The 54,884-nt window shown below is 72.1% G+C and carries 55 protein-coding genes (1 of these 55 only partly in view); 27 read left to right on the top strand and 28 right to left on the bottom strand.

Going from position 1 to position 54,884, the window contains the following annotated elements; translation table 11 throughout:
- Positions 1-212: 212 nt before the first annotated feature.
- The 3 genes from HII36_RS01230 to metH all read right to left on the bottom strand — a co-directional run bounded on the left by HII36_RS01230 (position 213) and on the right by metH (position 5,108).
- The gene (locus HII36_RS01230; protein WP_173521120.1) at positions 213-701 is read right to left on the bottom strand and encodes a cellulose synthase; all 489 of its coding nucleotides are present in this window, start codon (positions 699-701) and stop codon (positions 213-215) included.
- A gap of 165 nt (positions 702-866) precedes the next feature.
- The gene (locus tag HII36_RS01225; protein ID WP_328807545.1) at positions 867-1,514 is read right to left on the bottom strand and encodes an HAD family hydrolase; all 648 of its coding nucleotides are present in this window, start codon (positions 1,512-1,514) and stop codon (positions 867-869) included.
- Between the two features lie 129 nt (positions 1,515-1,643).
- Positions 1,644-5,108, bottom strand: coding sequence for a methionine synthase (gene metH, locus HII36_RS01220; protein WP_173521119.1), 3,465 nt, complete (start codon positions 5,106-5,108; stop codon positions 1,644-1,646).
- 79 nt (positions 5,109-5,187) lie between these two features.
- Here metH and HII36_RS01215 point away from each other — a divergent pair, with 79 nt between their 5' ends.
- The 3 genes from HII36_RS01215 (at position 5,188) to HII36_RS01205 (ending at position 7,325) form a co-directional block, all read left to right on the top strand.
- A complete protein-coding gene (locus HII36_RS01215; protein ID WP_173521118.1) occupies positions 5,188-5,646 on the top strand; it encodes a universal stress protein in 459 nt (152 codons plus the stop codon).
- A 112-nt stretch (positions 5,647-5,758) separates the two neighbouring features.
- Entirely contained in the window at positions 5,759-6,613 is an 855-nt protein-coding gene (locus HII36_RS01210; RefSeq protein WP_173521117.1) for a PAC2 family protein, read from the top strand.
- A gap of 220 nt (positions 6,614-6,833) precedes the next feature.
- A complete protein-coding gene (locus HII36_RS01205) occupies positions 6,834-7,325 on the top strand; it encodes a TetR/AcrR family transcriptional regulator C-terminal domain-containing protein (protein ID WP_173521116.1) in 492 nt (163 codons plus the stop codon).
- On the opposite strand, the gene HII36_RS01200 is transcribed toward HII36_RS01205, so the two are convergent.
- The gene (locus tag HII36_RS01200) at positions 7,226-8,020 is read right to left on the bottom strand and encodes a sirohydrochlorin chelatase (protein ID WP_328807544.1); all 795 of its coding nucleotides are present in this window, start codon (positions 8,018-8,020) and stop codon (positions 7,226-7,228) included. The two genes, HII36_RS01205 and HII36_RS01200, sit on opposite strands and share 100 nt — an antisense overlap.
- A complete protein-coding gene (locus tag HII36_RS01195) occupies positions 8,017-9,189 on the bottom strand; it encodes a uroporphyrinogen-III synthase (protein WP_173521115.1) in 1,173 nt (390 codons plus the stop codon). Before HII36_RS01195 ends, HII36_RS01200 begins: the two co-directional genes overlap by 4 nt.
- Before the next feature lie 268 nt (positions 9,190-9,457).
- Here HII36_RS01195 and HII36_RS01190 point away from each other — a divergent pair, with 268 nt between their 5' ends.
- Positions 9,458-9,946 carry a peptide deformylase gene (locus tag HII36_RS01190; protein WP_173521114.1) on the top strand — a complete coding sequence of 163 codons (489 nt, stop codon included), beginning with the start codon at positions 9,458-9,460 and terminating at the stop codon, positions 9,944-9,946.
- Between the two features lie 28 nt (positions 9,947-9,974).
- Here HII36_RS01190 and HII36_RS01185 read toward each other — a convergent pair whose 3' ends face one another.
- From HII36_RS01185 to HII36_RS01175, 3 genes are read right to left on the bottom strand one after another with little or no spacing between them, the layout of a single operon-like run.
- Positions 9,975-10,214, bottom strand: coding sequence for a WhiB family transcriptional regulator (locus HII36_RS01185; RefSeq protein ID WP_217369028.1), 240 nt, complete (start codon positions 10,212-10,214; stop codon positions 9,975-9,977).
- 39 nt (positions 10,215-10,253) lie between these two features.
- Entirely contained in the window at positions 10,254-11,177 is a 924-nt protein-coding gene (locus tag HII36_RS01180; protein ID WP_328807543.1) for a glycosyltransferase, read from the bottom strand.
- Entirely contained in the window at positions 11,174-11,767 is a 594-nt protein-coding gene (locus tag HII36_RS01175; protein WP_173521112.1) for a D-glycero-alpha-D-manno-heptose-1,7-bisphosphate 7-phosphatase, read from the bottom strand. Before HII36_RS01175 ends, HII36_RS01180 begins: the two co-directional genes overlap by 4 nt.
- Before the next feature lie 181 nt (positions 11,768-11,948).
- Here HII36_RS01175 and HII36_RS01170 point away from each other — a divergent pair, with 181 nt between their 5' ends.
- The 10 genes from HII36_RS01170 to HII36_RS01125 are packed head-to-tail and all read left to right on the top strand — an operon-like array spanning position 11,949 to position 21,952.
- Complete coding sequence (locus HII36_RS01170; protein ID WP_173521111.1) at positions 11,949-13,580, top strand: carbamoyltransferase family protein; 1,632 nt, start codon at positions 11,949-11,951, stop codon at positions 13,578-13,580.
- Complete coding sequence (locus HII36_RS01165; RefSeq protein WP_328807542.1) at positions 13,577-14,665, top strand: glycosyltransferase family 2 protein; 1,089 nt, start codon at positions 13,577-13,579, stop codon at positions 14,663-14,665. Before HII36_RS01170 ends, HII36_RS01165 begins: the two co-directional genes overlap by 4 nt.
- Positions 14,662-15,816: a glycosyltransferase family 9 protein gene (locus HII36_RS01160; protein WP_236003058.1), complete on the top strand. Its 1,155-nt coding sequence runs from the start codon at positions 14,662-14,664 to the stop codon at positions 15,814-15,816. Before HII36_RS01165 ends, HII36_RS01160 begins: the two co-directional genes overlap by 4 nt.
- A complete protein-coding gene (locus HII36_RS58495; RefSeq protein WP_173521109.1) occupies positions 15,813-17,000 on the top strand; it encodes a glycosyltransferase in 1,188 nt (395 codons plus the stop codon). Before HII36_RS01160 ends, HII36_RS58495 begins: the two co-directional genes overlap by 4 nt.
- Before the next feature lie 2 nt (positions 17,001-17,002).
- Complete coding sequence (locus HII36_RS01150; protein WP_173521108.1) at positions 17,003-17,551, top strand: D-sedoheptulose-7-phosphate isomerase; 549 nt, start codon at positions 17,003-17,005, stop codon at positions 17,549-17,551.
- On the top strand, positions 17,548-18,882 hold the full coding sequence (locus tag HII36_RS01145) for a PfkB family carbohydrate kinase (protein ID WP_173521107.1): 1,335 nt from the start codon (positions 17,548-17,550) through the stop codon (positions 18,880-18,882). The genes HII36_RS01150 and HII36_RS01145 overlap by 4 nt, the downstream gene beginning before the upstream one ends.
- A complete protein-coding gene (locus HII36_RS01140) occupies positions 18,879-19,553 on the top strand; it encodes an SDR family oxidoreductase (RefSeq protein ID WP_173521106.1) in 675 nt (224 codons plus the stop codon). The genes HII36_RS01145 and HII36_RS01140 overlap by 4 nt, the downstream gene beginning before the upstream one ends.
- Positions 19,544-20,416 carry a glycosyltransferase family 9 protein gene (locus HII36_RS01135; protein WP_173521105.1) on the top strand — a complete coding sequence of 291 codons (873 nt, stop codon included), beginning with the start codon at positions 19,544-19,546 and terminating at the stop codon, positions 20,414-20,416. Before HII36_RS01140 ends, HII36_RS01135 begins: the two co-directional genes overlap by 10 nt.
- A complete protein-coding gene (locus tag HII36_RS01130; RefSeq protein WP_173521104.1) occupies positions 20,413-21,372 on the top strand; it encodes a UDP-glucuronic acid decarboxylase family protein in 960 nt (319 codons plus the stop codon). Before HII36_RS01135 ends, HII36_RS01130 begins: the two co-directional genes overlap by 4 nt.
- A gap of 7 nt (positions 21,373-21,379) precedes the next feature.
- Entirely contained in the window at positions 21,380-21,952 is a 573-nt protein-coding gene (locus HII36_RS01125; protein ID WP_173521103.1) for a cysteine hydrolase family protein, read from the top strand.
- Between the two features lie 26 nt (positions 21,953-21,978).
- Here the strand turns inward: HII36_RS01125 and mshC are convergent, their stop codons facing one another.
- From mshC to HII36_RS01100, 5 genes are read right to left on the bottom strand one after another with little or no spacing between them, the layout of a single operon-like run.
- The gene (gene mshC / locus HII36_RS01120; RefSeq protein ID WP_173521102.1) at positions 21,979-23,202 is read right to left on the bottom strand and encodes a cysteine--1-D-myo-inosityl 2-amino-2-deoxy-alpha-D-glucopyranoside ligase; all 1,224 of its coding nucleotides are present in this window, start codon (positions 23,200-23,202) and stop codon (positions 21,979-21,981) included.
- 10 nt (positions 23,203-23,212) lie between these two features.
- Entirely contained in the window at positions 23,213-23,863 is a 651-nt protein-coding gene (locus HII36_RS01115) for an NRDE family protein (RefSeq protein WP_173521101.1), read from the bottom strand.
- Positions 23,864-23,910: 47 nt separating this feature from the next.
- The gene (locus tag HII36_RS01110; RefSeq protein ID WP_173521100.1) at positions 23,911-24,678 is read right to left on the bottom strand and encodes an SCO1664 family protein; all 768 of its coding nucleotides are present in this window, start codon (positions 24,676-24,678) and stop codon (positions 23,911-23,913) included.
- Positions 24,675-25,223 carry a DUF3090 domain-containing protein gene (locus tag HII36_RS01105; RefSeq protein ID WP_173521099.1) on the bottom strand — a complete coding sequence of 183 codons (549 nt, stop codon included), beginning with the start codon at positions 25,221-25,223 and terminating at the stop codon, positions 24,675-24,677. The genes HII36_RS01110 and HII36_RS01105 overlap by 4 nt, the downstream gene beginning before the upstream one ends.
- A 9-nt stretch (positions 25,224-25,232) precedes the next feature.
- Positions 25,233-25,919 carry an MSMEG_4193 family putative phosphomutase gene (locus tag HII36_RS01100; protein ID WP_173521098.1) on the bottom strand — a complete coding sequence of 229 codons (687 nt, stop codon included), beginning with the start codon at positions 25,917-25,919 and terminating at the stop codon, positions 25,233-25,235.
- 64 nt (positions 25,920-25,983) lie between these two features.
- Here HII36_RS01100 and HII36_RS01095 point away from each other — a divergent pair, with 64 nt between their 5' ends.
- Complete coding sequence (locus HII36_RS01095) at positions 25,984-26,931, top strand: aldo/keto reductase (protein ID WP_173521097.1); 948 nt, start codon at positions 25,984-25,986, stop codon at positions 26,929-26,931.
- 127 nt (positions 26,932-27,058) lie between these two features.
- Entirely contained in the window at positions 27,059-27,910 is an 852-nt protein-coding gene (locus HII36_RS01090; RefSeq protein ID WP_173521096.1) for a hypothetical protein, read from the top strand.
- 91 nt (positions 27,911-28,001) lie between these two features.
- Here the strand turns inward: HII36_RS01090 and fabI are convergent, their stop codons facing one another.
- The gene (gene fabI, locus HII36_RS01085) at positions 28,002-28,766 is read right to left on the bottom strand and encodes an enoyl-ACP reductase FabI (RefSeq protein WP_173521095.1); all 765 of its coding nucleotides are present in this window, start codon (positions 28,764-28,766) and stop codon (positions 28,002-28,004) included.
- Between the two features lies 1 nt (position 28,767).
- A complete protein-coding gene (fabG, locus tag HII36_RS01080) occupies positions 28,768-29,463 on the bottom strand; it encodes a 3-oxoacyl-ACP reductase FabG (protein WP_173521094.1) in 696 nt (231 codons plus the stop codon).
- 77 nt (positions 29,464-29,540) lie between these two features.
- On the opposite strand from fabG, the gene HII36_RS01075 reads away from it, so the two are divergent.
- Together HII36_RS01075 and HII36_RS01070 are read left to right on the top strand one after the other, a co-directional pair.
- On the top strand, positions 29,541-31,034 hold the full coding sequence (locus HII36_RS01075; RefSeq protein WP_173521093.1) for a TldD/PmbA family protein: 1,494 nt from the start codon (positions 29,541-29,543) through the stop codon (positions 31,032-31,034).
- A 23-nt stretch (positions 31,035-31,057) separates the two neighbouring features.
- A complete protein-coding gene (locus tag HII36_RS01070) occupies positions 31,058-32,413 on the top strand; it encodes a metallopeptidase TldD-related protein (RefSeq protein ID WP_173521145.1) in 1,356 nt (451 codons plus the stop codon).
- A gap of 58 nt (positions 32,414-32,471) precedes the next feature.
- Here the strand turns inward: HII36_RS01070 and HII36_RS01065 are convergent, their stop codons facing one another.
- Both HII36_RS01065 and HII36_RS01060 read right to left on the bottom strand, forming a co-directional pair.
- A complete protein-coding gene (locus HII36_RS01065; RefSeq protein ID WP_173521092.1) occupies positions 32,472-33,539 on the bottom strand; it encodes a linear amide C-N hydrolase in 1,068 nt (355 codons plus the stop codon).
- A gap of 344 nt (positions 33,540-33,883) precedes the next feature.
- Positions 33,884-34,096, bottom strand: a complete 213-nt coding sequence (locus HII36_RS01060; protein WP_173521091.1) for a dodecin — start codon at positions 34,094-34,096, stop codon at positions 33,884-33,886.
- A gap of 99 nt (positions 34,097-34,195) precedes the next feature.
- On the opposite strand from HII36_RS01060, the gene HII36_RS01055 reads away from it, so the two are divergent.
- A complete protein-coding gene (locus tag HII36_RS01055) occupies positions 34,196-34,510 on the top strand; it encodes a DUF3099 domain-containing protein (RefSeq protein WP_173521090.1) in 315 nt (104 codons plus the stop codon).
- 312 nt (positions 34,511-34,822) lie between these two features.
- Here the strand turns inward: HII36_RS01055 and HII36_RS58490 are convergent, their stop codons facing one another.
- Together HII36_RS58490 and moaA are read right to left on the bottom strand one after the other, a co-directional pair.
- The gene (locus tag HII36_RS58490; protein ID WP_328807541.1) at positions 34,823-35,902 is read right to left on the bottom strand and encodes an NTP transferase domain-containing protein; all 1,080 of its coding nucleotides are present in this window, start codon (positions 35,900-35,902) and stop codon (positions 34,823-34,825) included.
- Positions 35,903-36,878: 976 nt separating this feature from the next.
- Entirely contained in the window at positions 36,879-37,868 is a 990-nt protein-coding gene (gene moaA / locus HII36_RS01040; RefSeq protein WP_173521089.1) for a GTP 3',8-cyclase MoaA, read from the bottom strand.
- Between the two features lie 222 nt (positions 37,869-38,090).
- On the opposite strand from moaA, the gene HII36_RS01035 reads away from it, so the two are divergent.
- Positions 38,091-39,245, top strand: coding sequence for an RtcB family protein (locus HII36_RS01035; RefSeq protein ID WP_173521088.1), 1,155 nt, complete (start codon positions 38,091-38,093; stop codon positions 39,243-39,245).
- Positions 39,246-39,294: 49 nt separating this feature from the next.
- Here the strand turns inward: HII36_RS01035 and HII36_RS01030 are convergent, their stop codons facing one another.
- Positions 39,295-39,768 (bottom strand): winged helix-turn-helix transcriptional regulator, encoded by a 474-nt coding sequence (locus HII36_RS01030; protein ID WP_328807540.1) that lies wholly within the window; start codon positions 39,766-39,768, stop codon positions 39,295-39,297.
- 243 nt (positions 39,769-40,011) lie between these two features.
- Here HII36_RS01030 and HII36_RS01025 point away from each other — a divergent pair, with 243 nt between their 5' ends.
- The gene (locus tag HII36_RS01025) at positions 40,012-40,656 is read left to right on the top strand and encodes an NAD(P)-dependent oxidoreductase (protein WP_173521087.1); all 645 of its coding nucleotides are present in this window, start codon (positions 40,012-40,014) and stop codon (positions 40,654-40,656) included.
- A gap of 177 nt (positions 40,657-40,833) precedes the next feature.
- Here HII36_RS01025 and HII36_RS01020 read toward each other — a convergent pair whose 3' ends face one another.
- On the bottom strand, positions 40,834-41,316 hold the full coding sequence (locus HII36_RS01020) for a hypothetical protein (RefSeq protein ID WP_173521086.1): 483 nt from the start codon (positions 41,314-41,316) through the stop codon (positions 40,834-40,836).
- A gap of 150 nt (positions 41,317-41,466) precedes the next feature.
- A complete protein-coding gene (locus HII36_RS01015; RefSeq protein WP_173521085.1) occupies positions 41,467-42,864 on the bottom strand; it encodes a hypothetical protein in 1,398 nt (465 codons plus the stop codon).
- Between the two features lie 175 nt (positions 42,865-43,039).
- Here HII36_RS01015 and HII36_RS01010 point away from each other — a divergent pair, with 175 nt between their 5' ends.
- Both HII36_RS01010 and HII36_RS01005 read left to right on the top strand, forming a co-directional pair.
- A complete protein-coding gene (locus tag HII36_RS01010; protein WP_173521084.1) occupies positions 43,040-44,536 on the top strand; it encodes a peptide MFS transporter in 1,497 nt (498 codons plus the stop codon).
- Positions 44,537-44,545: 9 nt separating this feature from the next.
- Positions 44,546-45,157, top strand: coding sequence for a trimeric intracellular cation channel family protein (locus HII36_RS01005; RefSeq protein WP_173521083.1), 612 nt, complete (start codon positions 44,546-44,548; stop codon positions 45,155-45,157).
- A 19-nt stretch (positions 45,158-45,176) separates the two neighbouring features.
- Here HII36_RS01005 and yczR read toward each other — a convergent pair whose 3' ends face one another.
- The gene (yczR, locus tag HII36_RS01000) at positions 45,177-46,607 is read right to left on the bottom strand and encodes a MocR-like transcription factor YczR (RefSeq protein WP_173521082.1); all 1,431 of its coding nucleotides are present in this window, start codon (positions 46,605-46,607) and stop codon (positions 45,177-45,179) included.
- 63 nt (positions 46,608-46,670) lie between these two features.
- On the opposite strand from yczR, the gene yczE reads away from it, so the two are divergent.
- Positions 46,671-47,273 carry a membrane protein YczE gene (gene yczE, locus HII36_RS00995; RefSeq protein ID WP_173521081.1) on the top strand — a complete coding sequence of 201 codons (603 nt, stop codon included), beginning with the start codon at positions 46,671-46,673 and terminating at the stop codon, positions 47,271-47,273.
- An 81-nt stretch (positions 47,274-47,354) separates the two neighbouring features.
- On the top strand, positions 47,355-49,160 hold the full coding sequence (locus tag HII36_RS00990) for a glycoside hydrolase family 15 protein (protein ID WP_173521080.1): 1,806 nt from the start codon (positions 47,355-47,357) through the stop codon (positions 49,158-49,160).
- Here the strand turns inward: HII36_RS00990 and HII36_RS00985 are convergent.
- Positions 49,135-49,899, bottom strand: coding sequence for a methyltransferase domain-containing protein (locus tag HII36_RS00985; RefSeq protein ID WP_217369013.1), 765 nt, complete (start codon positions 49,897-49,899; stop codon positions 49,135-49,137). The genes HII36_RS00990 and HII36_RS00985 overlap by 26 nt on opposite strands.
- A 212-nt stretch (positions 49,900-50,111) precedes the next feature.
- On the opposite strand from HII36_RS00985, the gene HII36_RS00980 reads away from it, so the two are divergent.
- On the top strand, positions 50,112-50,390 hold the full coding sequence (locus tag HII36_RS00980; protein WP_217369012.1) for a sulfurtransferase TusA family protein: 279 nt from the start codon (positions 50,112-50,114) through the stop codon (positions 50,388-50,390).
- Positions 50,391-50,455: 65 nt separating this feature from the next.
- On the opposite strand, the gene HII36_RS00975 is transcribed toward HII36_RS00980, so the two are convergent.
- The 4 genes from HII36_RS00975 to HII36_RS00960 form a co-directional block, all read right to left on the bottom strand.
- Entirely contained in the window at positions 50,456-51,673 is a 1,218-nt protein-coding gene (locus tag HII36_RS00975; protein ID WP_236003057.1) for an RNA polymerase sigma factor, read from the bottom strand.
- Between the two features lie 16 nt (positions 51,674-51,689).
- Positions 51,690-52,031, bottom strand: a complete 342-nt coding sequence (locus HII36_RS00970; RefSeq protein WP_173521078.1) for a YciI family protein — start codon at positions 52,029-52,031, stop codon at positions 51,690-51,692.
- Positions 52,032-52,035: 4 nt separating this feature from the next.
- Positions 52,036-52,440 carry a VOC family protein gene (locus HII36_RS00965; protein ID WP_173521077.1) on the bottom strand — a complete coding sequence of 135 codons (405 nt, stop codon included), beginning with the start codon at positions 52,438-52,440 and terminating at the stop codon, positions 52,036-52,038.
- Between the two features lie 85 nt (positions 52,441-52,525).
- A complete protein-coding gene (locus HII36_RS00960) occupies positions 52,526-54,559 on the bottom strand; it encodes a SpoIIE family protein phosphatase (protein WP_173521076.1) in 2,034 nt (677 codons plus the stop codon).
- Between the two features lie 270 nt (positions 54,560-54,829).
- Between HII36_RS00960 and HII36_RS00955 the strand changes: the two genes are divergently transcribed.
- A protein-coding gene (locus tag HII36_RS00955; protein ID WP_173521075.1) for a M28 family metallopeptidase crosses the window boundary here: on the top strand, positions 54,830-54,884 show its 5' end (the start). Its footprint extends 1,490 nt past the window's final position; 55 of the gene's 1,545 nt are visible here — the first part of the coding sequence; its start codon is at positions 54,830-54,832; its stop codon lies beyond the right edge, outside the window.

The raw sequence follows: 54,884 nt of genomic DNA, 5'->3' as shown, positions 1-54,884 counted from the left end.
TCCCGGTCTGGGCGTCGCTCGTGCGTGCCAGGTCCGCGGGTCGCGGCCTTCAGGAGGCAGAATCTATGGCCTGAGCTGCTATGACTAGTCCCTCAGAGCCCGATGTGGCTTAACTGTGATTGACGCGAAACTCATTCGTATCGATCTTCGTGAGAATGTCTACGCCTCGTTCCGGTTAAGTCTCGGAACTGTGACATTGCACCGTTGAGGTCTCAACTGATGCCACGGCGCTTGAGAATATCCTCGATGTCGGAGAAGTCGTCGTCGTTCGCGCGCGCCTTGGGCGCGGCCACCGCGGGAGCCGGTGCGGCGGCGGGCGTCTTCTTCCGCTCGGCCGGGCCCGCCTTGCCCGGCTGCTCGACCGCCGCGGGCTCACGCTTGGGCCGGCCGCCGGCCGGCCTCCTGCCGCGCAGCACACCCGACACGACGAACAGCACCACCGAGAGCCCGGCCACCGCCACGCCGGCCCACACGAGCGGGTTGAACACCAGGCCGGTCACGAATCCGACCGCGGTCGCGCCGATGGTCCACAACGCGCTCAGCGCCCCGGTCAGGTAGGCCGCCACGGGCAGCAGCGCCCAGGCCGCCATGCGCAGCCCGGCCGCCGCCCCTCTGCGCCGGAAGGCCAGGAAGCTGAGCACCAGCCCGGCGATGCTCACGCCGGCGCACAACGGCAGCCAGGCAATCGATTCGTACGTCATGTTGCCGCCCCTCGTCGTGTGGACCTCGCCCTTCCATCCTGGCACGCGGACGAGCGTTCGCTCCTCCTCCGCGAGAACCACTTCTCCCCTAGGGGTACACCCTGACCGGACGGGACGCGGCGGGACAGGACACGGCGGGACGGGACACAGCGGGGCGGGCGGCGCTCAGGCGGTGACGAGGGCCCGCAGATCGGGCACGCCGACCTCGGTCAGCGACGAGACGACCAGCCGTCCGGGCGCGGGCTCGATGGGCAGCAGGCTCGGCACGGCCACCACCGCGCAACCCGCCGCGGTGGCCGCGGCCACGCCGTTGGGTGAGTCCTCCAGCACCACGCAGCGCACCGGCTCGACGCCCAGCACGCTCGCCGCGGTCAGGTACGGCTCGGGATCGGGCTTGGTGTGGGTGACGTCGTCGGCGGTGATGATCACGTCGAAGCGGTCCCTGCCGACCCACTTGAGCACGGCGTCGGCGATCTCCTTCAGCGACGACGTGACCAGCCCCACCGGCACGCCCTCGGCCCGCAGGGCGTCGAGCAGCTCGACGGCGCCCGGCATGACGTGCACGCCTTCCGTCAGCCTGGCCACCATGCCGTCGATCATCCACTCCCGCACGGCCTCCGGCGCGACGTCCGCGCCCGAGACGGCCAGCATGTAGCCGACGGTGCGTTCCATCGAGCCGCCGACCAGGTGGGTCTGGTGCTCGGGTGTCCAGACGCCGCCCAGCCTGGCCATCACGCCGGTCTCGATCTCCAGCCACACCTTCTCGCTGTCGACCAGCAGGCCGTCCATGTCGTAGAAGACCGCTTCCATCATGGTTCCCCCATCGTCCGCGGGCGGGCGCGCGGGCCCGCCGGAAATGCCGTCAGGTCGTCACGTGGACGGGCATGCCGCCGCGACGCCCGCCGCGACCTGGGGGCATCGCGGCAGGCGCCGGCCTCGCCGTCACACGTTGAAGTACTTCGCCTCCGGGTGGTGCGCCACCAGCGCCGACGTGGCCTGCTCGGGGTGGAGCTGGAACTCCTCCGACAGCGTGACGCCGATGCGCTCCGGGTCGAGGAGCTGGAAGAGCTGCACCTGGTCTTCCAGGTTGGGGCAGGCCGGGTAGCCGAAGGAGTAGCGGCAGCCCTGGATGTTGACCTTGAGCATGTCGTCGAGCGATTCGTCGCCGCCGATGCCCCACTCGGCGCGCACCCGGGCGTGCCAGTATTCGGCCAGCGCCTCGGTGAGCTGCACCGACAGGCCGTGCAGCTCCAGGTAGTCGCGGTAGGCGTCCTTCGCGAACAGCTCGGCGGTGGCCTGGGAGATCTTCGCGCCCATGGTGGCCACCTGGAAGCCGACCACGTCGACCTCGCCGGAGTCCTTCGAGCGGAAGAAGTCGGACAGGCACAGGTGCCGGTCGCGGCGCTGGCGCGGGAAGGTGAAGCGGGTGCGCTCGTTCCCGGCGTCGTCGAGGATGATCAGCGAGTCGCCGTCGCTGACGCACGGGAAGTAGCCGTAGACGACGGCCGCCTCCAGCAGGCCCTCGGTCTGCATGCGCTCCAGCCACATGCGCAGCCGCGGCCGGCCCTCGGTCTCGACCAGCTCGTCGTAGCCCGGCCCGTCGCCGCCCCTGGTGGGCTTGAGGCCCCACTGGCCGAGGAACAGGGCGCGTTCGTCGAGGAAGGCGGCGTAGTCGTTGAGCGAGATGCCCTTGACGATGCGGTCGCCGTGGAACGGCGCCGTGGGCAGCCGGTTGTCGGCGGCCACGTCGGAGCGCGCGGGCAGCGCCTCGACCGGGGTGCGCACCAGCGTCGCGCCGGACTTGACGCGCCGCTCGCGCAGCGGCGGCAGCGTGGCGCCGGCGACGCCGCGCTTGACGGCCATGAACGAGTCCATCAGCCGCAGCCCCTCGAACGCGTCGCGGGCGTAACGCACCTCGCCCTCGAACAGCTCGGCCAGGTCCTGCTCCACGTACGCGCGGGTGAGCGCGGCGCCGCCGAGCAGCACCGGGTACCGCTCGGACAGGCCCCTGGAGTTCATCTCCTCCAGGTTCTCCTTCATGATCACGGTCGACTTGACCAGCAGCCCGGACATGCCGATGACGTCGGCCTTCTGGTCGTCGGCCGCCTCGAGGATGGCCGAGACCGGCTGCTTGATGCCCAGGTTGACCACCTGGTAGCCGTTGTTGGACAGGATGATGTCGACCAGGTTCTTGCCGATGTCGTGCACGTCGCCCTTGACCGTGGCCAGCACGATGCGGCCCTTGGTCTCGCCCTCGACGCGGTCCATGTGCGGTTCGAGATAGGCCACCGCGGTCTTCATCACCTCGGCCGACTGCAGCACGAACGGCAGCTGCATCTGCCCGGAGCCGAACAGCTCGCCGACGGTCTTCATGCCGTCGAGCAGCACCTCGTTGATGATCTCCAGGGCGGGGCGCTGCGCGAGCGCGTCGTCGAGGTCGGACTCCAGGCCCTTCTTCTCGCCGTCGATGATGCGCCGCTTGAGCCGCTCCCACAGCGGCAGCGCGGCCAGTTCCTCGGCCTTGCCGGCGCGCAGCGCGGCCGCGTCGACGCCCTCGAACAGGTCCATGAACCGCTGCAGCGGGTCGTAGCCCTCGCGGCGGCGGTCGTAGACCATGTCGAGCGCGATCTGGCGCTGCTCGTCGGGGATGCGCGCCATCGGCAGGATCTTGGACGCGTGCACGATCGCGGAGTCGAGCCCCGCGTTGACGCACTCGTTGAGGAAGACCGAGTTGAGCACCATGCGCGCGGCCGGGTTGAGCCCGAAGCTGATGTTGGACAGGCCCAGCGTGGTCTGCACGCCCGGGTAGCGGCGCTTGAGCTCGCGGATGGCCTCGATGGTCTCCAGGCCGTCGCGCCTGGTCTCCTCCTGGCCGGTGGCGATGGGGAAGGTGAGGCAGTCGACGATGATGTCCTCGACCCGCATGCCCCAGTTGTTCGTCAGGTCCTCGATGAGGCGGGAGGCCACCCGGACCTTCCACTCTGCGGTGCGGGCCTGGCCCTCCTCGTCGATGGTGAGCGCGACGACGGCCGAGCCGTGCTCGCTCACCAGCCGCATGATCTTCTGGAAGCGGGAGTCGGGGCCGGTGCCGTCCTCGTAGTTGACCGAGTTGACCGCGGCGCGGCCGCCCAGCATCTCCAGGCCGGCCTGCAGCACGGCGGGCTCGGTGGAGTCGAGCATGATCGGCAGCGTGGAGGCGGTGGCGAAGCGGAAGGCCAGTTCCTTCATGTCGGCCACGCCGTCGCGGCCCACGTAGTCGATGCACAGGTCGAGCATGTGGGCGCCGTCGCGGGCCTGGTCGCGGGCCATCTCGACGCAGTCGTCCCAGCGGCCTTCGAGCATGGCCTCGCGGAAGGCCTTGGAGCCGTTGGTGTTGCAGCGCTCGCCGATGGCCAGGTAGGAGGTGTCCTGGCGGAACGGCACGGTCTGGTAGAGCGAGGACGCGCCGGGCTCGGGGTGCGGGCGGCGGCCCGCCACCTCCTTGCCGCGCACCCGCTCGACCACCTGGCGCAGGTGCTCGGGGGTGGTGCCGCAGCAGCCGCCGACCAGGGACAGGCCGTAGTCGCGGGTGAAGGTGTCGTGGGCGTCGGCCAGCTCCCGCGCGCTCAGCGGGTAGTACGCGCCGTCGGAGGTGAGCACCGGCAGGCCGGCGTTGGGCATGCACGACAGCCGCAGCCGGGAGTGGCGGGCCAGGTAGCGCAGGTGCTCGCTCATCTCGGCGGGGCCGGTGGCGCAGTTGAGCCCGATGATGTCGACGCCGAGCGGCTCGATCGCGGTCAGCGCGGCGCCGATCTCCGAGCCGAGCAGCATCGCGCCGTTGGTCTCGATGGTGACCTGGGCGATGATCGGCACGTCGCGCCCGGCCGCGTCGACGGCCCGCCTGGCGCCGATGACGGCAGCCTTGACCTGCAGCAGGTCCTGGCAGGTCTCGATGATGAGCGCGTCGGCGCCGCCGGCGATCAGGCCGGCCGCGTTGTCGCGGTAGGCGTCGCGCAGGAGCGCGTAGGGCAGGTGGCCGAGCGTGGGCAGCTTGGTGCCCGGGCCCATCGAGCCGAGCACGAAACGCGGCTGGTCGGGCGTGGACCAGTGGTCGGCCGCCTCGCGGGCGACGCGGGCGCCGGCCTCGGAGTATTCGAAGACCCGCTCGGAGATGTCGTACTCGCCGAGCGCGGCGAGGTTGGCGCCGAAGGTGTTGGTCTCGACGCAGTCGACGCCCACGGCGAAGTACGCGTCGTGGACGCCGCGCACGATGTCGGGCCTGGTGACGTTCAGCACCTCGTTGCAGCCCTCGTGGCCCTGGAAGTCGTCGAGCGTCGGGTCCTGGGCCTGGAGCATCGTGCCCATCGCCCCGTCGGCGACGATCACGCGCTGGGACAACACTTCACGGAAAGACGGGGAGATGCTCATGGTCTTCAGCTTATCGGTTGCGCTTCGGCGACTACTCTGCTGGTGTTCAATTGAACATCACGTCCAATAGGAGCGCACGATGGCCTACCGCACCGTACTCGTCGGCACCGACGGGTCCGCCTCCTCCTTCCGCGCGGTGTCGGCGGCCGCGTCGCTGGCCGCGGCCACCGGGGCGGTGCTCGTCCTGGCCTGCGCGTATCTGCCCATGCGCGAGAGCGAGCGGGCCGCGGCCGCCGACCGGCTGGGCGATCTGGCGTACAAGGTGAGCGGGTCGACGCCGGCCGACGACGCCCTGCGCACCGCGCGCGAGCACGCCGCCGCGGCGGGCGCGGGCGAGATCGTGCTGGCGGCCGAGCAGGGCGACGCGGTGGACGTGCTCGTCGCGCTGGCCGCGCGGCACCGGGCGGACCTGCTGGTGGTCGGCAACCGGGGGCTGAACAGCCTGGCCGGGCGGCTGCTCGGCTCGGTGCCTTCCAACGTCTCGCACCGGGCGCCGTGCGACGTCCTGATCGTGCGCACCACCGACGGCAGGGGATGAGCGCGCCAGGCCGCCGCCGGGGCGGCGCGGGTTCGCTTGACGCGTAGATCAGTGACGCCGACACCGCCTTACCGCATAGGCTAAGCGGGATGGTGGAGACAGGAGGCGACACGTGATCGAGCTCGAAGGGCTCCCCGAGCTCGTCGACCCGGTGCTCATTGCCGCGTTCGAGGGCTGGAACGACGCGGGCGAGGCTTCAAGCGGCGTGATCGCCCATCTCGAATCCGCCTGGAAGGCCGAGCCGCTGATCGCGCTCGACCCCGACGACTACTACGACTTCCAGGTCACGCGCCCGGTGGTGGAGATGGGCGAGGGCGTGGCCAGGTCCATCGTGTGGCCCACGACCCGGCTGTTCCGCGCCCGCCCGCCGGGCAGCGAGCGCGACGTGGTGCTGCTGCGCGGCATCGAGCCGAACATGCGCTGGCGCTCGTTCTGCGCCGACATCATCGAGGTGGCCCGCGAGCTGGGCGTGGAGCTGGCGGTGATGCTCGGCGCGCTGCTCAACGACTCGCCGCACACCCGTCCGGTGCCGATTCTCGGCGGGGCGACCGACGAGCACCTGGCCCGCTCGACCAACCTGGAGCTGAGCCGCTACGAGGGCCCCACGGGCATCGTCGGCGTGCTGCAGCACGCCTTCGGCGCGGCCGGGCTGAGCGCGATCTCGCTGTGGGCCTCGGTGCCGCACTACGTGGCCCAGCCGCCCAACCCGAAGGCCACGCTGGCGCTGCTGCGCCGGTTGGAAGACGTCCTGGAGATCCCGATGCCGCTGGGCGACCTCGACGAGGAGGCCCGCGCGTGGGAGCGCGGCGTCGACGAACTGGCCTCGCAGGACAGCGAGGTGGCCGAATACGTCAAGGAGCTCGAAGAGCGTAAAGACGCCGCCGAACTGCCCGAGGCCAGCGGAGACGCGATCGCCGCGGAGTTCGAGCGCTATCTGCGGCGCAGGGATCGCGACACTGACAGCTAATTTCCAGCTGATAATTGCGGAAATTTTTCCTCGATTCGGGTCATAATCAGGAACCTGTACAAGATTTCACCAAGTTGGGACCCCAGATCTACGACCGATAAGACGAATCCCCGGCTTCGCGGCCGCGACGCCTATGACTGCGCACGTTAGGCCTCCCATGGCGACTTCCCATGTAGATCCGCACCAGAGAAGTCAGGACACCCGGCGACGCATCCTGGAGATGGCCCTCTCCCTGCGAGAGGATCGCACCGGCGGCTCGGTGGACCATTTCCTCGCGCTGCTCCAGGACCGGCTCCCGCTCTGGCTGAGCATTCTGCACAACCTCTCCCACCGCATCGGGCGAGGGCAGGTATCGGACAATCTTCTTCCCGTGGCGCGGGCGGGCATCGACTACTACCTGGAGGTGCAGGGCGCCGCGCTGCCCGCGTTCACCTCGCCGAACGTGACCGTCCGCTTCCGTGAGGCGGTGCGCGAGACGGGGCTCGGGCCGCCCGCCGAGATCGCCCCGCTGGCCGCGTACCTGGCGGCCGAGCAGGAGCTGGGCCGGGTGGCGCCGGACGTCGATCCCGAGGCCAGCGCGCGGCTGCTGCTGGCCGGCTGCTTCCACCGGGCCTACATCGAGATGTTCGTCGGCGCGGACGCCGGGCCCACGCGGGCCGACAGCGCCGAGGAGATCGTCCGCGAGCTGCGGCTCGAACCCGTCCACGCGTGAGCCGCGGCGGCCTCGTCGAAGCGCCGCCAGATCAGGGTGGCCACGCCGGGGTCGGCGCCGAGCGGGCCGGTCACCGGGCCGTCGCCCGCCGCCGTCCTGACCCGGTCGTGGAAGAACCCCGGGGCCAGCAGGTACGTCGCCACCGCGACCCGTGGCGCGCGGCCGGCGCGCAGCCGTTCGACGGCGGCGCCGACCGCCGGCGCGCCCGCCGCGGCGAAGGCGGCGGTGACCGGGCGGTCCAGCCGTAAGGCGAGGCGGTGCGCGGCCGCGCGGACGTCGGTCAGCGCGGCCGGGTCCGACGAGCCCGCCGCGGCCAGCACGACCGCGTCCGTGTCCCGCAGGCCCGCCTGGGCCAGCCTCCCGGCCAGCGCGGACGTCAGCAGCTCGTGCGGCCCCAGCCAGCCCGACACCAGCGCGTCGGGACGGTGCGCGGCGATCACCTCGGGCAGGTCGATGTGCGCGTGGTACCCGCCGGCCAGCAGCAGCGGCACCACGACCACCGGGCCGGGCACGGCCGGCAGCACGTCGGACAGGAGCGGGGCGCTGATCTCCAGGTAGCCGAGCTCGACCCGATGCCCGGGCCTGGCCCGGCGCACCGCGCCGGCCAGCCGCGCCAGCGTCCGCTCCCCCGCCGCGCTCCGGGTCCCGTGGGCCGCCATCACCAGCGTGGGCGTTCCATGGGGTGTGGACGTCACTGAGCCGCCTCGTAGCGGCAGGCGAGGCGGTAGCCGCGTTTGACCACCGTTTCCACGATGCCGCCCGGCCCGAGCGCGCGGCGCAGCCGGGTGACGGCCATCTCCACGGCGTGCTCGGCCGAGTCCCTGGCCGCGCTGCCCGGCAGCACGGTACGCAGTTCCGCCCGCGAGACCACGTGCCCGGGCCGCTCCGCCAGGCGTTTGAGCACTGCCATCGGCGCCGGCGGCAGCGGTTTGAGCTCGCCGTCCACGGCCACCGCGTGCCCGCGGATCTCCAGCAGGTGCCCGCCGGCCTCCAGCCTGGTGACGCCGTGTTCCGGCAGGTGGCGGGCCAGGACGCGGGCCAGCGCGCCGAGCCTGGCCCGGTCCGGCTGGAGAGTGCGCACGCCGCGCGAGACCAGCGGCTCGGCGGTGACGGGGCCCACGCAGGCGGCGATCACCGGGCCGCCGAACGCCGCGAGCAGCGCCTCCTCCAGCCCCTCCGCCCGGGCCGCGCCGAGCATGGCGTGCACGGCGGGCGCGCTGGTGAAGGCCACCGCGTCCACCCCGCCGGAGACGGTCTGGCTGATCAGGCGGCGCAGCGGCGACGGGTCGCGGTAGGGCAGCCAGCGGTAGACCGGGATCTCGATCACCTCGGCCCCGGCCGCGCGCAGTTCGGCGACGAAGCCGGTCAGCGGCTCGCCGTGCTGCTGCACCGCGATGCGGCGGCCGCGCAGGTCCTGGGCCAGCAGGTACTGCTTGACCTCCTCGCACGACTCGGTGGCGGGGGTCCAGTGGTCGTTCAGCCCGGCGGCGCGTACCGCTCCCCTGGCCTTGGGGCCGCGGGTGAGCAGGCGGGCGCTCGCCAGGTGGGCGCCGAGGTCGGCCGACAGGCCCCAGCCCTCGGCCGCGGCCATCCAGCCGCGGAAGCCGACGCCGGTGGTGACCACGACGTCGTCCACGGGCCCGGCCAGGCTGAGCCGGGTGGCGGCGAGCAGGTCGGCGTCTTCGGCCAGCGGGACGAGCCTGATGGCGGGGGCGCTCATCACCCGGGCGCCGCGCCGTTCGAGCAGCGCGCCGAACTCCTCGCGGCGGCGGGTGGCGGTGACGCCGACGGTGAAACCGGCCAGCGCGTCGGGCGCGGTCTCCGGCGTCGTCTCCCCCGCCGGCGGCCTGGGCAGGTCGCTCATGGCCGCACCTCCAGGTCGTCGTCAAAGCATGGCCGGGCCCGGACCGGCCGGTCGCCAGGCATCACAGGCACGTGTGCCGGAAGTGAGATCACGCTCCGATACTGCTTTCGGGTGGTTTCGCCCCTGGGTCCCCTCTGTTACCGCTGTGCTAACAGCGGCCTGTCACCGTGCTGCCACAACCCGGTGCGAGGGGGAAGTCGCGCGGTTGGCCCGGGGATCGGCGGGGAAATGTGATCCCTGACGGCGCGACGCTATCGGGGAGTTGCGGGTGACAGTCCGGCATATCCGTACGTTCGATGATCCGGCCCTCCGCTCGGTCGCGGCGCCGGTCCACGACTTCGACCGGGAACTGCGGGGACTGGTGAAGTCCCTGACCGCCACGATGCGCGCGGGCGCGGGCCGGGCGGGCCTGTCGGCGCCGCAGATCGGGGTGCCGCTGCGGGTGCTCGTCTACGACTACGACGGCAAGTCCGGGCATCTGATCAATCCGCGGCTGGAGTTGTCGGAGCGGCGGATCGTGGCCGACGAGGCGTGCCTGTCCGCGCCGGGCCGGTGGTGGCCGCTGGAGCGTTCCTACCTGGTCACCGCCCGGGGCAGGAACATGTTCGGCAAACCGGTCACGGTGCGGGCGCTGGGCGTGCTCGCGCGGGTGATGCAGCACGAGGCCGACCATCTCGACGGCGTGCTGTTCATCGACCACCTGGCGCCCGACGAGCGCGCGCGTTTCCTGGCCGAGGCGGCGCTCCCGGCGAGCTGAGCGGCATCCAGCAGCACGGAACGGCTCGTCATGGCGGCGGGGTGGGCAGGAGGCTGAGTTCGCGGCGCTGGGCCGGGTCGGTGCCGCCCCAGACGCCGTGGGCCTGGCGGGTGTCGATCGCGTAGCTCAGGCACGCCTCGCGCACCGGGCATCGGTGGCAGATCTTCTTGGCCTTCTCCACCTGGGACCTGCTCGGCCCCTCCACGGAGATCGGGAAGAACAACTCGGGGTCCTCGTCGAGGCAGGCGGCCCGGTTCGACCAGTTCAGCATCATCATGACCATCGCGCCTACCCCGCTGATCAGAGGCTATACCTCGGTGGAGAGCAGCCGGTCCCAGTCCGTCAGGAACCGCCGCAGCCCGTAGCGGTTCAGCGCGGTGTCCCTGGCGACCTTGCCCGCCTGGGCGGCCCGCTCGGGGTCGGCGACGAACCTGCGCAGCGCGTCGGCCAGCACGTCCACGCGGGTCGAGAGCACGCCCGCCTCGGGCGGCACGGCCTCGACCGCCTCGGTGGCGGCCAGCGCCACCACGGGCATGCCGAGCATCATGGCCTCGATCAGCGCCAGGCCGAGCGAGGTCCACCGGTACGGATGCAGGTAGACGCGCCGCTTGGCCAGCTCGGCGTGCATCACCGGGCGTGGCAGGTCCTCGTAGGTCCCGTACGGCAGCCCGTCCACCTTCATGCCGAACAGGTCGAGCGGCACGTCCCTGGCGAAGCGGGGCAGCAGGTCGGTGCCGGCCACCCGGGTGCGCCGCACCGGCTCGTTGACCACGACGCCGGCGCGCGGCAGCTCGCCGCTGTAGAGGTGCCCGGGGTCGGGCACGCCGTGCTCGATCACCCGCGTCGGCGCGCGGCCGTTGTCCCAGTACAGCTCGTTGAAGTGGGTGACGTGCACGAGCGTGATGTCGTCGCGGCCGGCCAGGTGGTGGCGGGTGCGCGGCACGTCGCCGGCGGGCGTGTTGTGCTCGACGTAGACGCCGGGCACGTCGCGGCGCAGCCAGTCGCGGGCCAGGCCGAGCTCGTGCGGACGCTGGTAGACCACCACGTCCACGGGCTCGTCGCGCAGGCGGTCCCAGGGCACCTCGCGGGCGTTGTCCGGCCAGTCGTAGGTACGGGCCCGTCCCCGGCCGTCGGGACCACGGTCGGGGACGAGCGGCAGCAGGTAGTCGTGGCCGCCCCGGACGAAGGAGTCGGTCCACGATCCGTGCACGTGCCAGATCAGGATTCTCACCAGCGGCTCCATCCCATGGCCCGCGACCAGGGCGCGGAGCTGGCGGTCAGCGGCGGCCCGGCGTCGCTGAGCACGAGGTCGACGGCGTCGGTGAGATCGTCGGCGACCTCGGCGGCCTGCTGGATCTCCTCCCGCAGCGTCTGCTGCGTGGGCACGAGGATGCCACGGGCCCCCGCGGCCCTGGCGGCCTCCATGTCCCTGCCGATGTCGCCCACCACGACGCAGTCGCGCGGGCTGACGTCCAGCACCGCGGCGGCCCTGATGACCAGGCCGGGCGCGGGCTTGCGGCAGGTGCAGCCGTCGGCGTCGTCGTGCACGCAGATGGCCCACGCGTCGAACGGCCCGAGCAGTTCCTCGACCTTGGCGTTCACCTGGTCCATCTCGTCGGGGGTGAGCAGGCCCTTGGCCACGCCCGACTGGTTGGTGACGACCGCCACCGGCACGTCCGCCTGGCGCAGTCTGCCCAGCGCCTCCAGCGCTCCGGGCATGGGCTCCACGCGTTTCGGGTCTCCGTTGTACGGCACGTCCCTGATCAGGGTTCCATCCCGGTCGAAGAGCACCGCGCCGGGACGTCGCTTTTCGAACACCATTCACCTCCGTCGCGTGTCCGGCAGCTACCCGGGGGATGCCCCGGCAAACAATTACGCAGCGTGACAATCCGCAGGAGAGTGTCCTGTTTTATGGCGCGTTTTCGCATTTCCCGGCGTCACGTGATGTTTGAGAGCCGCTTCTCTCGGTAGCGGTTCTCCACGTCCTGTGGGGGAGGATTGAATGAGATTTCTAGGGATAAATGCGATTTTTCACGATCCTGCTGCGGCTCTGGTGGCCGACGGGAAGATCGTCGCGGCGGCCGAGGAGGAACGCTTCAGCCGCCGCAAACACGGCAAGCGGCCACTGGCGTTCTCCGCCTGGGAGTTGCCCGAGCAGGCCGCCGCCTGGTGCCTGCGCGAGGCCGGGCTGGAACCCGAGGACCTCGACGCGGTGGCCTACTCCTACGATCCGTCGCTGGTGCGGCAGCGCCCGGACGGCGACTGGGAGGACCTGCGCACCCGGTACGCGGTACGCGCGCCCGCCTTCCTGGCCACCGCCTTGCCCGGACTCGACCCCGGCCAGGTCAGGTACGTGCCGCACCACGTGGCGCACGCGGCCTCGGCCGGTCTCGCGTCCCCGTGGCGCGACTGCGCGGTGCTGGTGTGCGACGGACGCGGCGAGAACGTCTCCCACCTGGCGGGACGCTACCGCGACGGCGAGCTGGACGTGCTGGCCGCCCAGGAGCTGCCGCACTCGCTCGGCCTGATGTACGAGGACGTGACCGAGCACCTGGGCTTCCTGCGCTCCAGCGACGAGTACAAGGTGATGGCGCTGGCCTCCTACGGCCGGCCCCGGCACCTGGAGGCGTTGCGCGAGGTCATCCACACCACCAGCGACGGCGGTTTCCGCGTCGAGCCGATCGACTGGAACGTCTACGCCAAGGCCCTGCCCAAGGGCGCCCCCTGGACCTCCGACCACGCCGACCTGGCCGCCAGCGTGCAGGCGCGGCTGGAGGAGGTGCTGCTGGAGCTGGTGCGCTGGCTGCACGAGCGCACCGGAGAACGGCGGCTCGCGCTGGCCGGCGGGGTGGCGCTCAACTGCGTGGCCAACACCCGGCTGCAGGACGAGGGCCCCTTCGAGGAGATCTGGGTCCAGCCGGCCGCCGGGGACTCCGGCACCGCGCTGGGCGGCGCGCTGCACCTCGCGCAGGCGTACGGCGAGCCGGCCGCGCCGATGCCGGGCGCGGCACTCGGCCGAGGCTTCACCGACGAGGAGCTCGGCGCGTGGCTGGACGTGGCCAGGATGCCCCACACCCGCCCGGCCGACCTGGCCGCCGCGGTGGCGGCCGAGCTGGCCGCCGACAGGATCGTGGCCTGGTTCCAGGGCCGGTCGGAGTACGGGCCCAGGGCGCTGGGCCGGCGGTCGCTGCTGGCCCATCCCGGGCACGCGCGCAACACCGAGCGGCTCAACGACGTCAAGGGGCGCGAGCAGTTCCGGCCGATCGCGCCGATGGTGCTGGAGTCGCGGGCCGCCGACATCTTCGGCCGGGGCCCGGTGCCGTCGCCGTACATGCTGTTCGTGCACGACGTGCACCCGGACTGGAGCCCGCGCATCCCCGCCGTGGTGCACGTGGACGGGACCGCGCGCATCCAGACCATCTCCCCCGCCGCCGAGCCGCTGCTGGCGCGGATGCTGGCCGAGTTCGAGTCGCGCACCGGGCTGCCCGTGGTGGTCAACACCAGCCTGAACACGGCCGGGCGGCCCATGGTGGACGACCCGCGCGACGCGCTCGAATGCTTCGGCTCCTCGCCGGTGGACGTGCTCGCGCTGGGACCGTACCTGGTGCGGCGCGGGGAGGTGTTCGCCTCGTGATCACCGTCGTGATCCCCACGATCGGCCGCTCGAGCCTGCACGCCACGCTGGCGTCCGTCGGCTCGTCGGTGCCGGTGATCGTGGTGGACGACCGTAAAGTCGGAACTCCAAGCAGTAGCGAGTCGCACACCGAGGGTAAGTACACCGGCGGCGCGACTCACACGAAGGAGCACGGCGTGAGGCGTACCGGGGGCGTCTTCCCCGGCACCGACCGGCACGGCGTGGCACCGCTCGGGGTGCCCGCCCACGTGCGGGTGGTGCGTTCCGGCGGCCGGGGTCCCGCCGCGGCGCGCAACGCGGGCTGGCGGGCGGCCGACACGCCCTGGGTGGTGTTCCTCGACGACGACGTGGTGCCCGAGCCCGGCTGGGTGGAGTCGGTCTGGAAGGACCTGGTCGACCTGCCCGACGACGTGGCCGGCAGCCAGGGACGCATCGCGGTGCCGCTGCCCGGCGGGCGCCGTCCGACGGACGCCGAGCGCAACACGGCCGGGCTGTCCGACGCGCTGTGGGTGACCGCCGACATGGCCTACCGGCGTTCGGTGCTGCGGGAGCTGGACGGCTTCGACGAACGTTTCCCGCGCGCCTACCGCGAGGACGCCGATCTCGCGCTGCGGGTCCTGGCGGCCGGGCACCGGCTGGTCAGGGGCGACCGGGTGACCACTCATCCGGTGCGCGACGACGGCTTCTGGGCCAGCGTCCGCTTCCAGCGCGGCAACGCCGACGACGCACTCCTGCGCCGCCTGTACGGACCGTCCTGGCGCACGTCCATCGGGGGCGCGCCGGGGCGGCTGCGCCGTCACGCGCTGACCACGGGCCTGGGGCTGGCCGCGCTGGCGCTCGGGGCGGCGGGCGCGCTGCGCCGGGCACGGGGACGAGGCGGGCCGGGCCGGTCGTGGGGGCTGCCCGGCGCCGCCGCCGCGGCCGCCGCGGCGTGGGCGGCGCTGAACGCGGAGTTCGCGTGGGCACGCATCGCGCCTGGCCCGCGCGACCCGCGCGAGGTGACGCGGATGGCCGTCACCAGCGTGGTGATCCCGCCGGTCGCCTGCGCGCACCGGCTACGGGGGGAATGGAGGGTGCGCCGATGAGCGGTGGCATGCCGGGAGCGGTGCTGAACGGCACCGCTGCCCACGAGACGTCATCGGGCGGGCCGCGGCCGGTCACGAGGAGCGAGCCGGTGCTCGCCCCGCGCGGATCCGCCGGCGGCGGCCCCGGCCGGGTGCTGGTGGCCAGGCTCGACGACGCGGGAGACGTGCTGCTGGCCGGACCGGCGGTCCGGGCGGTGCGGGCCGGCTCCCGCGAGGTGGTGTTCCTGGCCGGGCCGAACGGCGCGGCCGCGGCCCGCCTGCTGCCCGGCGTGGACCGGGTGATCGTCTGGCGCGCGCCGTGGATCGACCACTCGCCGCTGCCGCTGACCGCGGGCCACGTCGACGACCTGGTCGGCCGGCTGCGCGGCGTGGACGAGGCGGTGATCCTCACCTCCTTCCACCAGTCCGCGCTGCCGCTGGCGCTGCTGCTGCGCCTGGCGGGGGTGTCGCGCATCACCGCCATCAGCAACGACTACCCCGGCGCCCTGCTCGACGTCCGCCAGGTGTGGGACGAGAGCGCCGACGTGCCCGAGGCCGAGCGGATGCTCGCCGTGGCCCGGGCGGCCGGGTTCGAGCTGCCACCCGGCGATGACGGGAAACTCGCTGTTCAGCGGCCGTTGCCGGATATAGGCCAGGATCTGGGGCACTTGCTAGGCGTCGGCGCCGAAGCCGATGAAGGCGCGTATGTCGTGGTGCATCCGGGGACGTCAGCACCCGCCAGGACCTGGCCTGCCGACAGGCATCGGGAGGCCGTCCGGGAGCTGGCGGACGACGGGCACCGGGTCGTCGTGACCGGCAATGAACGTGAGCTCACCGCCTACGTCGCCTCCGGCGCCGCAGTCGACCTCGGCGGGAGGACCACGTTCGCCCAACTGGCCGCCGTACTGGAGCGTGCCGGCGTGCTCGTGGCGGGAAACACCGGCCCCGCGCACCTGGCCGCGGCGGTCGGCACGCCGGTCGTGAGCCTGTTCGCCCCCGTCGTCCCCGCCGCTCGATGGGCCCCGTACGGGGTGCCCACCGTGCTGCTCGGAGATCAGCAGGCGCCCTGCGCGGCCAGCAGGGCGCGCACCTGCCCGGTCCCCGGACATCCGTGCCTGTCCCAGGTCACAAGTGAGCAGGTGGTCAAGGCAGTGAGGGAGCTGACGCAGTGAAGGTCGATCTCATCTCCGAACACGCCGATCCGCTCGCGACGGTCGGCGGCGTCGACTCGGGCGGACAGAACGTCTACGTCGCCGCGCTGGCCGTCGCCCTGGCGGAGCGCGGGCATCAGGTCGCCGTCCACACCCGGCGCACGTCACCGTCTCAGCCCGACTCCGTCGGCCTGGCGCCCGGCGTCACGGTCGAGTACGTCACCGCGGGCCCGGCGGCCCCGGTGCCCAAGGACGAGCTGCCCGCGTACATGCCGGAGTTCACCGAGCGGCTGGCCGACCGGTGGTCCAGGAGCGCGCCCGACGTGATCCACGCGCACTTCTGGATGAGCGGGCAGGCGGCGCTGCAGGCCAGCGACGGCGTGCCGGTGGTGCAGACCTTCCACGCGCTCGGCACGGTCAAGCGGCGCTGGCAGGGCAAGGCGGACACCAGCCCGGCGCACCGGATCGACACCGAGCGCGAGATCGGCAAGCGGGCCGACGCGGTGCTGGCCACCTGCAGCGACGAGGTGAACGAGCTGTGCGCGATGGGCGTGCCCGAGCAGCGCATCGCGGTCGTGCCGTGCGGGGTGGACCTGGGGGCGTTCTGCCCGGAGGGTCCCGTCGCGCCGCGCGCGCACGGCCGGCTGATCCTCAGCATCGGCCGGATGGTGCCGCGCAAGGGCGTCGACACCGTGATCAGGGCGCTGCGCCAGCTTCCCGGCGCCGACCTGGTGATCGCCGGCGGCAGCGCCGACGACGCCGAGGCGGGGCGGCTGCGCGAGCTGGCCGCCGCCTACGGGCTCGACGGGCAGGTGCACGTGATCGGCAGCGTGTCGCGCGAGCACGTGCCCGCGCTGATGCGCTCGGCGGACGTGGTGGTGTGCGTGCCCTGGTACGAGCCGTTCGGGATGGTGCCGGTCGAGGCGATGGCGTGCGGCGTCCCGGTCGTGGCCTCGTCGGTCGGCGGGCACCTGGACACCGTGGCGGGCTGCGGCGTGCTGGTGCCGCCGCGGCGGCCGCGCGCCCTGGCCAGGGCGCTGCGCGAAGTGCTTGACAGTCCCGACAGGCGTCGCGAGCTCGGCGCCGCGGGAGCCAGACGCGCCCGTGAGAGGTACGGCTGGCCCCGCGTGGCCGAGCGCACGGAGGCCGTGTACACGCAGGTCATCGACGGCAAGCTGTGCCGTCTGGCCGCGTTGGGAGGGTAGCGATGGACACGCATCTCGAAAAGCTGTGGAACACCCTGGAGAAGGTCGACGACCACGCGGTCACCGTCCGGGCCTGGGGCGGCAAGCTGGCCGGGGTCCTGTCGGCCGGGGGCAGGCTGCTCGCCTGCGGCAACGGCGGCTCGGCCGCCGAGGCCCAGCACCTGACGGCCGAGCTGGTCGGCAGGTTCAGGGCCGACCGGCGGCCGTACGCGGCGATCCCGCTGCACGCCGACGGCTCCTCGATGACCGCGATCGCCAACGACTTCGGCCACGACGAGGTCTTCGCCAGGCAGGTGCAGGCGCACGGCCGTCCGGGTGACGTGCTGGTGTGCCTGTCGACCAGCGGCGGCAGCGCCAACGTGCTGGCCGCGGCGCGGGCCGCGCAGGCGTGCGGCATCCTCGCCTGGGGTCTGACCGGGCCCGCGCCGAACCCGCTGGCCGCGCTGTGCGACGAGACGATCGCGGTGCCCGCCGAGGAGACCGCGACCGTGCAGGAAGTGCACCTCGCCATGATCCACATGCTCTGCGACGCCGTGGAGGAGGCCCTGTGACCGCACCGCTCGTCGTCGTCGGCGACACGTTGCTCGACGTGGACGTCGACGGCGAGGCCGACCGGCTGTGCCCGGACGCCCCGGTTCCCGTCGTGGACGTGGCGGCCGAGCACGCCCGCCCCGGCGGGGCCGGGCTGGCGGCGCTGCTGGCCGCCCGCGACGGCGCGGACGTGGTGCTGATCACCGCGATCGGCGACGACCCCGAGGGGCACCGCCTGTGCGGGCTGCTGTCGGAGGAGGTCGAGCTGGTACGGCTGCCGCTGCACGGCCGCACCGCCGGCAAGAGGCGGATCAGGTCGAGAGGCCAGACGCTGCTGCGGCTCGACACCGGCGACGGCCGGGCCAGGCCCGTCGACTCGCCCGAGGCGGCCCGGGCGCTCGCGGCGGCCGGGGCGGTGCTGGTCTCCGACTACGGCAGGGGCGTGGCCAGGATGGCGCGCGAGCTGCCGGGCCGGACCGGGGCGCCGGTGGTGTGGGATCCGCACCCGCGCGGTGAGCGTCCCGCGCCCGGCTGCGCGCTGCTGACGCCCAGCGAGTCCGAGGCGGGGCGGCTCTGCTCGACCGGCTACCGCGGCCCCGACCAGGCGGCCCGCCACCTGGTGCGTGAGCTGCGGGCGAAGGCGGTGGCCGTCACGGCGGGAATGCGCGGGGCCTCCCTGGCCGTCCAGGGCGGCCCGCTCACCAAGATCCCCGCCCCGGTCACCGCATCGGGGCAGGACGTGTGCGGCGCCGGCGACAGGCTCGCCGGCGCCGCCGCGCTCGCGCTGCGTGACGGCGCGGACGTGACGGAGGCGGTCACCCTCGGCGTCGGCGAGGCCTCGGCCTTCGTCGAGCGCGGGGGCGCCGCCGCCGTCCGCATCACCGAGCAGCGGCTCGGCGACAGGCCGCGCACGGCGCTCGAGGTGGCCAAGCTCACCCGCGCCTACGGGGGCCGGCTGATCGCCACGGGCGGCTGCTTCGACCTGCTGCACGCCGGGCACGTGAGCCTGCTGCGGCGGGCCAGGGCGCTGGGCGACGCGCTGGTCGTCTGCGTCAACTCCGACGACTCGGTGCGCCGGCTGAAGGGCCCGACCAGGCCCATCGTGGACGTGCGCGACCGGGTCGAGGTGCTGCGGGCGCTCAGCTGCGTGGACGCGGTGCTGGTGTTCGACGAGGACACCCCGGCCGCCGCCATCGAGCTGCTGCGCCCGGACGCCTGGGTCAAGGGCGGCGACTACCAGGGGGAAGTCCTGCCCGAATCCGAGGTCCTCGGCAGGCTCGGCGCCGAGACCGTGGTGCTGAGCACGCTGCCGGGCCGATCCACCACCAATCTGATCAGGGAGATCCGATGAACGTTTTGATCACCGGGGGCGCATCCGGGCTCGGCCTGGCCACCGCCGAGGCCGTGGAGAAGGAGGGCTGGCGACCACTCGTCGTCGACGTGCGTGAGCCGGACCAGCGCTTCGAGCACGTCACCGCCGACCTGGCCGACCGGGCGCAGGCCGAGCGGGCCGTACGGGAGCTGGCCGAGCGGGCCGGCGGCCTGGACGCCGTCGTCACCGCGGCCGGCATCGACGCCTGCGGCCGGCTGGAGGACGTGCCCGCCGACGACTGGGAGCGGGTGATCAAGGTCAACCTGCTCGGCACGGCCTCGGTCGTGCGGGCGGCGCTGCCGTACCTGAAGCTGAGCCGCGGCCGGGTGGTCACGGTGGCCTCGACGCTCGGGCTGCGCCCGCTCAGCGACGCCTCGGCCTACAGCGCCTCGAAGTTCGGCGTGGTCGGGCTCACCCGGGCGCTGGCCATCGAGCTGCGCGGCCAGGTGGGGGTGACCCTGCTGGAGCCGGGCGGGATGCGCACGCCGTTCTTCGACGGCCGGCCCGAGCAGTACAAGCCGGGACCTGAGGCGGGGCTGAACGACCCGGCCGACGTCGCCAGGACCATCGTCTTCGCGCTCGGCCAGCCGGCCGGGTGCGAGGTGCGCGAACTCGTCGTCTGTCCGTCCACGGAGACATCATGGCCCTAGAACTGCTGGTGCTGCGCGGGCTCGGCCTGGGCGATCTGCTCACGGCCGTGCCCGCGCTGCGGGCGCTGCGCCAGGCCTTCCCCAAGCACCGGATCACGCTGGCCGCGCCCGCATCGCTGAGCGCGTTGTTGCCGCTGACCTGCGCGGTGGACGACCTCGTCGACGTCTCGGGCCCGGGGCCCGTGCCGTTCGAGCGTCCCGACATCGCGGTGAACCTGCACGGGCGCGGGCCGCAGAGCGTCGAGGCGCTGCGGCGCACCGATCCCGGGCGGCTGATCAGCTACACCGTGGGTCCGCCCTGGCGCGAGGACGTGCACGAGGTGCGGCGCTGGTGCGAGCTGCTGGAGTGGCACGGCATCGCCACCGACCCCGAGGACCTGACGCTGGGCATCTCGGACAGGACGGGCCCGGTGATCGTGCATCCCGGCGCCGCCTACCCGGCCAGGCGCTGGCCGCCGGAGCGTTTCGCCGAGGTGGCCGCGAACCTGGACGACGTCGTCGTCACCGGCAACGCCGAGGAGGTGCCGCTGGCCAGGCGGGTGGCCGAGCTGGCCGGGCTGCCCGAGGAGCGGATGCTCGCCGGGCGCACCGCGCTGGCCGACCTGATCGACCTGGTCAGCAAGGCCAGGCTGGTGGTGTGCGGCGACACGGGCGTGGCGCATCTGGCGACGGCGTTCTGCGTGCCGTCGGTGGTGCTGTTCGGGCCGGTCTCGCCGGCTCGCTGGGGGCCGCCGCCCGGCTGGCGGCACGTGGCGCTGTGGGCGGGCAAGACCGGCGACCCGCACGGCCAGCGGCCCGACCCCGGCCTGCTGAAGATCGAGGTCTCCGAGGTCGTCGACGCCGCGCTGGAGGTCACCTCATGAGGGCCCTGGTCACCGGTGGCGCCGGTTTCCTCGGCTCCTACCTGTGCGAACGGCTGCTGGAGTCGGGCGCGGAAGTGGTCTGCATGGACAGCTTCCTGACCGGCGGGCCGCGTAACGTCGAGCATCTGATCGACCGGCCGGAGTTCCGCATCATCGAGTGCGACCTGACCGGGTACGTGCACGTGCCCGACCGGCTCGACCTGGTGCTGCACTTCGCCTCGGCCGCCTCGCCCGCCGACTACCTGCGCTATCCCATCGAGACGCTGCGGGTGGGCAGCGTCGGCACGCTGCACGCGCTCGGGCTGGCCAGGGAGAAGGGCGCCAGGTTCGTGCTGGCCTCCACCTCCGAGGTGTACGGCGACCCGCTGGAGCACCCGCAGAAGGAGACGTACTGGGGCAACGTGAACCCGGTCGGCCCGCGCAGCGTCTACGACGAGGCCAAGCGCTTCGCCGAGTCGCTGACCATCGCCTATCGGCAGGCCAGGGGCACCGACACCGGCATCGCGCGGATCTTCAACACCTACGGGCCGCGCATGCGCCCGTTCGACGGCCGGGCGATCCCGACGTTCATCAGGCAGGCGCTGCTGGGCGAGCCGATCACCATCACCGGCGACGGCACGCAGACCCGCTCCATCTGCTACGTGGACGACACGGTGTCGGGCATCCTGGCCCTGGCCAGGGGCGACTTCCCCGGCCCCGTCAACATCGGCAACCCGGACGAGCTGACCATGCTGGAGCTGGCCACGCTGATCAAGAAGCTGTGCGGGTCGTCGTCGGAGATCGTGTTCATCGACCGGCCCGCCGACGATCCGAAGGTCAGGCGTCCGGACACGACGCTGGCGCGCGAGCGGCTCGGCTGGCAGGCCCGAGTGCCCGCCGAGGAGGGCCTGGCCAGGACCATCGAGTGGTTCTCCGCCGAGCTGGCCGGGTACGAGCGGCTCGAAGCGCGGGTGTAGCGGGGCCGTGGCACGCGTCGCGATGATCGTCATCGACATGCTCAACCCGTACCGGCATCAGGACGCCGAGCGGCTGGGCGGCAGCGTCGCGTCGATCGTGAAAGAGCTGGGCGGGCTGATCGCGCGGGCGCACGAGCGCGACGACGTGGACCTGATCTACGTCAACGACAACTACGGCGACTTCGCGGCCACCAGGGAGGACCTGGTGGCGCGGGCGCTGGCCGGCGACCGGCCCGACCTGGTCGAGCCGGTGCTGCCGCCGCGCGACTGCCCGTTCCTGCCGAAAGTGCGCCACAGCGCGTTCTACGGCACCTCGCTGGAGTACCTGCTGCGCGCGCAGGGCGTGGAGAGCGTGCTGCTGACCGGTCAGGTGACCGAGCAGTGCGTGCTCTACAGCGCCCTGGACGCCTACATCAGGCAGTTCGCCATCATGGTGCCGCCGGACTGCGTGGCGGCCATCCACCCCGACCTCGGCCGGGCGGCGCTGCGCATGATGGAGCGCAACATGTCGGCCCGGGTCGTGCCCGCCGCCCGCTGCCTGCCGCCGGCGGCCCGGTCTTCCGCAGGCCGCCGGCGTTGACCGCCCGTGCCGATCAGCCGATCACATCAGAGCGCGACGCCGAGCAGCGCGTCGGCCAGGTCGCGCACCAGGGCGGGGGCGCCGGTGTCGGGCCCGCCGCCGACCAGCGCGGCCTCGGCCCAGGCGTCGATCGCGGCCAGCGCGCCGGGCGCGTCGAGGTCGTCGGCCAGGCGTTCGCGCACGGTGGCCAGCAGCTCGTCGGCGCGCGGCCCGGAGGCCAGCGCCACCGCCGAGCGCCACCGCGCCAGCCGCCGCTCGGCCTCGGCGATCTGGGCGGGGAAGTATTCCCAGTCGGCGCGGTAGTGGTGGGCCAGCAGCACCAGCCGCACCGCCATCGGGTCGTGCGCGGTGCGCAGCTTGGAGACGAAGACCAGGTTGCCCTTGGACTTCGACATCTTCTCGCCGTCGAGCGCGACCATGCCGGCGTGGGTGTAGAACTTGGCGAACGGCCACTCCCCCGTCGCCGCGTGGCCCTCCGAGGCGCCGCACTCGTGGTGGGGGAAGATCAGGTCGGAGCCGCCGCCCGCGACGTCGTAGCCGGCGCCCAGGTTGTCCAGGGCGATGGCGGTGCACTCGATGTGCCAGCCGGGGCGGCCGCGGCCCAGCTTCGACTCCCAGGCCGGCTCGCCGGGCCGCTCGGCCCGCCACAGCAGCCAGTCGAGCGGGTGGCGCTTGCCCGCCCGCTCGGGATCGCCGCCGCGCTCGGCGAACAGGGACAGCATCCGCGTCTCGTCGTAGCCGGAGACCTGGCCGAACTTGGGCGCGTCGGCGACGCTGAAGTAGACGTCGCCGTCGAGCACGTACGTCACGCCCTTGGCGGCCAGCCTGGCGATGAGGTCGGCGACCTGGCCGACGACCTCGGTGACGCCGACGTATTCGCGCGGCGGCAGGATCCGCAGCGCCTCCATGTCGGTGCGGAACAACTCGATCTCGCGCTCGGCCAGGTCCTGCCAGGCGACGCCGGTCTGCTCGGCCCGCTCCAGCAGCGGGTCGTCGACGTCGGTGGCGTTCTGGGTGTAGTGCACCTCGTGGCCGGCGTCGCGCCACATGCGGCCGACGAGGTCGAAGGCGAGGTAGGTGTTGGCGTGGCCGAGATGGGTGGCGTCGTAGGGGGTGATGCCGCAGACGTACATCCTGGCGGTCGGCCCCGGGTCGGTCTGCCGCACCTGCTCGGCCGCGGTGTCGTAGAGCCGCAGCGGGATGCTCTCACCTGGGAGCCTGGGAACATTCGGGGCAGACCACGATCTCATGACATCGAGCCTATCTGTCCCGATCAGCGGTCAGGTCGGTGAAGTCGTGCGTCACTTCGCCGGGCGCGAGCGTGACTCGCATCGCCGACAGCGAGGCGTAGACGCGGCCGTCGGGCGTGCTGTGCCGGACGAGCAGCGCGCCGGGCTCAGCGGACGGTTCCGCCCTGATCAGCTCGGCCCAGTCGGCGGCGGCCGAGAAGCGGGGCAGGTGGGCGACGACGCGCGGGCTGGCCGGGTCGAGGCCGCTGTTGACCACCATGCTGGTGCCGTCGGGCAGGGTGGCGGTGGTGAGGCGGACGCCGTCCCAGCTGAACATCCGGGCCGCGGTGAGGTCGGCGAGCACGAGGTGGAAGGGGTCGTAGCGGGTCAGGTCGACCTCGGGCAGGTCACCGGCGGCGACGGCGCGCAGCGCGAGGTCGCCGCGGGAGACCCTGGTGGTCTCCGGCGCGGGTTCGCCGTAGCCGTTGAGCAGGGCGGCGGCGCGGCAGCGGGCCGGGTCGACGGCCAGCCAGGTGCCGCCGGCCTTGAGGTCGCGCCCGCCGATCACGCCGGGGTATTCCGGCCAGTGCTCCCCCGGGCCCTCCCAGGGGCGGTCGGTGAGCTCGTCGCGGATGCCGAGGAGGGTGAGGGGCCGACCGGTTCGCACGATCAGAGTGCACATGGGGCAAAGGGTATTAAACCCATTTCACTGCGAAATTGCCGGGCCTCTCAGATCGGCGGCCAGGGGATGGCCGGCCAGCCCTCCGACGGGTACGGGTGCACCCCGGTGTCGAGCAGCCGCCTGACCCGCTGCCAGGTGGCCTCCACCTCGGCCAGGGTGAGCAGCTCGCGCAGCCGCCGGCCGAGCGCGCCGTGCTCGATGTCGCGTTCGAGCTTGGCCAGCACCGCGACCGCCTCGCGGGCCAGCGGCTTGCCGCGCCACTGCCACAGGACGGTGCGCAGTTTGTCCTCGACGGAGAAGCAGACCCCGTGGTCGACGCCGAAGACGTGCCCGGTGGACATGGGCAGCAGGTGGCCGCCCTTGCGATCGGCGTTGTTGATGATCGCGTCGAAGACCGCCATCCTGCGCACGACCGGGTTGCGGCTCTTGACCAGCCGCATCAGGTCGACCTCGCGTTCGGTGTCGATCCAGATCTGCACCATGCCGGGGCCGAAGGGGCCCTCGCGGTAGACGGTGGGCGGCACGATGCGCCAGCCGGTCGCCTGCGACACCTCGAACGCGGCCACCTCCCTGGCGGCGAGGGTGCCGTCGGGGAAGTCCCACAGCGGGCGCTCGCCGCGCACCGGCTTGTAGACGCAGGCGGCGCTGCGGTCGCCGAGCTTGATCGAGCAGTAGAGGGTCATGTTGGTGGCTTCGACCAGCCGGCCCGCCACCTCCAGGCGGCCGTCGCGCAGCAGCGTGAGCGCGCTCTCGTCGTGCAGCGGGGCCGACGGCGGCGATGGTTTGACTGCCGGTTCGCTCTCCGGAGCGGTCATGAAGCCGCCTCACCCCCGCGGTAGCCGTTGAGACGTACGCAGACATGCCCGGCGGCGTCGAGCGGTTGCCCGCACAACGGGCAGGGCGGGCGGCCCGCGGCGACGATCTGCAGCGCCCGCTGGGTGAACGCGCGCGCGGCCCCCGCGCTGATGCGCACCCGCAGCACCGCGGGATCGGGCGCGGCGAGATCATCCTCGTCGATGACCTCCTGCGCTTCGATCACCACCTGGGAACGCGCCTCGTCCCAGGCCAGCGCCATGGTTCCGACTCTGAAGTCCTCGGCCAGCGGGACGTCGAGCGGCTCGTCGTCGGCCAGGTCGGCGGGCGCGATGGCCGGGACGTGGGCGGTGCCCCCGCTCAGCCGCAGCACCTCGTCGAGCAGTTCGTCGAGCCTGCCCGCGAGCGCGGCGACCTGCAGCTTCTCGAGTGCCACCGTGGTCAGTCTGCCCTCGGCCCTGGCCTGCAGGTAAAAGACTCGTGCGCCCGGCTGCCCCAGGGCACCGGCGACGAATCTTTCCGGTGGGTCGTAGTCGAAGACCGGCATAGCCTGACCTTACGTGGTCCCGGGTCCGCCGCCGACGGCGGCATCGCTCCCGGTGATGTTTTCTCCCCCGTCTTTGTCCTCCGAATCCTGGAGAAGCCGCAATTCCCCCATATCGTTAAGCCTGAGGACAAAGGGGCGCAAGGGGGCATAGCGAATCACGGTGAGGGCCGCAGGATCGGCTGTTATCCGCTGAAACTGATCGAGATGGAGGCCCAAAGCGTCCGCGACGATCGCCTTGATGACGTCTCCGTGGCTGCAAACCAGGTAGATACCCTTATCTCCGAGGTGGTGATTCCACTCCCTGACCCCGGCGACGGCCCGGCGTTGCATATCGGCCAGAGACTCACCTTCCGGAAATGTCACGGCACTGGGGTGGGCCTGGACGACCGGCCACAGCGGCTCCTCGGCGAGTTCCTTCAGCGGCCGGCCGGTCCACGCGCCGTAGTCGCATTCGATGAAACGTTCGTCGGCCCGGACGCCGAGATCGCGTCCTTCCGCGACCGCCTGCGCCGTTTCCCGGCAGCGCTCCAGCGGACTGGAGACGATGGCGTCGAGCCTGACGCCCGCGACACGCGCGGCCAGTGCCGCCGCCTGCGCCCGTCCCTCCTCGCTCAGATGCACCCCGGGAGTACGGCCAGCCAGCACCGGCCCGGTGAGATGGGTCAGCCCGTGCCGGGCCAGAAGCAGCGTCGTCACCCCGCAAGTGTCGCAGGCGTCGATCACGACGTTTCATCCACCTGGGCGGTAACCTGGCGGGATCATGGAGCAGCGTTATGTCGGCCGCAGTGGCCTGTCGGTGTCCCGGCTGGGGCTCGGCACGATGACCTGGGGGCGTGACACCGACGCGGACGAGGCGGCCGCCCAGCTCCGCGCGTTCATGGACGCAGGGGGCACGCTCGTCGACACGGCCGACGTCTACACCGGCGGCGACGCCGAACGGCTGCTCGGCCGGATGCTGCGCGACTCGATGCCGCGCTCGGAGCTGGTGATCTCCACCAAGGCCGTGGTGACCCCGCAGGGCCGCCGCCCGCGCGACGCCTCCAGGCGGCACCTGATCGCCGCCGTCGACGACTCGCTGAACCGCCTCGGGCTCGACTACGTGGACCTGTGGCAACTGCACACCTACGACGCCGAGGTGCCGCTGGAGGAGACCCTGGCCGCGCTCGACGCGATCGTCTCCTCCGGCCGGGCGGTCTACGCGGGCGTGTGCGACTACACCGGCTGGCAGCTGGCCGCCGCCACCGTCACGCAGCAGATGATCCCCGGGCGCATCCCGATCACCGCCGCGCAGGCCGAATACTCGCTGCTGGCCCGCGAGCCCGAGCGCGAGCTGCTGCCGGCCGCCGCGCACCTGGGCGTGGGCGTGCTGGCCTGGTCGCCGCTCGGGCGCGGGGTGCTGACCGGCAAGTACCGCACCGGCATCCCGGCCGACTCGCGGGCCGCCACGCCGCACTTCGCCGACTTCGTCCGTCCCTATCTGGACGAGCGCAGCCGCCGGGTGGTCGAATCCGTCATGACCGCCGCCGACGGGCTCGGCGTCTCGCCGCTGGCCGTGGCCCTGTCGTGGGTGCGCGACCAGCCGGGGGTCGCCTCGGCCATCGTCGGCGCCAGAACGCACGCGCAGCTCAAAGGCGCGCTGCCGGCCGAGGACGTGGTGTTGCCGATTGAGATCCGCGAGGCGCTCGATGACGTTTCGTCCATCGACTGACGCGGAACGAGAGACACTCTCGCGTATCACGCGTCGATACCGAATCGCAACGTTAGCGGGAAAACACCTGCGTCTGACCCGCGAAATCCATAAAGATTTCCCCCGGAAGCGACGCAGGAGGGGACGGATGGGGACCAGGACCGCGATCTCAACCGGAGCACTCGCGGTGGCGCTGGCGGCGATTCCGATGGCGGCCCCGTCCGCCGCTGCCGACGACTGCGCGGGCGGCAAGGGCCTGCTGTCGGGCGTGACCAACGGGCTGTGCGACCTGCTCGACGGCGTCACCGGCACCGTCACCGGGACCGTCGGGCAGCTCACCGGCGGCGGTGACCAGAAGCAGCCCGAGACCAAGGGCGCCGAGGACACGGTGCACGAGACCGCCGACGACGTGCTCGGCACGGTCGGCGACGCGGTGCCCACGACCGGCCCGTCGAAGCCGGCCAAGACCGGCAAACCCCAGCCGACCGCCTCCGCGCTGCTGCCCGAGTCGTTGCCCGAGGTGTGCCTGCCGGTGCTGGCCTGCGGCGACCAGAGCGTGCTCAAGACGCTGACGCCGACCCCGACCCCGACCGCGACCCCCGCGACGCGCGGCCGGCCCAGCCGCGACGCCGCGGCCGTGCCCACCGCGAGCCCGGCCAGGCCGCCCGCCCGGCCGCAGCTCATCGACCCGGTGCCGCGCGCGATGCCCACCGAGCGCACCGGCGAGCGGCCCGCCACCGCCGATCCCGACGAGCCGCGGGTGGAGCTGCTGTGGCCCAACCCGTTCGCGCGCGAGCTCAGCGTGCCCATGCACGACCAGCGCGTGCGGGCCCGCCCGCCGGCCTCGGACGTGCTCGGCACGGCCCTCACCATCGCGCTGCTGGCCTCGGCGGTGCTGGCCGCGCGCATCGTGCAGCAGCGGCGCCAGCGCGAGGAGCCCAGCGAGTCGATCCCCTTCGAGCCCGCCCGGGCCGGCAGCGGCCGCCACCGCCTCGCCTGACCACCCTCTCGGGGCCGTGCGGGCGGTCTCGGCGTCAGGTGCGGGCGGTCGGCGTCAGGTGCGGGCGGCCGGCGTCAGGTGGTGCGGGCGGTCAGCCGCCGATGGCGTGGACGCCGCCGTCGACGTGCACGATCTCGCCGGTCGTCGCGGGGAACCAGTCGGACATCAGCGCCACGCACGCCTTCGCCGCCGGGACCGTGTCGCCCAGGTCCCACCCGAGCGGCGCCTTCTCCGGCCAGCTGTCCTCGAACTCCTTGAAGCCCGGGATCGACTTGGCCGCCATGGTGCGCAGCGGCCCCGCCGCCACCAGGTTGACCCGGATGTTCTGCTTGCCCAGGTCTCGGGCCAGGTAGCGGTTGCAGGACTCGAGCCCGGCCTTGGCCACGCCCATCCAGTCGTAGACCGGCCAGGCCTTGGAGGCGTCGAAGTCGAGGCCGACGACCGAGCCGCCCTCCTTCATCAGCGGCAGGCAGGCCACCGCCAGCGACTTGTACGAGTACGTGGAGATCTGCAGCGCGGTGGCCACGTCTTCCCACGAGGTGTTGAGGAAGTTGCCGCCGAGCGCGGTCTGCGGCGCGAAGCCGATCGAGTGCACGACGCCGTCGAGCCCGTCGACGTGCTCGCCCACCCGGGACGCCAGCGTGTCGAGGTGCTCGGTGTTCTGCACGTCGAGCTCGAGCACCGGGGCGGGCGCGGGCAGCCGCCTGGCGATGCGCTCGACCAGGCTGAGCCGGCCGAACCCGGTCAGCACCACCGTGGCGCCCTCCTCCTGGGCCAGCTTGGCCACCGAGAACGCGATGGACGCGTCGGTGAGCACGCCGGTCACCAGGATCCGCTTGCCTTCGAGAAGTCCCACGTCAGTGCCCCATTCCAAGTCCGCCGTCGACGGGGATCACGGCCCCGGTGATGTAGGAGGCGTCGTCGCCCGCCAGGAAGCGGACCACCCGCGCGACCTCCTCGGGCGAGGCCTGCCGCCCGAGAGGGATGTTCTTGACGATGGCCTCCTGGTCGAGGTCGGCCGTCATGTCGGTGGCGACGAAGCCGGGCGCGACGACGTTGACCATGATGTTGCGCGAGCCGTATTCGCGCGCCAGGGAGCGGGCGAAGCCGATGAGGCCGGCCTTGGAGGCGGCGTAGTTGGACTGCCCCGCCTGGCCGAGCATGGCGATGACGGAGGAGACCAGGACGATCCGCCCGCGCTTGAGCTTCATCATGGGCCTGATCGCCCGCTTGGCCACGCGGTAGGCGCCGGTCAGGTTGGCGTCGACGACGTCGGTGAAGGTGTCTTCCTTCATCATGGCCAGCAGGGTGTCCTTGGTGATGCCCGCGTTGGAGACGAGCACCTCGACCGGGCCGTGCTCGGCCTCGACCTTGTCGAAGGCGGCCTCGACGTCGGCCATGCTGGTGACGTCGCAGCGGACGCCGAACAGGCCCTCCGGCGGCTCCCCCGATCGGTAGGTGACCGCGACGGCGTCGCCTGCCGCGGCGAGTTCACGGGCGATCGCGAGGCCTATGCCGCGATTGCCCCCGGTTACGAGTACAGAGCGTGCCATGGCATCTGACGCTATCTGCTACCCGCCGGTATCCGCTTGTCCGGGTGACACAAGATCACGGCGCTAGGATCGTGGACATGCGCCAGATCGATCCCGACTTCCTGCGGCTGCCGCTCAGGCGACTCGCGGACGCTGCCTTGCAGCGCGCTCGCGACCTCGGCGCCGAGCACGCCGACTTCCGGCTCGAACGCGTCAGAGCCGAGACACTCAGTCTCTACGACGCCCGGCTCGAAGGCGCCATGGACGCCGACGACCTGGGCTACGCCGTCCGCGTCGTCAAGGGCGGCACGTGGGGGTTCGCCGCGGGCATCGTCCTGACGCCCGAGGCCGCGGCCGAGGTGGCCGAGCAGGCGGTGCGGGTGGCCGAGGTGAGCGCGCCGATCAATCGCGAGCCCATCGAGCTGGCGCCCGAGCCGGTGCACGGCGAGGCGGTGTGGGTGTCGGCCTACGACGTCGACCCGTTCGAGGTGCCGCAGGCGGAGAAGGTGAGCCTGCTGGCCGAGTGGTCGGCCGGGCTGCTCAAGGGCGCCGACCACGTCTCGGCGCGACTGCTGCAGGTCAAGGAGCAGAAGTTCTACGCCGACACGGCCGGCACGGTCACCACGCAGCAGCGCGTGCGCGTGCACCCCGCGCTGAACGCGATGAAGGCGGCGGCGAGCGGCTTCGACGACATGTCCACCATCGCGCCGCCGGTCGGCCGCGGCTACGAATACCTCACCGGCACCGGCTGGGACTGGCAGGCCGAGCTGGCCCAGCTGCCCGAGCTGCTGGCCGAGAAGCTGGCCGCGCCTTCGGTCGAGGCCGGCGACTACGACCTGGTGATCGACCCGTCCAACCTGTGGCTGACCATCCACGAGTCGATCGGCCACGCCACCGAGCTGGACCGGGCGCTGGGCTACGAGGCGGCCTACGCCGGCACCAGCTTCGCCACCTTCGACCAGCTCGGCGAGCTGGTCTACGGCTCGCCGCTGATGAACGTCACCGGCGACCGCACGGTCACCCACGGCCTGGCCACGATCGGCTTCGACGACGAGGGCGTGCAGGGGCAGAGCTTCGACATCGTCAGGGACGGCATCCTGGTCGGCTACCAGCTCGACCGGCGGATGGCGCTGATGAAGGGGTTCGGGCGCTCCAACGGGTGCGCGTTCGCCGACTCGCCCGGCCACATGCCGATCCAGCGCATGGCGAACGTGTCGCTCGCGCCCGCGCCCGGCGGGCCGTCCACCGAGGAGCTGATCTCCGGGGTCGAGCGGGGGATCTTCATCGTCGGCGACAAGAGCTGGTCGATCGACATGCAGCGCTATAATTTTCAATTTACTGGTCAACGGGCGTACAAGATCCAGAACGGGCGGCTGGCCGGCCAGGTGCGCGACTTCGCCTACCAGGCCACCACGACCGACTTCTGGCAGTCGATGGAGGCCGTCGGCGGCCCAGAAACGTACGTGCTGGGCGGCGCGTTCAACTGCGGCAAGGGCCAGCCGGGCCAGGTCGCTCCGGTCAGCCACGGCTGCCCGTCGGCGCTGTTCAAGGGCGTCAGGATTCTCAACACCGTGCAGGAGGGCGGGAAGTGAGCCAGACCGGTAACCCGCAGGAGATGGTCGACAAGGCGCTGGAGCTCAGCCGGGCCGACGGCTGCGTGGTGCTCGTGGACGAGGGTTCCACCGCGAACCTGCGTTTCGCGGGCAACACGCTCACCACCAACGGCGTCGCCCGGTCCGCCCGGCTGACCGTGATCTCGATCGCGGGCCAGGGCGTCGGCGTCGTGTCCCGCGCGGCGGTACGTCCCGACCAGCTCGCCGACGTGGTGGCCGCGGCCGACCAGGCCGCGCGCGACGCCCAGCCCGCCGAGGACGCCCGCGCGCTCGTCGAGGGCGTGCCCGCCTCGCCGTCGTGGGGCGAGGAGGTGCGGCCCACCGACATCGGGGTGTTCGAGGGGTTCGCGCCCGCGCTGGGCGAGGCGTTCGCCGCCGCCGAGTCCGGCGGCAGGAAGCTGTACGGCTTCGCCGAGCACTCGCTCACCACGACGTTCCTGGGCACGTCCACCGGGCTGCGGCTGCGGCACGACCAGCCGACGGGCAAGCTGGAGCTGAACGCCAAGTCCGGCGACATGAAGCGCTCGGCCTGGACCGGCGTGTCCACCGAGGACTTCACCGACGTCGACGTGGCCGCGCTCGACGCCGGGCTGGCGCAGCGGCTCGAATGGGCCAAGACGCGGGTCGACCTGCCCGCCGGCCGCTACGAGACGCTGCTGCCGCCGAGCGCGGTGGCCGACCTGATGATCTACGCGTTCTGGTCGTCGGGCGCGCGCGACGCGCTCGACGGGCGTTCGGTCTACGCCAAGCCCGGCGGCGGCACCCGGGTGGGCGAGCAGCTGGCCACGCTGCCGATCACGCTGTCCAGCGACCCGGCCGCCGCGGGCATCGCGTGCGCGCCGTTCGTCACCGCGCACGCCTCCGGCCGCGACAGCTCGGTGTTCGACAACGGGCTGCCGCTCGCCGCCACCGACTGGATCAGCGCGGGCACCCTGCGCTCGCTGCTGCAGACCCGCTACTCGGCCGAACTCAGCGGGCTCGACGCGACCCCCGGCATCGACAACCTGATCATGACCGGGCCGGCCGGCGGGCGCTCGCTGGAGGAGATGATCGCCTCGACCGAGCGCGGCCTGCTGGTCACCTGCCTGTGGTACATCCGCGAGGTCGACCCGCAGACCCTGCTGGTGACCGGGCTGACCCGCGACGGGGTCTACCTGGTCGAGCACGGCGAGGTCGTGGGCGAGGTGAACAACTTCAGGTTCAACGAGAGCCCGATCGACCTGCTCGGGCGCGTCAGCGAGGTGGGGGCGAGCGAGCGGACGCTGCCGCGCGAGTGGAACGACTACTTCCAGCGCACGGTGATGCCGGCGGTGCGGGTGCCCGACTTCAACATGTCCACGGTCAGCCAGGCGAGCTGACACGGGTCCGCTCGGTCGAGCGGGGTGAGCCGACCCGGGGTTCCGCGGGCCCGCGGGGTCAGCCGGGTGAGACGAGCCTGGCGCGGGCGCCGTGGCGCACCGCCTCGGCGCTGGGCAGGGTGAGCACCTTGTCCCAGCGCTGGGCGGTGACCACGCGGGCGGTGCCCGATTCGAGGTCGTAGACCACGCTCCAGCGGGTGTGCGGCTGGGCCACCCGCTGGAGCAGGTCGAACGCCTTCGCATCGGCGGCGCCGCGCGCGAGGATGGAGTACCGGGTGTCGGCCATCTTGGTGTCGCGGTCGGCGCCGGTCATCGTGATGTTGGTGAGGAACCGGTCGTCGATCACGTTCAGCCGGCCCTGGCCGTACTCCACGACCACCGACCGGCCCGACCGGTCGGCGATCAGGTAGTGCAGCTCGACCCCGTCGGGGAACTCGACGTTGTAGCGGCGCATCACCGCGACCGCCTCATCGACGGTGGCGGCCTGGTCGAGCATCAGCCTGATGACCCGCACGCCGGTGACCGTGACCTTGCCCGGGTCCTTGGCCGGCAGCTCGGCGTCGGGGGCCGCGGCCAGCCCGATGGCCAGGCCCTTCTCGTTGACGCCGTCGAACGGCGCCAGCACCGCGTGCGCCAGCCTGCGCCTGTCGCCGGGATCCCGCAGATCGGCCGGGCGGGCGCCGTCAAGCAGGTACGAGACGTCGACCAGCGACATGGACGCGTAGCCGTCGGGCGGATCGGCGTGGACGACCATGGCCGGGTTGGGCTGCCAGTCGAAGTTCCTGCCGAACTCGGTGCCGCGGGCGAACAGCGAGCAGGCCCAGCCGTCGGCCGGGCGGGCCAGTTCCTCCTTGGTGAGCGGGGCCTCGGCGTCGTAGTCGCCGTGGTAGGTCATCTCGTACAGCGGCAGGTCGTCCAGCCGGCGAAGGCTGGCGGTGGTGCGGTCGACGTCCTGCGCGGTCTGGCTGAGGGGCTGCCTGGCCTGCTGGGCGGGCTCCCGCCCCTGCTGGACCTCCTGGACGGCGCCCGAGCCCGTCCGCGGGCCGCTCGCGGCCTCGGACGCGCACGCCGTGCACGCCGCGCACAGGGCCAGCGCCAGTGACAACGCCACAGTACGGGTCCGCATGCTAGGCAGTCTCCCCTCAGGACGCCCGCCGTGTCACGTTTCACACAAAACCGTGACCCTCACCGCACCCCCGACCCCTTCAGGCGCCGCGCCCGACCCTTTCAGGCGCCACGCCCGGCTCCTTCGGGCGCCACGCCCGGCTCCCTCAGGCACCAGGCCCGGCTCCCTCAGGCACCACGCCCGGCTCCCTCAGGCGCCATGCCGGGCGGGGCGGCCCGCGATGGGGCGTGGCCCGCCCGGCCGAGGCCCGGCCGAGGCCCGGCCGAGGCCGGTCGCAGGGGCCGCTGGGCGGGCCCTGACAGGGGCTACTGGGCAGGGGCCTTGTCAGGGACCGCCGGGCGGGGTCAGGTGTCTTCGAGCCGGAAGCCCACCTTCATGCCGACCTGGTAGTGGGCGATCTCCCCGTCCTCGATGTGCCCGCGCACCTCGGTCACCTCGAACCAGTCGAGGTGGCGCAGGGTCTGGGAGGCCCTTCTGATCCCGTTCTTGATGGCTTGATCGACACTCTCCCCCGATGTGCCGACTATCTCGGTCACCCGATACGTTCGATCTGTCATCTCCCTCTCCTCCTTACTCGAAGGCCATGATCGCATGACCCCCGCCGCCGCCCGGGTGCGCCGTCGCACCCCGCCCAACGTAGGTCTACGGTGGAAGGTATGAAGAGGTGGCGTAGAAGACAGGACGTCCACCAGGTCACGGACGCCAAGCCCTCACTGACCGACGACATCAAGCGGCGCGAGATCAGTTACCTCATCAAGATGGGCATCCGCACGCTGTGCCTGATCCTGGCCGTGGTGGTGCCCGTGCCGTGGCCGTACCGGCTGCTGTTCATCGCCGGTGCCGTCTTTTTGCCATACATAGCGGTAATCGGGGCCAATCAGCGCAGCGAGGACGCCCCGCCACCTACCTTTCAGAGCCCTGAGGCTAACCAAACCGAGATACCGCTGCATCGACGCGAGATCGGGTCGTGACTAAGTCTTGACGCATCCCACGGGTTGTAGGTGTACGCTTTAGCCAAGCGCTCCGGTCCCCCGTCGGAGTGCTGGTGCCGGCGTTCCGGGCCCCCGTCGGAACGCCGATGAAGCGACGCCGGGTGGTTTGCCCCCGTAACCACCCGGCGTCGCCCTTTTCCTGGGAAAATCGCTGTCTTGGACGATCCGTCCGATAGCCGCCGCAAGTTGGATAGGGCCGCTTTCCCGAAATCGTTTACACCCCGCCGACTCCCGACATTCTCAGGAAATCTTCAGGTTCGGCGGAGTTGACTTCAAGAGTTCGTTCGAGTGTCAACTGTCTGTCAGCGTCTCAGCGGTCGCTTCACCCCAGTTCTTCGCCAACGTGGTCAGCCGCGCGACCGCGTCGTCCGGCGCGGTGCCGGCGCCCTGGGCCAGCCCGAGCAGGTACGCCGTCAGGGGCGCGGCCGGCCTGGCCACCCCGTGGGCCACTTCCTTGGTCAGGTCCAGGATCAGGTCACGGTCCACCCGCGCCGGGTCGATGCCCAGTTCCTTGCAGACCAGCGCGGTCCACTCGTTCAGCACGTTCATGCGAGCCTCCTCCAGATCGTCCATTGTGTCGCAGTCGAACCACGGGCGGCCCGGCAGGCTCAGCCGCCGGGTCACCAGCGGGGCCAGCAGGCCGCGCAGGGAACGCCCGTCGTACCGGCTGAGCGCCGCACGCAGCCGCGCCGTGTCCCAGATACCGAACAACCACTGCTCACGCCCCAAGGCATCCACCACAACGGTGCCGCTGGCGGTGCTGCTGCCAGCGGTGCCGTTGCCAGGACCGGAACCATTGCCGAGACCGGGACCGGGGCCGGGACCAGGACCAGGGCCGGGACCAGGACCGGGACCGGGACCGTTGTCGGGACCCGAGCCGGGAGCCGGACCTGGGCCGGGAGCCGGACCTGGGCCGGGAGCCGGACTGGGAGCGGGGCCGTGACCGATGCCAGTGCCAGTGCCAGTGCCGATGCCAGTGCCGGTGCCAGTGCCGCGGCTGGGTCCGGTGTCGCGGCTGGGGCTGGGGCCACCGGGTTGGTCGTGCGTCGCGATCAGGGTTTCGACGTGGGCGGTGGTCAGGAAGGGCAGGTCACCGGCCAGCAGCAGGACCCTGGGTGCGGTGACCTGGTCGAGTCCGGCGGCCAGCGCGGGCACCGGGCCGCCGCGCGGCGGGTCCTCGCGGACGAAGACCACCCCGGACAGGTCACGCTCGGGGCCCACCACGATCACCCGCCGGGCTCCGGACGAGGCCGCCACCACGGTGCCTACCAGCGTCTTTCCGCCGACGGCCAGCCCCGGCTTGTCGACGCCACCCAGCCGCCTGGCCGCGCCACCAGCCAGGATCACCGCGTCGTATTCCTCGCGCACCATCCCACCGTACGCACCGACACCGGCGGCCGTTCGCTTGGCGCCCCCTTCGCCGGTGCCATTCGCCCGGTGCCCATTCGCCCGACGCCCATTCGCCCGACGCCCCTTCGCGTGATGCCCCTTCGCATGGTGCCGTTCGCCGCGTTCGCATGATGCCGTTCGTCTGAGGACTCCGGATTGCGGTGCTACGGGGGTGGCAAGCCGTTCCGGCCGATCGCCACCGCGATGCGCGCCTGGCTCCGGGCCGCGCCCCCGCCATTGGCGTGCCGGAAGCCGATGCGGCTCACCTGCGCCGTCCCGGGAGCGACGACCCGATCCGGGCATCCGCGACTCCTGCCCGTACTCGGGAGCGCGTTTCGGGGCGCCGTTCAGGGGCCGCGACTCATGCCCGCGCCCGGGAGCGACGTCCCGTTCGAGGGATCCGCGACTCCTGCCCGTACTCCACTGCGCTCGTGCTCGTGGCTCCGGGGCCGCGGCGAGCGTGTGGAAGGCCGTGGAGCGACCGCGCCATGCCGGGGGTGATGCGGCGCGTCTCGGACCGCCTCGTCGTGGCTGGGCTCGCTGAGCGCCGCCTGGAGCGCCGCTCCCCGCGGACCGCGGGACCGACGCCCTGGCCGGGTGCGGCTGCGGGCGGCGACCGGGGTGGCGGCCCGGTTCTCGCGGTCTTCCCCCCGACGGGCTCGGGGCCTGGGCGGCGCCCAGCGGCGGCGGATCTCCTCGCGGGGCGCCTGGGGTCAGGTCCGTGGCGCTGCCGAACAGCCAAGGCCGCTGCCTGCCGGGATCAGCCGTAGTCAGCCCCGTCCCACCGCGAACCGTGGTCAGCCGTTGCCGACCGCGATCCGCGGTCCGCCGCGTCCCGCCGCAGTCACTCGCCGCGGCAAGCCGGAATCGGCCGCGTCCTGCCACGAGCTGTGGTCAGCCGCAGGAGGCTGCGTCCCGCAACAAGCCGCAGTCCGCCGCGTCCCGCCGAGAACCGCGGTCAGCCGCCGATGGCGGACATGGGGCGGGCCGGTTGGAGGAAGGACGGGTCGTCGATGCCGTGGCCGGCGCGCTTGCGGGCGACGGCGGTCAGCCAGCGCTCGGCCAGTTCCGCGTCCGTCGCGCCCGCGCGCATGGCGCTCTTCAGGTCGGACTCCTCCGTGGCGAACAGGCAGTTGCGCACCTGGCCGTCGGCGGTCAGCCGGACGCGGTCGCAGGCGCCGCAGAACGGCCGCGTCACCGAGCCGATCACGCCGACCCTGGCCGGGCCGCCGTCGACCAGGAACCGCTCGGCCGGGGCGCTGCCGCGCTCCTCCAGGTCGTCGGCGCTGAGGTCGAAGGAGGCCGACAGCAGGTCGAGGATCTCGTCGGCGGTGACCATGGTGTCGCGGCTCCAGCCGTGCTGGGCGTCGAGCGGCATCTGCTCGATGAAGCGCAGCTCGTAGCCGTGGTCGAGACAGAAGCGCAGCAGCGGCACCGCCTCGTGCTCGTTGACGCCACGCATCAGCACCGCGTTGACCTTCACCGGACGCAGCCCGGCGGCGTCTGCGGCGGCCAGGCCGGCGATGACGTCGGCGTGCCTGTCGCGGTGCGCGAGCCGCTTGAACGCGGCCGGATCGAGCGTGTCGAGCGAGACGTTGACCCGGTCGAGACCGGCGGCGGCCAGCGGCTCGGCCAGCCGGGCCAGGCCGATGCCGTTGGTGGTCAGCGACACCTGCGGCCTGGGCCGCAGCGCGGTGGTGCGGGCGACGATGTCGACCAGCTCGCGCCGCAGCAGGGGTTCGCCGCCGGTGTAGCGCACCTCGGTGATGCCGAGCTGCTCGACCCCGATGGTGACCAGCCGGACGATCTCGTCGGCGGTCAGCAGTTGCGCGTTCGGCAGCCAGTCGAGGCCCTCGGGCGGCATGCAGTACGTGCAGCGCAGGTTGCACTTGTCCGTGAGGGACACCCGAAGATCCGTCGCCACCCGTCCGAACGAGTCTCGCAACATGGGGCGTCACCTCCTTTTCTCTCGCCAGGTGGCCAGACTACGACGCCCATCGGCGGGTACTCAAAATCACCTCACCTCCCCACAACAACACGGCCTCCCGTAGATCGATTCCTTGTGGAATCACCCAAGAGCGGCGGGGCCCGGGTGGCGGGCGTAAATGAGTGGGGTTTTCCGGACCGGTCCGGGCAGACTGGATCTCGAACGAGTGAGGAGAAACCACCCATGCCGTACCAGCCCGCACCGAACCTGCTGTCGTGGGCCAGCGAGATCGACGAAGGCACGATCGAGCAGGCCGCGCGTGCCGCCCGCCTGCCCATCGTGTCCGGACACGTCGCTCTCATGCCCGACGCGCACGTGGGAATCGGCGCCACGGTCGGCTCCGTGATCCCCACCGAGGGCGCGATCATCCCGTCCGCGGTGGGCGTCGACATCGGCTGCGGCATGGTCGCGACCGAGACCACGCTGACCGCGGCCGACCTGCCCGACACGCTCGACGCGCTGATGCCGCTGGTCGAGCGGCGCATCCCGGCCGGCGTCGGCAAGGGGCACGAGGACCCGGCGGTGGACCGCGCGCTGCGCGACCTCGGCCGGCCGCACACGGAGCTGACGCCCCGGCAGGAGGAGAAGGTCGCCACCCAGTTCGGCACGCTCGGCTCGGGCAACCACTTCGTGGAGGTCTGCCTGGACGAGCGCGACCGGGTCTGGACGGTGCTGCACTCAGGTTCGCGCGGCATCGGCAACCAGCTCGCCACCAAGCACATCACCGACGCCAAGAAGCTGATGCGGCGTCAGGAGGTCGGGCTGGAGGACCCGGACCTGGCCTACCTGGTGCAGGGTTCGCCCGAGTTCGAGGCGTACATCGAGGACATGCTGTGGTCGCAGCACTACGCGATGGCCTCGCGGGCGCGCATGGACAGGGCGCTGGTCAGCGCGTTGTTCTTGGTCGTCGGCACCGGTGAGCGGGTACGCACCATCAACTGCCACCACAACTTCACCCAGCTCGAGACGCATCACGGCAAGGACCTGTGGATCACCCGCAAGGGCGCGATCAAGGCCGACCGCGGGGACGAGGGCGTGATCCCGGGGTCCATGGGGGCGCAGTCATACATCGTGAGCGGGCGGGGGAACCCCGAGTCGTACAACTCGTGCGCGCACGGGGCGGGGCGGCGGATGTCGCGTACCAAGGCCAAGAAGCAGCTCTCTGCGGCGTCGCTGCGTGAGGTGATGCGCGGGCGGACCTGGAACAAGGATCGGGCGGCCGCGCTGGTGGACGAGCACCCGGACGCCTACAAGTCGATCGACCAGGTGATGGAGGACCAGAAGGACCTGGTCAAGGTGCAGCACACGCTCAGGCAGGTGTTCAACTACAAGGGCTGAGCGCCGATCTGCAAGGGCTGAGCGCCGGTCGACCGGGCCGGCCGGGCCGTCAGCGACTGGGCTGTGACTCGGCCGTGGCGCGCGCGTCGGTCCCCGCGTGGGCGGTTCCGGCGTGGACCGTCTCGGCGTGAACGATTCCGGCCTGGACGGTTCCGGCGTCGTCGATTCCGGCGTACCAGGAGTCGCGGGCGCGCAGCAGCTCGCCGAGGTGGCGTCTGTTCCAGTTGCAGCTGGCTTCCATCGGTTCGAGCAGGCTGCGGCCGAGCGGCGTCAGCTCGTACTCGACGCGCGGCGGGATCTCGTCGTAGGCGGTACGGGTGAGCAGGCCGTCGCGTTCCATGGCCCGCAGCGACTCGGTGAGCACCTTCGGGGTGATGCCGCGCAGTGGCCGCTGGAGTTCGGTGAAGCGGCGCGGGCCTGACTCCAGGCAGCGGATGATCTTCGCGGTCCACTTGTCGCCGACGCGGATGGGCGGGAGCCCCGGCGGGCAGTCGGCGAACATGTCCGGATCGAGTGGCTCCATGGCGACCATCGTAGATCGTAGGTCGTCATCGTGACCGTCGTCGGTGGCCTGGGCGTCGGCGCCTCCCCTGGGCGCCTCCCGTGGATGCCTCCCGTGGGCGCCTCCTGGGGGTGGCTGGCGTTGGCGGCTCCCGTGAGTGGCTGGTGTCGGTGACTATCGTTGCGGGAAGTGACCCCCTTCGTCCTACCGTCGGGCTCGGTCGCCGGGACGTCCGGTGGCCGGGCTGGACGGGAGTGATGCGTGATGAGCAGGATCGTGATCTTCGGCGCGGGCGGCAGGGCCGGGCGCCGGGTGGTCGAGGAGGCGGTGGCGCGGGGTCACGAGGTGACCGCGGTGGTACGCGATCCGGGGCGGTATCCGGATCTGGGCGACAAGGTGCGTGTGGTCGCCGGTGACGTGACCGACGCAGGGTCGGTGGCAGAGGTGGCGGCCGGGCACGACGCGGCCGTGCAGGCGGCGGCCAGGCTCGACCTGCCGGCCGAGGAGTTCTACCGGGCGGCGTCCGTGGCGCTGGCCGAGGGGCTGCCGCGGGCCGGCGTGGCGCGGCTGGTGGCGGTGGGCATCGGTTCGCTGCTGGAGGTCTCGCCGGGCGTACGGGTCATCGACACGCCGGACTTCCCCGCCGACGCCCGCACGTTCTCGCTCGGGCATGTCGCCCAGCTGGAGGTGCTGGCCGGCAGCGGGCTGGACTGGCTGGTGCTCGCGCCGCCGCCGGTGTTCCTGGACGCCGACGCCGACGCCACCAGGCGGTTCAGGATCGGCGGCGGGCAGGTGGTGCCGTCCGATGAGGGGACGCCGGCGTTCTCGTACGCGGATCTGGCGGTGGCCGTGCTGGACGAGATCGACCGCCCCGCGCATCACCGCGCCCAGGTCGCCGTGGCGTACTGAGGCCGCACGCGGGGGCCAGCCACAGGAGGCCGGGCACCGGGCCAGTCGCGAGGGGCCGGGCACGAGGGGCCGGGCACGAGGGGCCGGGCACGAGGGGCCGGACATGCCGGACGCCCGGCCGCGCGGGCCGGGCGTCCGATGGTGCGTCCGATCCGGTCCGGGGACCGGAGGGTGTGACTAGTGGCGGCCGACGACCTTCACCCAGTCCTTGGCCTCGGAGGGAGCCAGGTAACGGCTGCCCTCGAAGACCACGCGGAAAGTGCCCGAGGTGTAAGCGGGCACGCGGGTGTGGAAGTAGCCCCTGCGGCTGGTCTTGATGGTCTCGACGTGCTCCCACCTGCCACTGCCGTCGGCCTGGAACAGGACCACCAGGCGCTTCCAGCCCAGACGGTGCCAGCGCTCGTTGTCCTTGCAGTAGTCGGCGTGGTGCACCGAGACGAAGCCGCTGATGTAGTCCTCGTCGCACTGCACCGACAGCTTGCCCTCGAGCGTGATCGGCTTGCCGCGCCAGGCGGGCTCAGGGTTGGCGTCGAACTGCAGGCTGGTGTTGCCGCCGACCCAGTCGGGATCGGGGTCTGCCAGCGCCGGCGAGGCGGCGGTGGCGACCATGGTGGCGCCGAGGGCGGCCGCCGCCACTCCGGCGGCGAGTCGTCGCATCATGAAAAGAAGATCCTTCCCCGTCCGGACAGGCTCCAAAGCGGAGCATGTCAACGCTTAATGACGCGTAAGGGTAAAGAAAAGTTGGCACGATGCTGATCACAATTCGGCAACGGCACTATTCATGATGCGCATTTATATTTATTTGTGGCCTTATCTGGCCATTTGTAGGACTTTCGATGTGTCTGTGGCGTAGTGTCCTGTTCCGGGATAGCGGATGCGCCACTGGCCGCCGGCCCGGTCCTGTACCCGGCCGACGAAGGAACCGGCCGCGTCGGTGGTCGCCGAACCGGCCCGCTGCCACTCGGCGGTGGCGTCCGGACGCCACAGGATTTCCAGCTTCTGCTTTCCGAACGGGCCGAAGTCGATGTATCCGCCCGGGTCGACCCGGCGCAGCGAGCCGCGCACCCGTACGCCGCCCGCGGCCTTCTCCACCCGCACGGACGACAGCCGGGTGCTCCTCTTGAGCTGGAACGAGGCGTACTCGGTGACGGTGGCGCCGTTCGCGCCCCTGGCGGTGGCGGTGACGGTCCAGGTGCCGGCCGGGTAGAAGCGGGTGAGCTTCTTGTCCGGCAGGAAACGCCACGTCTGCCAGCCGTCGGTCATCCTGAGCGGGAGCGGGCCGCCCAGCCGGAACACCAGCTTCGGCGGGACGGTTCCGAGGCCCGGACCCGCCTGCCCCGGCGCCGACGACACCGGCGGCGGCGCGGCGCCTCCGGGCACACCGCCCGGGGCCGTACCGGATGGCGCCTCTGACGGCGCGCCGGGAGCCGGCCAGGACGGGAACCCGGACGGCTCAGGCGACGGCGCCCCAGACGGCATCCCGGACGGCACCCCCGATGGCATCCCTGAGGGGTCGGGCGCCGGGCCGGGCGACGGCTCATCCGTCGGCTCGGGCGGCAACAACGGCGACAGCGCGGGCGACGGCCCAGTGGACGGCTCAGGCGACGGCCCGAACGAGGGCTCAGACGACGGCTCCGACGACGGTTCGGGGAACGGCTCAGGGGACGGCAGCGGCGACGGCCCGCCCGGCGGTTCAGGCGACGGCGCTCCGGACGCCCCAGGGGGCGACGGAACCGCGGGCCCCACCGGAATCGGCACCGGAACCTGCGGATCCTGCGGGCTCTCCGGGCCCTGCGGGTCCTGCGAAACGCGCGGGTCGTGCGGAACCTGCGGGTCATGCGGCGGCACCTGCGGATCCTGCGAAACCCGAGGGTCCTGCGGCGGCACCTGCGGGTCCTGCGGAACCTCCGGAATCTGCGGGTCCTGCGGAACTTGCGGGTCCTGCGGCACCTGCGGGTCCTGCGGCGGCTGGAGCACCGGCCCGGGCGGGGCGCCCGGCTCCACCTTCACGGTGACGCCGTTCTTGCCCTGCACTCCCCTGGCGATCACGTCGATCACCAGCCGCACCGAGGAATCCGCCCCGACCACGGGACTCGCCGGTCGTACGGTGATTTGGCGGATGGCGAGCTCGGTCGCGGCGGGAGGCGCAGGCACGGGCGCCGTGAGCGAGCCTGCCGCGAGCGAGACGAGAAGAAGTCTTCCGGTCATGATCGAGACGGTAGGAACCACCCGGTAATGACCAGGACCCCGACACACGCCCCGATTGGCAAAACCGCGCATCACCGCCCGGCGCACGGGTAGCGGCACGCCCCAGCGGATCGTATACGACAAGTTTCACGTAGAGTGATGATTCCATCGCACTTCGTGTCGTCGGGGGGTACGCATGAACAACGGCGGCGGCAGGACGTTCTTCGGCCACCCGTGGGGCCTGGCCACGCTGTTCGGCACCGAGATGTGGGAGCGGTTCAGCTGGTACGGGCTGCGGGCCATCCTGGCCACGTTCATGGCCGCCTCCCCCGCCCAGCAGGGCCTGGGCATGACCGAGACGACCGCGCAGGCCGTCGTCGGCGTCTACGGCGCGCTGATCTACCTGGTGGCGCTGCCCGGCGGCTGGGTCGCCGACCGCATTCTCGGCGCGCGCCGCTCGGTGCTGTGGGGCGGCTTCGTCATCATGTGCGGCCACATCAGCATGGCGATCCCGGTGCGCGGCGCGTTCTTCATCTGGCTCGGGCTGGGCCTGATCATCGTCGGCACCGGCCTGCTCAAGCCGAACATCTCGGTCATGGTCGGCAAGCTCTACCCGGCCGAGGACGACGGCCGCAGAGACGCCGGGTTCTCGCTGTTCTACCTCGGCATCAACCTGGGCGCGTTCATCGCGCCGCTGGTGGTGGGCTGGCTGGCCGACGGCGACCGCTGGCACCTGGGCTTCGGCGCGGCCGCGGTCGGCATGGCGCTGGGCCTGATCCAGTACGCCCTGGGCCGCAAGAACTTCCACGGCGCCGGCGAGGCGCCGAACCTGCGGCTGACGCAGCTGGAGCGCAGGCACTTCACCCGGCTGCTGGTGCTCGGCGTGGCGATCGCGGCGATCGGGCTCGGGCTGTGGGCGCTGCTCGGCACGATCACGATCGACGCGCTGACGCTGGTCCTGACGGTGATCATCCTGATCGTGCCCATCGCCTACTTCACGTTCGTGCTCAGGGGCAGCCACGATCTCACCGAGGACGAGCGGATCAAGATGAAGGCCTACATCTGGCTGTTCATCGCCGCCGCGATCTTCTGGATGATCTACGACCTGGCGCCCAGCAAGCTGCTCTTCTTCGCCAAGAACCACACCGAGCTGAACCTGTTCGGCCTGACCATCACGCCCGCCACCACCCAGTCGTTCAACCCGCTGTTCATCATGATCTTCGTGCCGGTCTTCGCCTGGTTGTGGGTGAAGCTGGGCAACCGGGTGAGCACGCCGCAGAAGTTCGGCTTCGCGCTGATCATGGTGGCGCTGAGCTTCGTGGTCATGGCGATCGCGGCGAACCTGGCGCAGGGCGGCAAGGTGTCGGTCTGGTGGCTGGTGCTGGTCTATCTGATCCAGGTGTTCGGCGAGCTGGCGCTGAGCCCGGTGGGGCTCTCGGTCACCACCAAGCTGGCGCCGCAGGCGTTCAAGGGGCAGATGCTGGGCGTCTGGTTCATCGCGGTGGCGGTGGGCGACGCGGTCGGCGGGCAGACCGGGCGGCTCAACACGGTGCTTTCGGAGCCGATGTACTACCTGCTGCTGGCCGCGATGGCGGTGGTGGCCGGGCTCGCGCTGTTCATGTTCACCCGCAAGCTGCGGGTGATGATGGCCGAGCACCACGCCCCCGAACACCCGATGCCGCCCATCCGGTAAAAATCTTCCGTGTCTGAACTCCTCGACCTCGTCGGCATCTTCGTCTTCGCTCTGTCCGGCGCGCTCATGGGCGTACGCAAACGGCTCGACGTGGTCGGGATGGCGGTGCTCGCCGAGATCACCGCGCTCGGCGGCGGCATCGTGCGCGACCTGATTCTCAACGTCCGGCCCGCCGCGTTCCAGAGCCTGGGCTACGTCCTGGTGCCGGTGGTCGCGACGGTGATCGTCTTCTTCTGGCATCCGCACGTGGCCAGGGTGATGCCGGCCATCCTGGTGCTGGACGCGGCCGGGCTCGGCCTGTTCTGCGCGGTCGGCACCGAGAAGGCGCTCGACTACGGGCTGAGCCCGCTGCACGCCACGCTGCTCGGCGTCACCACGGCGGTCGGCGGCGGCATGCTGCGCGACATCCTGGCCGGAGAGATCCCGACGCTGCTCTACGACCGGCAGCTCTACGCCGTCCCCGCCACGCTCGGCTCGGCCGTGATGGCCTGGTTGTCGTCGGCGTTCGGGCTGCACGGCTGGCCGGCCACGCTGGCCGCCGCCGTGCTGGCCTTCGGGCTGCGCCTGGCCGCCATGCGCCGCAACTGGCGCGCGCCGCTGGCCCGCGGGCTCACCGAATGAGCCCGCGGCGCGCCCTGGCTCACACCATCGGGATCAGCGGCTCCGGCGGACGCAGTCCGGGCACCGGGCCGAGCCGCCTGGCCGTGGCGATGCGCTCCACCGCCTCGGCCAGGACCTGGGGCGGCTGCGTGTACGGCAGCCGCAGGTAACCCTCCAGCGTGCCCTCCAGGCCGAACCAGGGGCCGGGCGCGAGGCGTACCCCGTGGCCGGCCGCGGCCTCGGCGAGCGGGGTGGCGCCGGGGCCGTCCAGGCGGACCCAGAGCGTGCCGCCGCCGCGCGGGATCGTGAACGTCCACTCGGGCAGGTGCGTGCGCAGCGCGGCGACCAGCGCGTCGCGCGAGGCGCGCAGGGTGCGGCGGCGCTCGGCCCTGGTCTCCTCCAGGCGGTCGAACAGGCGCGCGACCACGAGCTGTTCCAGCACCGGGCTGGCGATGTCGACGGCGGAGCGGTGCACGGCAAGGCGGCGGGCCAGCGCGGCGGTGGTGCGGATCCAGCCGATGCGCAGGCCGCCCCACCACAGCTTCGACGCCGAGCCGACGCTGATGACCCGGCTGTCGGTGTCGAAGGCGGCCATCGCGGCGGTGCGCGGCACCTCCTCCAGCGCCAGTTCGCTCCAGGTCTCGTCGATGAGCAGCAGCGTGTCGGCGCGCCGGGCGGCGCCGGTGATGGCGGCGCGGGTGGCGTCGTCCATGAGGGCGCCCGTGGGGTTCTGGAAGTCGGGCATCAGGTACGCCAGGCGGGCCGCGGACTGCCGCATGGCGCAGGAGACCAGGTCGGCCTGCCAGCCCTCGTGCGAGATGCCGACGGGCACGATCTTCGCGCCGCGCTGGCGTGCGACGTCGATGGCGTGCGGGTAGGTCGGCGACTCCACCAGCACCGGGTCGCCGGGCCCGATCAGCAGGCCGAGCACGAGCTGGATGGCGTGCTGCGAGCCGGTGGTGACGAGGATCTGCTCGGGCGTGGTGGCCAGGCCGCGCGCGGTGTAGTGAGCGGCGATACGTTCCCTGAGCACCGGCAGGCCCATCGGGTCGTAGCCGTTGCCCATGCCGTATCTGGGCAGGTCGTCGACCGCCTCCAGCATCACCTCGCGCAGCACGGCAGGCGCGGGCGGCGCGGCGCAGTGCAGCTGGGTCAGGCCGTCGCCGCCGGTGGACAGCCACGGGTTGTCGGCGGCCATGGCCGGGTCGGGCAGCGCGGTCCAGCTGCCCGAGCCCTGCCTGCTCTCCAGGTAGCCTCGTTCGCGCAGCAGGTCGTAGGCCGAGGTCACGGTGGTGCGGCTGACCTTCAGCGTCTCGGCCAGGTGGCGTTCGGCCGGCATGCGGACGCGTACCGGGATCTGGCCGTCCATGATCAGCGCGCGGACTGCGTCGGCCAGCGCCCGGTAGTACGGCCGGGCGGCCGGATCGACGTCGACGAGCCTGGCCACCTGCATCGCTGACAAAAACCTCATAAGGCCACTTTTCGTGATTGGCTCTGTTTTGGCAAGTCATTGGCCTGCCACCATGAGGCCACTATGAGCGAAACGACAGTCCCTCGACCGACCTCCCTGCCCGCCCGTCTCGTGCGTCTCTACGGCGGCCTCGCGCTGTACGGCACCGGCATCGGCCTGCAGATCGAATCGGGACTGGGCAACGACCCCTGGGACGTCTTCCACCAGGGCCTGGCGATCAGGGCCGGGGTGACCATCGGCACGATCATCATCGCCGTCGGCGCGCTGGTGATGCTGCTGTGGATCCCGCTGAAGCAGAAGCCCGGCCTGGGCACGATCAGCAACGTGGTGTTCCTCGGCCTGTTCGCCGACGCCGCCATCGCGATCCTGCCCACGCCGACCCACCTGGTGGTGCAGTCGTCGTACGTGGCGCTCGGGGTGGTGTCGATCGCGCTGGCCACCGTGCTCTACATCGGCGCGGGCCTGGGGCCGGGGCCGCGTGACGGGATCATGACCGGGCTGGTGCGGCTCGGCCTGTCGGTGCGGCTGAGCCGCTTCCTCATCGAGGCCACCGTCCTGGCCGCCGGGTGGCTGCTCGGCGGCATGGTCGGCATCGGCACGCTGGTGTTCGCGCTGGCCATCGGCCCGCTCACGCAGATGTTCACCCGCTGGTTCCCGCTGACGTGATCCCGTCCGCCGCGCCCGGGCCCGACGCGACGTGCCCGGTCTCGGCGGCGGGATCGCCACTCGGGCAGTAGCGTCGGTGGCATGCGGATCGAGGACTACGCGCTCATCGGAGACATGCAGTCGGCGGCGCTGGTGGCCAGGGATGGATCCATCGACTGGCTGTGCCTGCCCAGGTTCGACTCCCCCGCGTGTTTCGCGGCGCTGCTCGGCAGCGAACGCAACGGCCACTGGTGGCTCGGCCCCAGCGGCCGGCGGCCGGCCGACCGTCGCAGGTACCGGCCGGAGACACTCATCCTGGAGAGCGAGTGGGACACCCCCACGGGCACCGTCCGGGTGATCGACTTCATGCCGCCGCGCGACAGGAACCCCGACGTGGTGCGCATCGTCGAGGGCGTCTCCGGCACGGTCGAGGTCTCCACGCAGCTGCGGGTGCGCTTCGACTACGGCAGGATCGTGCCCTGGGTCCGCCGCACCGACGGCCATCTGCAGGCCGTCGGCGGCCCCGACTCGGTGTGGCTGCACTCCCCAGTCCCGCTCAAGGGCGGCGACTACGCGCACCGGGCCACGTTCACCGTGCAGGAGGGCGACCGGCTGCCGTTCGTGTTCACCTGGCACCCCTCGCACGAGCCGATGCCCAAGCAGATCCACTGCGAGAACCAGCTCGCCGAGACCGAGGCCATGTGGGCCGAGTGGGTGTCGCGCTGCACCTACCAGGGGCCGTACCGGGACGCGGTGGTCCGCTCGCTGATCACGCTCAAGGCCCTGACGTACGCGCCGACCGGCGGCATCGTGGCCGCACCGACCACGTCCATCCCCGAGGACCTGGGCGGCGTGCGCAACTGGGACTACCGCTTCTGCTGGCTGCGCGACGCCACCATGACGCTCGACGCGCTGATCGGCGCAGGCTACCTGGACGAGGCGGCCGACTGGCGCGCCTGGCTGCTGCGCGCCATCGCCGGCCGCCCCCAGGACCTGCAGATCATGTACGGCGTGGCCGGCGAACGCCGCCTGCCCGAGCTGCTGCTCGACTGGCTCGACGGCTACGAGGACTCCCGCCCGGTCAGGATCGGCAACGAGGCCGTCAAGCAGCTCCAGCTCGACGTGTACGGCGAGGTGATGAACTGTCTCTACGTCGCCCGCGCCCGCGGACTGTCGGCCGACGAGCGGGCCTGGTCCATCCAGCGCAAGCTGCTCGACTACGTGGAGAGCCACTGGGACGAGCCCGACGAGGGCCTGTGGGAGGTCCGCGGCCCGCGCAGGCACTTCGTGCACTCCAAGATGATGTGCTGGGCGGCGCTCGACCGGGGCGTCAAGTACGTCGAGAGCTTCGGCAGGTCCGGCCCGGTCGACAAGTGGCGCACGCTGCGCGACGTGGTGCACGCCGAGATCTGCGAGAAGGGCTACGACCCGGCGCGCAACACCTTCACCCAGTCCTACGGCTCGTCCGAGCTCGACGCGGCGCTGCTGATGATGCCGGTCGTCGGCTTCCTGCCGCCCGACGACCCGCGCATCGTCGGCACGGTGGCGGCGATCGAGAAGGAGCTGATGTCCGACGGGTTCGTGCTGCGTTACCCGATGGCCGCCGACAACGACGTCGACGGCCTGCCCGGCGGCGAGGGCGCGTTCCTGGCGTGCAGCTTCTGGCTGGTGGAGGTGATGGCGATGCAGGGGCGCAGGCAGGAGGCCGAGGAGCTGTTCGAGCGGCTGCTGAGCCTGCGCAACGACCTGGGGCTGCTGGCTGAGGAGTACGACCCCAGGTACGGCCGCCTGGTGGGCAACTTCCCGCAGGCCTTCAGCCACGTGCCGCTGATCCACGCGGCCCGCGCGCTCTCCCAGCCGTGGAGCGCGGCGGCCGCGCGGGTCAGGGCTTCCGGCCGGCCGCGGTGAAGATCGGCAGCGCCAGGAACAGCCGGCCGTCGGCCGCCCTGCGCCGCTGGTCGTCGATCCAGTTCTCGGCCTGGGCCGCGGTGATCGCGCCGGCCGCGCGGGCGTTCTCGGCCAGGTTCGACAGCAGGGGCAGCATCACGCCGTCGGTGAACACCGCGGTCGTCACCTCGCACTCGACGTCTCTGAAGCCCGCGTCGAGCAGCAGGTTGCGGTAGCCGCGCGCGGCGCGGGGGGTGCGGATGAGGTCGGCGCGGGCGTGCACGACGGTCCTGGTCAGCGCCGGGTCTGTGGAGTCGATGACGATCACGTCCCAGTCCTGGCCGGTGAGCACGGCCCGGCCGCCCGGGGCGAGCACCCGGTGCGCCTCGGCCACGGCCCGCGCCGGGTCGGCGACCTCGTGGTACACCTTGTCGGCCCGGTAGCCGGCCAGCTCCCCGTCGGCGAACGGCAGCGCGCACGCGTCGCCCGCGCGGAAGCCGGCCGCCGGCCAGCGGTGCGCGGCCAGGGCCAGGATCTGCTCGTCGGCGTCCACGCCGGTCGCGCGCAGTCCGCGCGCGGCCAGTTCGGCGACCGCGCGGCCGGCGCCGCAGCCGACGTCGGCGACCGCGTCCCCGGGCGACAGGCGCAGCAGTTCGTAGGAGCGTGCCCGCAGGCGCACCGCATCGGGGACGACCTCGGTGGCGTCCAGCATGGCGATCATGGCGGCGATGGACTCGTTCGGATGCGTGAGATCGGTCATGCCGGCCAGGATGCGCCTTCATGTCGACCTGAAGTCAACCGAGGGGCGGAAGTTCGGAGTCGGTCTCCGATTCGATGCCGAAGGTCACTCGCGGGGCGACCTGGGACCGGTAGGTTGGAGTCGTGAACCGGGGCCGCCGCGGACCAGGCGGTCGCCGGCATCGATCCGGGGCGATGTCGCGGGCGGTCCCATCGGCCTGGAGAATGGTGCCCATGAACGATCCGGTCGTCCTGGACGGCGGCGACCGCCGCTGCGTGCAACTCCTGATCGAGCTGCGCGCGCTGGTCGCGGACCTGACTCCCGGCACGGTCGTGCATCTCATCGCCACCGATCCGGCCGCGCCGATCGACCTGCCCGCCTGGTGCCACCTGACCGGGCACACCTACCTCGGGCCCGCGCCCGCCGCCGAGCGGCCCACGTACGCGGTGCGGGTGGAGGGCGAGGCGCGGCAGAGCCGGCCGTACGCGCCGTGGCACCTCAGCGGCGAGTGACCACTGCCGGCGCGCCGGTGACTCGCGCGGTCATGCACTCCGGTCATGCACGCCGATGACGCGCGTCAGCGCCAGGTGAGCCGTTCCTCCAGCAGGGCCTGCTGGGCCGGGTTGACGGTCAGTTCGAGCGCGCGCGCGTCGGCCTGCCCGGCCTCCCGCCCGCGGCCCAGGTCGCGCAGCAGCTCGGCCCTGGTGGCGTGGTAGAGCGGGTAGCGGGCCAGCGGGTCGTCGAGGTCCTTCAGCTCGTCCAGGGCGGGGCCGGCGCCGCGGGTGTGCCACAGCGCGACGGCGCGGTGCAGGCGGGTCACCGGTGAGGGCGCCAGGTGCAGCAGCATGTCGTACAGCACCAGGATCTGCGCCCAGTCCGTCTCGGCCCAGGCCGGCGCCTCGGCGTGGCAGGCCACGATGGCGGCCTGCACCTGGTAGGGCCCGGGCCGGCGGTGCTTGCGCGCGGCCCGGGTGAGCAGCGACGTGGCGTCGCCGATGGCCCGGTGGTCCCACCGCGACCGGTCCTGCTCGGCCAGCGGCACGAGTCTGTCGCCGTCGAACCTGGCCGCGCCGCGGGCCCGGTGCAGCCGGATCAGCGCCAGCAGCCCGGCGGCCTCGGGCTCGTCCGGCATCAGCCCGGTCAGCAGCGCGGCCAGCCATTCCGCGTCGTCGACCAGGTCACCGGCCTGCGCCCGGTCCGGCGTGCTCGACAGGTAGCCCTCGTTGAACAGCAGGTAGACCACCGCCAGCACCTCACCGAGCCGTTCGCGCGGGTTCTCCGGCAGCCGGTAGGGGATGCCGGCCTCGGCGATCTTGCGTTTGGCCCGGGTGATCCGCTGCGCGACGGTGGGCTCGGGCACCACGAAGGCGGCCGCGATCTGGGCGGTGGTCAGGCCGCACACCACGCGCAGTGTCAACGCGATCTGCGCGGCCCGCGACAGGGCGGGATGGCAGCAGGTGAAGATCAGCCGCAGCCGGTCGTCCCGCTTCGGCGGCACCGGCCAGGTGAGCTGGGCGAGTTTGGCCCGGTAGGTGGATTCGCGGCGCAGGACGTCCAGGCCGCGCCGCCTGGCCACGGTGAACAGCCACGCGTCAGGGCGCTCCGGGATGCCCTCGACGGGCCAGCGGCGCAGCGCGGTCTCCACGGCGTCCTGGACCAGGTCCTCGGCCGCGGAGAAGTCGCCGAGCAGGGAGACCAGGGACGCGGCCAGGCGGCCCGCGTGCTCGCGCACCGCCCTGGCCAGCGCGTCGCGGGTCACCTCGCCGCCGTCGGACATGGTCACCCGCTCTCGCATCTCGGCTTCCCCCGCGTCAGGTGGCGGGACGGATCTCCACGGTGGGGCAGGCCGGCCAGGACCCGGCCAGCTTCAGCGCCTCGTCCAGGTCAGCCACCTCGATCTCGGCGAACCCGCTGACCACCTCCTTGCCCTCGACGAACGGCCCGTCGGTGACCACGGGCTCCTGCCCGGCCCGCAGCCGCATGGTGGTGGCCGTGTGCGGGGGCGCCAGGTGCGCGTGGTGGGTGATCTTGTCGGAGTGCTCGGCGAACCAGCGGCCCACCGCCTCGTAGGCCGCCTCGCGCTCCAGCTCGCCCATGGCCGCCAGCTCCGCGGCGAACTGCTCGGTCTCGATGAACATCAGCACGTACTTCATCGGTTCAGCCCTCCTGCCCCGGCAGGGACGCGTAGAGATCGACGCCGTTGCCGTCCGGGTCGAGCACGGTGGCGTACCGCATGCCCCAGAAGGCGTCGAACGGCGCGACGAGCCCCCGGTACCCGGCCTCGACCAGCTCGGCGTACCCGGCGTCGACGCCGGCCGGGCTGTCGAACTCGAAGCACAGCAGCGTACGCGGCCCGCCGACGGGAGGGGTCCACTCCCCCAGGAACGGGGTGCGGAAGCTCTCGGTGTCGAGCATCAGGTGCAGCCCGTTCGGCAGGTCGCAGCTCGCGTGGTCGGGGGTGTGCGGGTCGAGCTTGAAGTGCAGGCCGAGCCTGGCGTAGAAGGCGATGGACGCCTCCATGTCGGACACGACGATGTCGATGGTGTTCAGTGTCGGGTTCATGACCACTCCCGGTGTGGAAGGCTTTTACCAGGCAGACGATCGGCGCGGCCCGCCATACGACATTCCCCGGAAAAATCTTGCGAAGTCAGCTTTCCGGCAGGCGCACGGCGATGATCGCGACGTCGTCCTTGCCGGTCATCGGCAGGCTGACGAGCAGTTCGTCGCAGAAGGCGTCCACCGGCCGGCGCGCCAGCGACTCCGCGTGCCTGCGCAGCCGGGCCAGCCCCTGGTCGAGGTCCTCGTCGGGGTGCTCGACGAGACCGTCGGTGTACAGCAGCAGCGTGCACCGCGGCGGCAGCGGCTCGACGGCCGACAGGTAGGGGCCGTCGGCGAGCAGGCCGAGCAGCGGGTTGTTGGCCTCCTCCAGGAAGCGTCCCTCGCCCTCGGCGGAGATCAGCAGCGGCGGCAGGTGACCGGCCACCGAGTAGCTCAGCCGGTGGATCCCCGACACGGTCTCCACCCTGGCCAGCACGCAGGTCGCGGTGGCCTCCTCGTACAGGGCGTCGATGGCCAGGTTGAGCCGGCCGAGCACCTCTCCCGGCGGGCCGAGCCGGTCCACGGCGAGCGCGCGCAGCATGTTGCGCAGCTGGCTCATGGCCACGGCGGCGAGCAGGTCGTGCCCGGCCACGTCGCCGATGGCCAGCGCGGTGGCGCCGTCGGGCAGCAGGAACGAGTCGTACCAGTCGCCGCCGACGTCGGCCGCGGCCGGGCTGGGCCGGTAGCGGGCGGTGATCTCCAGGTCGGGCAGGCGCGGCGGCTCCACGAGCAGGCTGTGCTGCAGCGCGAGCGCGACGCGCTGGGTGCGCTGGAACCTGATCGCGCTGCTCAGCGCGTCGTGGGCGTGGTCGAAGATCTCACCGAGCAGGACGATGTGGTCATCGGTCAGCGGCGGCCTGCTGCCGCACACCGCCGCGGTGACGACGGCGGCGACCGTGCCGTCCACCTCGACGGGGAAGATGACCACGCTGTTGGCGCCGCTCTCGACCAGCCACGACTGCGCCCCGGGCGTGAGCAGGTCGGGCGGCGGCGACCCCGGCGGGAACGCCTCGCGCACCGGCCGGCGCCGCCGGACCGCGCGGACGAACCCGCTGGTGGGCGTGAGGTGTTCGGCGCTGAACGGCGGCAGCCGCGGCATCCCCGCCCTGGCCGCCGTGGCGACGCGCTGGACCAGGAAGGGCGAGGTCTCCGGGTCGCCGTCGGCGAAGTCGGTCAGCAGGTAGACGCCGCAGCCGTCGGCCACCTCCGACACCAGCACCTCGGCCAGCGCGGCCAGCATCTCCGACAGGTTCGACAGGTCGGCGGTGGCCGCCGCGGCCCGGTCGAGCAGCCGCCTGCGGAACTGTTCCTCCCACTGCTGCTCGATGTCGGTGCAGGTGCCCACCCATTCGATGACCGCGCCGTTGGCGTGGATGGGGACCGCGCGCACCAGGAAGTGCCGGAAGCCGGCGTCGTGCGTGCTCAGCCGGTAGACGTACTCCCACAGTTCGGGCACCTCGGCCAGGGCCCGCTGCCACGACTCCCTGGCCGGGGCGCGGTCGTCGGGGTGCACCGCGTCCCAGCCGCCGCGCCGGAACTCCTCCCACGAGCGGCCCGTGACCTGCTCCCAGCCGGGGCTCGGCTCGACCACCTGGCCGGTGGGCCCGGTCACCCAGACGATCTGCGCGCCGACCCTGACCAGGCTGCGGAAGCGGCGCAGGATGCGCTGGCGTTCGTCGGCGATGGCCTGCACCCGCTGGGCGGCGGTGACCTGCGCGGTGACCTCCACGACCACGGTGAGCACGCCGTAGGGGTGACCGCCCAGATCGATCCTGGACAGGCTGAAGGTGAAGAAGCGCTGCTCCTGCTCGTCCGGGAAGGACAGGCTGACCGGGGCGTCGCGCAGCACGATGGGCGAGCCGGTGGCGTACACCTGGTCGAACAGCGCGAAGTAGTCCTGTTCGAGCAGGTCGCTGAAGACATCGCGCAGCGGCGAGCCGACCGGCCGGTCGCCGAACGTGGTGCGGTACACCGGGTTGGCGTAGATCAGCACGTGGTCGGGCCCGCGGGTCACCCCGACGCCGACCGGCGCCGGGTCGAGCACCTCGAACGCCAGGCCGCTGATGCCTTGGTCAGTTCCCATGGTGACTTCCCCCGACGAGTTCATCGCCCCCTGGTGACTGCCTACCCCGCCGGTGACCGCCTACCCCGCCTGACCGGGCAAGAACGCCCGGCGCGCGGTGATCGCGGGCGTCAGGTCCCGAAAGGTTGGCCAATTGTGGACAATATGCCGATTCTGTGGCACTCAACGGGGGGTGCGGGTCTTCCCTTGGACCGATTACCGGTTTACCTTCCGGCTATTGCTGTTTCGGGGGAAATCTCAGCTTCCACCTCTGCAGGAGTCCGTATGCGCATGGACGCGCCCCTGTGGCGTTCGCACGCCCCCTCTTCCTTACGCAGAATCCTCA

The sequence above is a fragment of the Nonomuraea antri genome (assembly GCF_013283785.1).
Lineage (GTDB): Bacteria > Actinomycetota > Actinomycetes > Streptosporangiales > Streptosporangiaceae > Nonomuraea > Nonomuraea antri.
This window is presented reverse-complemented; position numbering and strand designations above follow the sequence as displayed.

What these genes read in the sequence shown, in the direction of transcription:
- HII36_RS01195 (WP_173521115.1), bottom strand. Translation starts at nt 9,189, where the DNA reads ATGAGCGACCTGCCCAGGCCGCCGGCGGGGGAGACGACGCCGGAGACC.
- HII36_RS01075 (WP_173521093.1), top strand. Translation starts at nt 29,541, where the DNA reads ATGCGCCAGATCGATCCCGACTTCCTGCGGCTGCCGCTCAGGCGACTC.
- yczR (WP_173521082.1), bottom strand. Translation starts at nt 46,607, where the DNA reads ATGAGGTTTTTGTCAGCGATGCAGGTGGCCAGGCTCGTCGACGTCGAT.
- HII36_RS01105 (WP_173521099.1), bottom strand. Translation starts at nt 25,223, where the DNA reads ATGCCGGTCTTCGACTACGACCCACCGGAAAGATTCGTCGCCGGTGCC.
- HII36_RS01170 (WP_173521111.1), top strand. Translation starts at nt 11,949, where the DNA reads ATGAGATTTCTAGGGATAAATGCGATTTTTCACGATCCTGCTGCGGCT.
- HII36_RS01110 (WP_173521100.1), bottom strand. Translation starts at nt 24,678, where the DNA reads ATGACCGCTCCGGAGAGCGAACCGGCAGTCAAACCATCGCCGCCGTCG.
- HII36_RS01035 (WP_173521088.1), top strand. Translation starts at nt 38,091, where the DNA reads ATGCCGTACCAGCCCGCACCGAACCTGCTGTCGTGGGCCAGCGAGATC.
- moaA (WP_173521089.1), bottom strand. Translation starts at nt 37,868, where the DNA reads ATGTTGCGAGACTCGTTCGGACGGGTGGCGACGGATCTTCGGGTGTCC.
- HII36_RS01020 (WP_173521086.1), bottom strand. Translation starts at nt 41,316, where the DNA reads ATGATGCGACGACTCGCCGCCGGAGTGGCGGCGGCCGCCCTCGGCGCC.
- HII36_RS01205 (WP_173521116.1), top strand. Translation starts at nt 6,834, where the DNA reads ATGGCCCTCTCCCTGCGAGAGGATCGCACCGGCGGCTCGGTGGACCAT.
- HII36_RS01070 (WP_173521145.1), top strand. Translation starts at nt 31,058, where the DNA reads ATGGTCGACAAGGCGCTGGAGCTCAGCCGGGCCGACGGCTGCGTGGTG.
- HII36_RS01060 (WP_173521091.1), bottom strand. Translation starts at nt 34,096, where the DNA reads ATGACAGATCGAACGTATCGGGTGACCGAGATAGTCGGCACATCGGGG.
- fabG (WP_173521094.1), bottom strand. Translation starts at nt 29,463, where the DNA reads ATGGCACGCTCTGTACTCGTAACCGGGGGCAATCGCGGCATAGGCCTC.
- HII36_RS01025 (WP_173521087.1), top strand. Translation starts at nt 40,012, where the DNA reads ATGAGCAGGATCGTGATCTTCGGCGCGGGCGGCAGGGCCGGGCGCCGG.
- HII36_RS00985 (WP_217369013.1), bottom strand. Translation starts at nt 49,899, where the DNA reads ATGACCGATCTCACGCATCCGAACGAGTCCATCGCCGCCATGATCGCC.
- HII36_RS01175 (WP_173521112.1), bottom strand. Translation starts at nt 11,767, where the DNA reads ATGGTGTTCGAAAAGCGACGTCCCGGCGCGGTGCTCTTCGACCGGGAT.
- HII36_RS01055 (WP_173521090.1), top strand. Translation starts at nt 34,196, where the DNA reads ATGAAGAGGTGGCGTAGAAGACAGGACGTCCACCAGGTCACGGACGCC.
- HII36_RS01135 (WP_173521105.1), top strand. Translation starts at nt 19,544, where the DNA reads ATGGCCCTAGAACTGCTGGTGCTGCGCGGGCTCGGCCTGGGCGATCTG.
- yczE (WP_173521081.1), top strand. Translation starts at nt 46,671, where the DNA reads ATGAGCGAAACGACAGTCCCTCGACCGACCTCCCTGCCCGCCCGTCTC.
- HII36_RS00960 (WP_173521076.1), bottom strand. Translation starts at nt 54,559, where the DNA reads ATGGGAACTGACCAAGGCATCAGCGGCCTGGCGTTCGAGGTGCTCGAC.
- HII36_RS01115 (WP_173521101.1), bottom strand. Translation starts at nt 23,863, where the DNA reads ATGTGCACTCTGATCGTGCGAACCGGTCGGCCCCTCACCCTCCTCGGC.
- HII36_RS00980 (WP_217369012.1), top strand. Translation starts at nt 50,112, where the DNA reads ATGAACGATCCGGTCGTCCTGGACGGCGGCGACCGCCGCTGCGTGCAA.
- HII36_RS01150 (WP_173521108.1), top strand. Translation starts at nt 17,003, where the DNA reads ATGGACACGCATCTCGAAAAGCTGTGGAACACCCTGGAGAAGGTCGAC.
- metH (WP_173521119.1), bottom strand. Translation starts at nt 5,108, where the DNA reads ATGAGCATCTCCCCGTCTTTCCGTGAAGTGTTGTCCCAGCGCGTGATC.
- HII36_RS01090 (WP_173521096.1), top strand. Translation starts at nt 27,059, where the DNA reads ATGGGGACCAGGACCGCGATCTCAACCGGAGCACTCGCGGTGGCGCTG.
- HII36_RS58490 (WP_328807541.1), bottom strand. Translation starts at nt 35,902, where the DNA reads ATGGTGCGCGAGGAATACGACGCGGTGATCCTGGCTGGTGGCGCGGCC.
- HII36_RS00990 (WP_173521080.1), top strand. Translation starts at nt 47,355, where the DNA reads ATGCGGATCGAGGACTACGCGCTCATCGGAGACATGCAGTCGGCGGCG.
- HII36_RS01225 (WP_328807545.1), bottom strand. Translation starts at nt 1,514, where the DNA reads ATGATGGAAGCGGTCTTCTACGACATGGACGGCCTGCTGGTCGACAGC.
- HII36_RS01215 (WP_173521118.1), top strand. Translation starts at nt 5,188, where the DNA reads ATGGCCTACCGCACCGTACTCGTCGGCACCGACGGGTCCGCCTCCTCC.
- HII36_RS01130 (WP_173521104.1), top strand. Translation starts at nt 20,413, where the DNA reads ATGAGGGCCCTGGTCACCGGTGGCGCCGGTTTCCTCGGCTCCTACCTG.
- HII36_RS01015 (WP_173521085.1), bottom strand. Translation starts at nt 42,864, where the DNA reads ATGACCGGAAGACTTCTTCTCGTCTCGCTCGCGGCAGGCTCGCTCACG.
- HII36_RS01030 (WP_328807540.1), bottom strand. Translation starts at nt 39,768, where the DNA reads ATGGAGCCACTCGATCCGGACATGTTCGCCGACTGCCCGCCGGGGCTC.
- HII36_RS00965 (WP_173521077.1), bottom strand. Translation starts at nt 52,440, where the DNA reads ATGAACCCGACACTGAACACCATCGACATCGTCGTGTCCGACATGGAG.
- HII36_RS00970 (WP_173521078.1), bottom strand. Translation starts at nt 52,031, where the DNA reads ATGAAGTACGTGCTGATGTTCATCGAGACCGAGCAGTTCGCCGCGGAG.
- HII36_RS01010 (WP_173521084.1), top strand. Translation starts at nt 43,040, where the DNA reads ATGAACAACGGCGGCGGCAGGACGTTCTTCGGCCACCCGTGGGGCCTG.
- HII36_RS01095 (WP_173521097.1), top strand. Translation starts at nt 25,984, where the DNA reads ATGGAGCAGCGTTATGTCGGCCGCAGTGGCCTGTCGGTGTCCCGGCTG.
- HII36_RS01140 (WP_173521106.1), top strand. Translation starts at nt 18,879, where the DNA reads ATGAACGTTTTGATCACCGGGGGCGCATCCGGGCTCGGCCTGGCCACC.
- HII36_RS01065 (WP_173521092.1), bottom strand. Translation starts at nt 33,539, where the DNA reads ATGCGGACCCGTACTGTGGCGTTGTCACTGGCGCTGGCCCTGTGCGCG.
- HII36_RS01230 (WP_173521120.1), bottom strand. Translation starts at nt 701, where the DNA reads ATGACGTACGAATCGATTGCCTGGCTGCCGTTGTGCGCCGGCGTGAGC.
- HII36_RS01160 (WP_236003058.1), top strand. Translation starts at nt 14,662, where the DNA reads ATGAGCGGTGGCATGCCGGGAGCGGTGCTGAACGGCACCGCTGCCCAC.
- mshC (WP_173521102.1), bottom strand. Translation starts at nt 23,202, where the DNA reads ATGAGATCGTGGTCTGCCCCGAATGTTCCCAGGCTCCCAGGTGAGAGC.
- HII36_RS00975 (WP_236003057.1), bottom strand. Translation starts at nt 51,673, where the DNA reads ATGCGAGAGCGGGTGACCATGTCCGACGGCGGCGAGGTGACCCGCGAC.